This is a genomic window from Aurantiacibacter aquimixticola, assembly GCF_003605475.1.
Classification (GTDB): Bacteria; Pseudomonadota; Alphaproteobacteria; order Sphingomonadales; family Sphingomonadaceae; genus Alteraurantiacibacter; species Alteraurantiacibacter aquimixticola_B.
Window position 1 is genome coordinate 56,838 of sequence record NZ_RAHX01000001.1, and the last position, 54,218, is coordinate 111,055.

The window sequence follows — 54,218 nt, forward strand, 5'->3', positions numbered from 1 at the left end:
CGAACGAGGCGGCGCAGGACGCGCAGGCCGCGACGGGGCAGGACTTTTCCGCCGTCGATGCGCCGGTCGTCACCGACACCGCCGCGCCGTTCGAGCCGTTCGGCCCCGACATGATCAAGGGCCAGCCGACCGCGTTCGAAGACGATGCGATCCAGTCGATGACCTTTCAGCCGCAATATACCGAGAACGGCGATTACGCGCTGTGGATGCACGATTATGTTTTGATACCGGTCATCACTGGTATCAGTCTTATCGTGCTCTTTTTGCTGTTGTGGGTGATTGCCAAATATCGTCGCAGGGCCAATCCCGTGCCGTCGAAGACGAGCCACAACACGCTTATCGAGGTTCTCTGGACGGTCGTCCCGGTCATCATCCTGGTGGTGATCGCCGTCCCCTCGATCACGCTGCTGGCGCGGCAGTATGAAACGCCCCCGGCGGATGCGATCACGATCAAGGCCAATGGTTATCAGTGGTATTGGGGCTATGAATATGTCGACAATGGCGGGTTCGAGGTGATCTCGAACATGCTGGACGAGGCCGAGGCGCTCGACGCCGGTGAGCCGCACCAGCTTGCGGTCGACAATCGCATGGTCGTGCCCGTCGGCGTGCCTATCCGCCTGCAGACCTATGGCGCGGATGTGATCCATTCCTTCGGTATCCCCTCGCTCTGGTTCAAGCTCGACGCCGTCCCCGGCCGGATCAACGAGAAAATGATCACGATCAAGGAAGAGGGCATCTATTACGGCCAGTGCATGGAGCTGTGCGGCGCTCGTCACGGTTACATGCCGATCGCCATCGAAGCGCGTAGTCTCGAGGACTACAATGCGTGGGTCCAGGCGCAGCCGGGCGGCCAGACCCGCGCGCAGATCCAGGCCGCCGCCGCTGCAGAAGCTGCGCAGGCCGATGCTGCGGCGGAAGATGCGGAGAGCGCGGAAGATGCTGCCGAAGCAGGCGATACGACGGGCGAGGCCGAGGCGGATGCCGCCGAAGCCGAAGCCACCACCTGATTTCCCGAATACGATTAGACGATAAGGTCCCACAGCAATGGCTACCACTGCAGACCAGTTCCAGGCTCACAGCGACGATCACGCGCATAGCCATGCCGATCACAAGCCGAGCTTCTTTGCCCGCTGGTTCATGTCCACGAACCACAAGGACATCGGCACGCTCTACCTGATCTTCGCGATCATCGCGGGCATCATCGGCGGTGCGATTTCGGGGTTCATGCGCGCCGAGCTCGCTGCGCCGGGCCTGCAGCATATGGGCTATCTGGTCGATTTCCTTGGCGGCAACGGTGCCAGCTTCGATGAACAGGGTCACATGTGGAATGTGCTGATCACGGCGCACGGCCTGATCATGGTGTTCTTCATGGTGATGCCCGCCATGATCGGCGGCTTCGGCAACTGGTTCGTGCCGCTGATGATCGGCGCGCCGGACATGGCGTTCCCGCGCATGAACAACATCTCCTTCTGGCTGACCGTGGCCGGCTTCTGCTCGCTGCTGTTCTCGCTCTTCGTTCCGGGTGGTACGGGGCTGGGCGCGGGCGTCGGCTGGACGGTCTACGCGCCGCTATCGACCAACGGTTCGGTCGGCCCCGCGGTCGACTTCGCGATCTTCTCGCTGCACCTCGCGGGCGCGGGTTCGATCCTTGGCGCGACCAACTTCATCACCACCATCTTCAACATGCGCGCACCGGGCATGACGTTGCACAAGATGCCGCTCTTCGTCTGGTCCGTGCTCGTCACCGCGTTCCTGCTGCTGCTGGCTCTGCCGGTGCTGGCCGCGGCGATCACCATGCTGATCACCGACCGCAATTTCGGCACGACCTTCTTCGATGCGGCGGGCGGCGGCGATCCGGTGCTTTACCAGCATCTGTTCTGGTTCTTCGGCCACCCCGAAGTCTACATCATGATCCTGCCGGGCTTCGGCATGGTCAGCCAGATCGTCGCGACCTTCAGCCGCAAGCCGGTCTTCGGCTATCTCGGCATGGCCTACGCCATGGTCGCGATCGGCGTGGTCGGCTTCATCGTGTGGGCGCACCACATGTATACGGTCGGCCTCGACGTGAACACAAAGATGTACTTCACCGCTGCTACCATGGTGATCGCCGTGCCCACCGGCATCAAGATCTTCAGCTGGATCGCGACGATGTGGGGCGGGAGTATCGAGTTCAAGTCGCCGATGGTCTGGGCGCTGGGCTTCATCTTCCTCTTCACCGTGGGCGGTGTGACCGGCGTGGTGCTGGCCAATGGCGGCATCGATGACAACCTGCACGACACTTACTACGTGGTGGCCCACTTCCACTATGTGCTGTCGATGGGCGCGGTCTTCTCGATGTTCGCGGGCTGGTATTACTGGTTCCCCAAGATCAGCGGCCGCTGGCACAGCGAATTTCTCGCTCACGTCCACTTCTGGCTGTTCTTCATCGGCGTGAACTGGATCTTCTTCCCGATGCACTTCCTCGGCCTGCAGGGGATGGCGCGTCGCTATCCCGATTACACCGCCGCCTATGCCTACTGGAACGAGATCGCGAGCTTCGGCTACATCATCATGGCCGCATCGGTCGTGGTGTGGCTGGGCAACACGTTCTTCGCCCTCTTCGCGGGCAAGCGCGCCGCGGCGAATTACTGGGGTGAAGGCGCAACGACGCTGGAATGGAGCCTTTCCAGCCCGCCGCCGTATCATCAGTTCGAAACGCTGCCGGTGATCGAGGATCACCACACGGCGGACGATCACCTGAGCGAACGTCCGGCCACCGCCTGACGACAGCCCTTCGCCGGGATACGAACAAGGGGAGGGGCGCGCCGGCAACGGAGCGCCCCTTCGCGCAAAAGAGAAGGATGATGACAGCCATTTCCGCCCCGAACACCAATCCGGCACAGGCCACCATGCCCGCCGACTGGCGCGATTTCTTCGCGCTCACCAAGCCCAAGGTCATGCGGCTTGTGGTGTTCACGGCGCTGTGCGGCCTGCTGGCGGCACCGGGCAGCATTCATCCGGTCATCGGCTTTACCGCGATCCTGTGCATCGCGCTCGCTGCAGGCGGAGCGGGTGCGCTCAACCAGTGGTGGGAAGCGGACATCGACGCCAAGATGAAGCGCACTGCGGGTCGGCCGCTGCCGATGAAGGCGCTGCGTCGACAGGATGCGCGCGATTTCGGTCTGGTGCTCTCCGGCTTTTCGGTGATGACGATGGGCCTTGCCGTCCATTGGCTCGCCGCCGCCGTCCTCGCCTTCAGCGTCTTCTTCTATGCCGTGATCTACACCATGTGGCTGAAGCCGCGCACGCCGCAGAATATCGTCATCGGCGGTGCGGCAGGCGCTTTCCCGCCGCTCATCGGCTGGATCGCCGTGACGGGCGAGATCACGCTGATGCCGGTCCTGCTCTTCGCGATCATCTTCATGTGGACGCCGCCGCATTTCTGGGCGCTCGCGCTTTGGGCGAAACCCGATTACGCCGCGGCCAACATTCCGATGATGCCCAATGTTGCTGGCGAAGCATCGACCCGCCGCCAGATCCTTGTCTATTCGGCGCTGCTATTGCCGCTCGCCGGTACGCCTTGGTTCATTGGCGGCACCGGTGCGATTTACGGTGTGTCGGCGCTGGCGCTGTCAGCGGTGTTCCTCGCGCTGTCCGTCCCCGTCGGTACGCGCCGTGCAGTCGAGGACGACAGGATGAAGCCGGAAAAGCGGCTCTTCGCTTTTTCCATTCTCTACCTCTTCGCGCTCTTTGCGGCGCTCGTCGTCGATCGGATGGTGCTGGCATGACGCCGCAGGACGAAGAAGAATTCAAGCGCCGCCGGAAGGCTCGCAACGCCGTGTTCGGCATCGTGCTGCTCGGCTTCGTGGTGCTGTTCTACGCCATCACCATCGTGAGGATGGGCGACTGATGGCCAGCGCCCCTACACTCGAAAGCCGCAACCGCAAGACGATGCTGGCGATGTTCGGCCTGGCGCTGGGCATGCTCGGCCTGGGCTACGCCGCAGTGCCGCTCTACGACCTGTTCTGCCGCGTTACCGGCTTCGGCGGGACGACACAGGTGGCGAGCGAGGCCGAGGCCGATATTGCCGCGCGCCTTGCCGCGAGCGCGGGCGGAGCGAGCTATTCGATCCGTTTCGATGCCAACACCGCGCGCGACCTGCCGTGGGAATTCAAGCCCGTGCAGGTGACCGATACGGTCGCCATCGGCCAGCGCGACATGGCGACCTATACCGCTCGCAACAATAGCGACCAGCCGATTACCGGCACCGCCACATTTAACGTCGAGCCGGAGCAGGCGGGCCGCTATTTCCACAAGATCCAATGCTTCTGCTTCACCGAGCAGACGCTGCAGCCGGGCGAGGAAGTGCGCATGCCCGTCCTTTATTACGTCGATCCGGCAGCACTGGACGACCCGAACATGGAAGGGGTGGAGCAGATCACCCTGAGCTACACCTTCCACGAAGCCATCAAAGACGATAACGACAGCTAAGGCTCTGGACCCGCGCCGGTGCGGCGATTATGGGGCAGGGCAAATTCTAGGATCAGGACAGACACATGGCCGGCGCCAAGAACCACGATTATCACATTCTCGATCCCGACATCTGGCCGCTGATCGGCGCGCTGTCCGGGCTCGTGTTCACCAGTGGCATGGTCATGTTCATGCACGCCGACTATTTCGGTGAGAGCTGGCGCATTGTCCTCGGCATCGGCATTGCCGGCCTGATCGCGACCTTCTGGGGCTGGTTCTCCAAGGTGGTGAACGAGGCCGAGCGCGGCGATCACACGCCTGTCGTCCAATTGCATATGCGATACGGCATGATCCTGTTCATTGCGTCCGAAGTCATGTTCTTCGTCGGCTGGTTCTGGAGCTTCTTCGATTTCGCCTTGTTCCCGACGGACCTTGTCGAGGTCATTGGTGGCCAGTTCCCGCCCGCCGGGATCGAGGCGGTGATCGATCCGTTCAGCCTGCCGCTGCTCAACACCATCATCCTGCTGTGCTCCGGCACCACGGTGACATGGGCGCACCATTCGCTGATCAATGGCGACCGGGACGGGCTCAAGAAAGGCCTGTGGCTGACAATCGCGCTCGGCGTGCTGTTCTCGGCCATCCAGGCTTACGAATATGCCGCCGCGCCCTTCGAATTCGGTGGCAACACCTATTCCAGCGCCTTCTACATGGCGACGGGCTTTCATGGGTTCCACGTGCTGATCGGCACGATCTTCCTGATTGTCTGCCTCGCCCGCACCTATAAGGGGCACTTCACCTCCCGCCAGCATTTCGGTTTCGAAGCGGCGGCCTGGTACTGGCACTTCGTCGATGTGGTTTGGCTGTTCCTCTTCATCGCCGTCTATGTCTGGGGCGGCTGGGGCGCAGAGACTCACTGATAAGGGAAGGGCGCGCATGACGCAGCGCCGCATTCCGATCATCCCGACCGTGGTGGTGGTTGCCGCCGCCGCTGTCATGGTCGCGCTCGGCTTCTGGCAACTTGGCCGTGCGGATGAAAAGACGGCGCAAATCGCGCGATATTCGCAGACCGATCAAAGTGTCGCACCGCGCGAGCTTACACGCGAAGGTGTGCTCGATGGCGAGCAGCTTTATTCGCCGGTCACGCTGGATTGCAATCGTCCGCTAGGCATTCGCAGCACGGCGGGCACCAGTGCGGAAGGGGCGAAGGGCTTTGCCCATGTCGCCGAGTGTTTCGACGTCGGTCCGCAAACCGTCGAGGCGGCGCTTGGCTTTTCCCGCAGACCGCAGTCGCCGGAGTGGGCCGGCGGCCGCGTCATAGGAATCCTCGGCCCAAATGGCAAAGTCGTCGCCGACCCGCCGCTTGCCGATCTTGAGCCGCTGGCTCGTCCCGATCCGAGCGATCTGCCGAACAACCACCTCGCCTATGCGGGCCAGTGGTTCTTTTTCGCGCTGACGGCATTGCTGATCTACGGCTTCGCGCTACGAAAGAAGTGGCGCGAGCGGGATTAGCCATCTTGCCGCGCACCGCAGCGCTCGCTACGCCGCAGCGCAGCATGAAATACGTCTCGACCCGCGGCTCCGCGCCTGTTCTTGATTTCGAGGGCGTCACCCTCGCCGGCCTTGCAAGCGATGGCGGGCTGTACGTGCCGGAAGAATGGCCGCGCTTTGCCCCTGACGAGATCGCCGCGATGGCGGGCCTGCCCTACGCCGAACTTGCCGTGCGCGTCATGGCGCCATTCACCGCAGGGTCGCTCACCGAGGACGAGCTGCGCGCGCTGTGCGAGGCCGCTTACGGCACCTTCGCGCATGAGGCGGTGACCCCGCTGGTCCAGCTCGACCATCGTCATCACCTGCTCGAGCTGTTCCACGGCCCCACGCTCGCTTTCAAGGACGTGGCGCTGCAATTGCTCGGGCGGCTTTTCGAACGCTTTCTGAGCCAGCGCGACGACCACCTTACCATCGTTGGCGCGACCAGCGGCGACACGGGCAGCGCCGCTATCGATGCGGTGGCCGGGCGCGAGGGCGTCGATATCTTCATGCTGCATCCGCGGGGCCGGGTAAGCGATGTCCAGCGCCGCCAGATGACGACGGTGCACGCGCCGAACGTCCACAATATCGCGATCCACGGCAGCTTCGACGACGCGCAGGCCGTGGTGAAGCGCATGTTCGTCGACCCGACATTGACGGAGCGCTTTCGTATCGGCGCGGTCAATTCCATCAACTGGGCGCGGCTGATGGCGCAGGTGGTGTACTACTTCGCCGCCGCCCTGCAATTGGGTGCGCCGCAGCGCCAGATCGCGTTCTCGGTGCCGACGGGCAATTTTGGCGATGTATTCGCGGGCTATGTCGCCGCGCGCATGGGACTTCCCATCAAGCGTCTGATCGTCGCCACCAATGTCAACGACATACTCCACCGTGCGCTTTCCAGCGGCGACTATTCTGCGGGCGAAGTCACTCCCACCGACGCGCCCAGCATGGATATTCAGGTATCCAGCAATTTCGAGCGGCTGCTCTTCGATCTCGGCGGCCGCGACGGCGCGGCGTTGGCGGAGCAGATGCGCGGTTTCGATGCCGAACGCGCCATGCAGTTGACCGACAACCAGCGCGAAGGTGCGGCGGGCCTCTTCGCCAGCGTGCGCGCCACGCCGGAGGATACGGCGGCAGCAATGCGCTGGGCGGCAGAGCGTTGCGGCGAAGTGCTCGATCCGCACACCGCCATCGGTCTCCACGCAGCGCGCACGGCCGATCTCGACCTAGCGGTGCCTATTGTCACGCTGGCCACCGCGCATCCTGCGAAATTCCCCGACGCCGTGGAGCGCGCCATCGGGCAGCGCCCGGACTTGCCGTCCCGCATCGGCAATCTGTTCGATCTGCAAGAGCGCTACGACACGCTGCCGGGCGATTACGACACCGTGCGCGATTACGTTGCCGAGCGTGCAACGCCGAGCCGCTGATGGCTAGGGTGGCCGCCAGTCCCATCGTCATGACCGGCAGGGGCTGGTCCGATTACGGCCTCGTCGACAGCGGCAATGGCCGAAAGCTGGAACGGTACGGCGACTATCGCTTCATCCGGCCCGAGCCGCAGGCCATGTGGCAGCCTCGCTTGGCGACAAGCGAGTGGGACGCGCATGGCGAGTTCATCCCCGGCAGCGACGAGGATGGCGGCGGACGCTGGCATTACCAGAAGCGCGTGCCGGACGATGGCTGGCAGCTTGGCTGGAACGAGGTCCGCTTCACCGCCCAGTGCACACCCTTCCGCCATCTCGGCTTCTTTCCCGACATGGCGCCCGTGTGGGACTGGATGCGCGAGCAGCTAGCGGGGCGCGAGGATACAGAAACGCTCAACCTCTTCGGCTACACCGGCGTCGGCTCGCTGGCGCTGTCGCGCCACGGCCGGGTTACTCATGTCGACGCGAGCAAGAAATCGGTCGCCCAGGCGCGCGACAATGCCGGGCTCTCCGGCATGGAGGACACGCCTGTCCGCTGGCTGGTGGACGATGCGGCCAAGTTCGCCGCGCGCGAGGTGCGGCGAGAGCGGCGGTATGACGGCATCATCCTCGATCCGCCCAAATTCGGTCGCGGTCCGAAGAACGAGACGTGGCGGCTGGAGGACGACCTGCCGGGCCTGATCGGCGACTGCCGCCGACTGCTGGATGGCGACAGCCGCTTTCTCTTCCTCACCGTCTATGCCGTGCGGATGAGCGCGCTATCGATCGGCGGCCTGCTGACCGAAGCCTTTGCGGACTTGCCCGGCCACATCGAGTGCGGCGAGCTGGCGGTGCAGGAGGACGGTCCGGACGGACGCCTGCTGCCTACCGCCATTTTCGCGCGCTGGCGCAACGACTGATCACATATTCCGCAAGTCGGCGAGGAAGCTGCTCACCCGCTCGGCATTGTAGCCGAGATCGGACACGCCGACGCGGCTGACCGAGCGCATATCGACCCGTGTGCTGCCATCGGCGACGGGCGTTACTTCCACGACGACATCGTCGAAAAAGCGAATGAAGCCTGCCGTTGCGGTCGCTTCCAATACGCCTTGTGCGGGATCGACATTGACGATCTCCCAGCCTCGCTCCTCCGCCAGCGTGCGCGCATTGGCAAGGACGGCTTCGGGCGATCGGTCGATCACGACGGGCTGGATATCGGGATAACCTTCGCGGTGCGCGGAACGCCATTCCTCCATATTGTTGAACGGGACCAGATTGTCTTCCCGCAGGGTGAGCTGGCGAAACTCGGGCGGCTCCTCGAGATCGGTCGAGATGTCATGCAGCGGCGGGTGCGCGCGTGCCGGCGCAATCACTTGCGTGTAGATGACGCCAAGCGTCACTACGCTCAGCACGAGGGCCACTGGCGAACGCCAGCCCGCACCGCGCTTGCGCAGCAGACCCATGACAATGCCGACGACCGCGACAACGAACAGGGCGATCATCGGCCACATCATGTACATGAAACCGCGAAAGCCGGTGATTTTGTCGATCAGGCCGTAGCGCGCGAGGATCAGCGAGCCGATCCCGATCAGCAGCACGAGAAGCGCGCCGCCAAGCGCGAACTTGCCGATCAGCTGCGTGATGCGGCTCTTTCCCTTGCTGGTCCCTGCCGGTTCGGTGGCGGTTGTGTCGGTGGTCTCGTTCACGAAATTCTCCCTGTGTCGCTGTCGGCGATGCGCTCGCAGCGGCGATCGTGCAAATTCTAACGCGCTGCGCGGGCAATAGGCTCCCGCTTGCCAAGCTTCGGCCCCGCTGTCATGCCCCGCCGCCATGTCCGACAGTCTCTACCTCGAACTCGCCGATTTCGAGCACGATGTGCATACCGGGATTTACTCGGAGGAAACCGGCAAGCCGCAACCCTTGCGCTTCACGGTGCGGGCAAAGCTGAAAGCGCTCGATTTCTACGACGCCGATACATCGCTGGACGAGAGCAAGAATTACATGGACCTGAAATTCGCCTGTTCCGAGGCACTTGGCGATCGGCATTACAAGCTTATCGAAGCCGTGGCCGATAATGTCTGCGAAACGCTGTTCCTGCAGGACAAGCGGATCGAGCAGGTGGAGGTGAAGATCGTAAAGCTGGCACTGAGCGAGGCTGATGAGCGCATCGGCATCACCCTTACGCGAGAGCGGCGCGGGTGAGTGCGCACCGACTGGAAGCGCGCGGCCTGCCAGAAGCGCCGCTCGATGCCGCTGCGGCGTTTTCCACGCGATTAGTTGCCGAAGCGCGGGCATTGGCGCCGGGCGATCTCGTGATACTGTTCGATCATGCGGACCATACGCATGACAGCTGGCGCCGCGCGGCCGTGGAGGAACTGGCGCGCGAAGGCGTTCCAGGCAGGGTGAATGCGGTGGTCGGGCCTGCGGGCGAGGGGCTGGAGCAGGCCGCCACTTACCTCGAGCGCGCACCTGGCGTAACGGGACAGATCTTCTCTCTCGCCTGAACGCTTTCCTACAGCGTGTCGGTTCGCCCATCGCTGGCGCATGAATGGCTCCCACCACTCTCATCGCATCGCTCCTGGCCCAAGCAGGAAAACCGCAGAAAACTTTGGCTCCAGGACACTGTCACACTTGTCACACCCTTGCCGATTGCCACGCGCGCTCGGGACCGGCACAAGGGTGGTGATGACCGCGCCCGCTCCCCTGATCGACCGCTTCGACCGGCGCGTCACCTACCTGCGGCTGTCGGTCACCGATCGCTGCGATCTGCGATGCGCATACTGTATGCCCGAACGCATGCGCTTTCTGCCCAAGGCCGAAGTGCTGACACTCGAGGAACTGCACCGCCTTGCGCTCGCCTTCATCGATCGCGGCGTGACCAAGATCAGGCTGACCGGCGGTGAACCGCTGGTCCGACGCGATGTCATGGACCTGGTGCGCGCTTTGGGCCGCCGTTTGGGTACTGGGCTTGAGGAACTGACGCTCACCACCAATGGCACGCAATTGTCGGAACATGCCGAAGCGCTGGCGGCGGCCGGTGTAAAGCGCGTCAATGTCAGCCTCGACACTCTCGACCCCGCGCTGTTCGCCCGGCTTACACGGCGCGATGCGCTGGTGAGGGTGCTGGAAGGCATTGCCGCTGCGAAGGCGGCTGGCCTGCGCGTCAAGCTGAATGCGGTCGCGCTGAAGGGGTTGAACGAAGCCGAACTCCCATCGCTGATGGAATGGGCGCATGGTGAGGGCCACGATCTCACGCTGATCGAAGCGATGCCGCTGGGCGAGGTGGATGGCGAACGCGCAGAGCACTACCTGCCACTGACCGCGGTCCGCGATGCGATGGAGGCACGCTTCACACTTGTGCCACTGGCAGGGAGCACTGGCGGCCCTGCGCGCTACGTTAAGGTGGCGGAGACGGGCGGACAACTCGGCTTCATCACTCCCCTCACGCGCAACTTCTGTGCCTCCTGCAACCGCGTGCGTGTCACTGCCACAGGCCAGTTCTATGGCTGCCTGGGCGGCGCGGAGAGCGTGGATCTGCGTGCGGCGCTACGCTCCGACGCACCGGATGCGCGGCTGGACGGGGCGCTGGACGCGGCAATGCGGCTGAAGCCGGAACGCCACCACTTCCGCATCGCGCCCGGTGTCGCACCGACTGTCGGGCGACACATGTCGGTGACCGGCGGCTGATGGCGGTGCGCGTGATCCTGCTCGGCAAGCTGGCCGACCTGGCGGACGATCCGGGGATGACACTGGACGCGCCTGTCGATTGGCGGCGGCTGCTCGACGCGCTCGGCCCCGAGCTTGCCGATGCCGCCCGGCAGGATACGGTCCGCGTCGCTGTCGATGGCGATGTGCTGGGCGACAAGACGGCGCTCGATGCGGGTGAAGGCGCGGAGGTCGCGCTGCTGCCGCCGGTCAGCGGGGGCTGATCCATGCGCGATGTGCAATTGCTGGAAACGGGCTTCTCGCCCGGCAAGGCGCTCGGCCTGTTTGCGAAGGCCCATCCGGAAGCGGGCGCGATCGCCAGCTTCGTCGGCAAGGTGCGGCCCGATGGTGACGTCAAGGTGCTCGAGATCACGCACTATGCGCCGCTTACCCTGCCTGGCATGAAAGCGCTGGCGGAGCAGGCGGAGGCGCGCTGGGCGCTCGACGGGCTGCTGATCCACCATCGTGTGGGCAAGCTACGGCCGCGCTCACCGATCGTGCTCGTCGCCGCTGCCGCGCGCCATCGGAGGGACGCCTTCGAAGCGGTCGATTTCTGCATGGATCACCTGAAGTCCGAAAGCTGGTTCTGGAAACGCGAGCGCCGCGGCACCGGGCAGCAGGGCGCATGGCACTGGATAGAACCGCGCGATCAGGACCGCGCCGATCTTGCGCGCTGGAAGATTTGATCCAGATCAAGGCGCGGATGCGCGAATCGGTCTAGTAGGCTCCTCACAGGAAGGAGACCTCTCATGGCCGAACAACTCACCCGCGAACAGATTGCCGAGGCTGCCGACATTCACGTGGTCCCACCGCGCTACATCCGCAATGCACCCATCGATCGGACATTCGAACTGCCGACGAGGCTGTATGTCGCCACCGTGGGGCTGTTCCTGGCGTATATCGCGCTGATGGCGAAAGGCTTCGCCCATCCCGAAATGGTGTTGCCCGCGGCAATTTTCGTGCTGTTCGTGGTGGCCGGCTTCGGCGTGCCGGGGATATGGACGCGGCTCGCGCCGGAGAACCCTGCGAGGGCCACGAGCTGGGCGCGCTTCAAGCAGGACGGCATCATGACTCCATTCGGCCGCACCAGCGCCCGCGATGCGACGGTGCAGGTGCTCATCCTGCCGGTGCTGATCTTTCTGTGGGGAGTGATCGCGGTGACGATAGCCGCCCTCGTCTGACGGGTCTTGTGCGACCCGCCCGTTGGGCGTCACTCCTCCAAACGCGTGGGATCGAGCAGTTCGATCCCACGCGTTCCTTTGCGCTGTATGGCTCCATCCTTTTCCAACCGCGAAAGCGAGCGGCTCACGGTCTCTATCGTCAGGCCAAGCATGCTGGCCATCTCGCAGCGCGTCAGCGGAAGGTCGAAACGCGCTGCCGGATGGCACGGCGAATCGCTTGCCGCACGGGCCATGGCCAGCACCAGCGCACCGACCTGCGCATCGGCACTGCAGCCTGATCCGAGCGCGAGCAGGTCGCGGGCGGCATGCAGATCGTCCTGCGCTCTTCGAAGCAACGCCCGGGATAGCGCCGGATGCTTGTCCAGAGCCGCTTCCATGCTCGTACGGGCGAAAACGCACAGGCGGCAATCGGTCAATGCAACGACGTCATGCGATGGAAAGGGCGCGAAAAGCTCGCCGACAAACCCTGCGGGGTGTATCAGCGCCAGGATGCGCTCCTTGCCCTCGGCATCGAAGCTCGTGACTTTCAGCGCGCCGCTGATCAGCGTCGCACAGGCCGCATCCCGGTCTCCCGCCCTGAACAGCGTCTCTCCGCGGCCAAGCTGCCGGGCGGTTCCGGCATGTGCGAGTTCGGCACGCTCTTCTTCGCTGAGCACGGCGCAGGCGGCGCTGTCGCGCACCGGGCACGTGCTGCAGGAAAGGCTCATCGTCCGATCGCGGCGAGCAACTCGGCGATCACCGCATCCTCCTCTTCGGCCAGCGTGGCAACGGCGGCGCGGTCATCGGCGATGGGCGCGATGGCTTCGCCTTCGCTCGAAGCTGCGACATAGAGCCTGTCGAGGTCTGCAAGCGAGATCATCACCTCGCCGCGATGCGTTTCCAGGCCGGCCACCGCGACCTGTGCGACGGACCACGCTTCGCTTCCGATCCCGGCGCCTTGCGCGGCGTTCGCACGGCGGCGCGCTTCCGGTACGGCGGCAAGGAAACGACCGTGGGCTGCCCGCGCTGCGTCGACCAAATCCTCCGTTCTCGATAGCACCGCCGGCGCAGGTGGCGGCGGAACATACGGCTCCGGCTCGATAGTGCCGGTGATGCGTTCGGCATCGCGAATCGCCAGCGAGGGATATTCGCCGTCGGGTGCGGCGCAGCCTGCCAGAAGTGGCAGGAGGGCTCCGAAAAGAGCGCATTGAATGGCTCGGCGCGCTTGCATCATCACCTCCTGGCCCTACATCGCCAAAGGAGCGTTATCCAGCGCGCAAATGACGCGTTTTCGGCCCAGCGAGCGGTTGACAGCCCAATACGCTTGGCGTAACGGCGGCGTTCTTCGCGGTGCCCTTATGGGCGCCCTTTTTGTTGTTGCCCCGCTGATGCGGGTGCGGGAACACCAGATAAACGGAATTAGGCACCATGTTCGCAGTAGTGCGCACGGGCGGCAAGCAGTATCGCGTCGCCGAAGGAGACAAGATCGCAGTCGAGAAACTGGCGGGTGACGCTGGTGAGACGATCACGCTGGGCGATGTCCTGCTGGCCGGCGAGGGCGCCGACATGGCGGATGCTTCCAAGGTCACGGTCTCGGCGGAAATCATTGCTCAGGCCAAGTCTGAGAAGGTCACCGTCTTCAAGAAGCGTCGCCGTCACAACTATCGCCGCAAGAACGGCCACCGCCAGCAGATGACGCTGCTGCGCATCGTGGGTGTCGGCGAAGGCAAGAAGGCTGCCGCCAAGAAGGCCGCGCCGAAGAAGGAAGAGGCTCCCAAGAAGGAAGCCGCGACCGAGGCGAAGAACGCTCCGGCCAAGAAGGCCGAAACGAAGAAGGCTCCAGCGAAGAAGGCCGCTGCCAAGAAGGAAGCTACTGCCAAGAAGCCGGTCGCCAAAAAGGCTGCGCCCAAGAAGGCCGCCGCAACCAAGAAGAGTGCCGACAAGTCGGCCGACAAGAAGTAAGGATCACGAACGATGGCACATAAGAAAGCAGGCGGTTCATCGCGTAACGGTCGCGATTCGGCCGGTCGTCGCCTCGGTGTGAAGAAGTTCGGCAGCCAGGAAGTTATTCCGGGCAACATCATCGTGCGCCAGCGCGGCACCAAGTTCTATCCGGGCAGCAATGTCGGGATGGGCAAGGACCACACGCTGTTCGCGCTCGTCGAAGGCGTCGTGCGATTCCACGATGGCAAGCTTGGCCGCAAATACGTTTCGGTCGATGCCATGGCGCAAGCTGCCGAATAAACGGACGATCCGATGAAGGGGCCGTCCACCGGGATGGCCCCTTTCGGAACATGACAATCCGAAAAGCTGGAAGGAGATGGGGCCGCCCCGTCTCCTTTTTTGATTCTCTTTCCTCGTTTTGACGCATCGGCAGCCCAATGGAGGCGGGCGCCGGGGCATGAGGGAGAAGCAAGATGTTCATGCGTACCGAGAGGCTGTTCCTGCGGCCGATATTTCCCGAAGACTGGCGCGGCGTCTTTCGCGGCATCGCGGTCCCCGGCATCGTGCGCAATCTTGCCCGCGCGCCCTGGCCGTATGGCGAGGAGGACGCGCGCAGCTTTTGCGCAGGAGCGGCCGATGGCGATGGGCATCGCTTCGCCATCACCCTTCCCGAAACGCGCGAAGCACCGCTGATCGGGCTGATCGGTTTCGACCCGGACGAGGAAGGTGCTTTCGAGCTAGGCTACTGGATAGGGGAGGCGTGGCAGGGGCGAGGCTACGCCACAGAGGCCGCGCACGGTGTGCTGGCAATCACCGATGCACTTGGGATCGAGGCAGTCGGCGCGGGTCATTTTCTCGACAATCCGGCGAGCGGCCGTGTGCTTCGCAAGCTGGGCTTCGCGGAAACTGGAGAGGTGCGTCTGACAGCCTGTGCGGGACGAGGCGGAGAGCAAGTGCCGACGCGGCGCTATATCCGCCGGATGCCGATGGCGCATCCACAAGCTGCATGATCGTTCAGGCGGTTTCGGTTTCGCGCTGCTGAGCGCTTTCCCACCGCTCGATCAGATCGCGATCGTCGATATCCCACGGGTGGAAGCCTGGCTTGAACCAGGCGAGCCATGGCCGGGCGATCCGGCGCAGCATGCCGGGGCTTACTGTCAGGTAACGGATCAACCGCAGTCGCGCGCCGAGACCGGTGATGCCGTCCTGCGCCAGCAGATCGAGCGCGTCGCGCATGCGATTACGCAGGAACCGGACGGTAACGCGCAGCATGACGATGTTTCGCAAAAGCCACCGCTTGCGATCGGGCCAATCGCGTGTCGCGTGTAACCAGGTGTCGTAAGCGACGGATTTGTGCTCGATTTCCTCGACCGAGTGCCAAGCCCAGAGTTCCGGATCACCCATGCCGTGGCTGATGTGGCGATCCGGCGATTTCAGGAATTCGTGCGCGAACATCGCCGTGAAATGCTCGAGCGCGGCTGTGATGGCGAGCTGCACGATGGGCGGCGCCTTGTGCGTATCGGCGACAAGATCGGCGATGCGCTCGTCGATCACGTCCATCTCGTAACCGGCATCGGCAATCGCGCGATTGAAAGCGAGGTGTTCTCGCGAGTGATTGACTTCCTGCTTGACGAAATCGCGGATCTCGCTCGCCAGCGGTTCGGATACGCCATCGCGGTGCAGCTTCACGGCATCGATGAACATGGCTTCGCCGCGCGGGAAGCTGGCGGAAAGCGCGGCGAACCAGGCCGAAGCGACGGGATCCAGGCCACGCTCCCTCCTCACATCACGCGCAAAGCGCAGGTTCCGCACGGTCAGCGTCGTTTCGGCGCGGCGCTCGGCTTGCCAGTGGGGATGCGCAGTCATAGTCTCGCCTCTGTAACACATGCTGGACTGACAGCAGTGTAAATAGGAAACTGACACTCATGTCAACAAGGAAGCGTCTGAGTCCCGAGGAAAGCCGCGCCGCTGCGCTGGAAGCTGCGCGGGTCTTGCTGATCGAGGCGGGCCCACAGGCGGTGACGCTGAAAGCCGTCGCGGGCCGGGTGGGGCGCACGCATGCCAACCTTCTGCACCATTTCGGCAGCGCCGCCGGGCTGCAGAAGGAGCTTGCCCGCCACCTGGCGCAGACGGTGTGCAATTCCATCATGGATGCGGTCGAGGCAACCCGCGCCGGGATCGGCAGCCCGCGCGAAGTCGTCGACCTGACTTTCGATGCCTTCGGGCGCGAGGGTGGAGGGGCCTTGGCCAGCTGGATGCTCGCCTCGGGCAATGAGGACGCGCTCGACCCGATAATCGAGGCGATTCACAAACTGGTGCACGATCTCCACCCCGAAGAGACCCACGCTTCCGGCGAGCTCAAAATGCACGAGACGACTTTCACCATCGTCCTGCTGGCGTTGGGAGACGCGCTGGTCGGAGAGCAGCTGGCAGAGACGTTGTCGGTCAAGCGTTCGGTTGCGCGGGAACGGGCAGAGGAAATCCTCGTCGCCGGTTTTCTGAGCAATGGCGTCTCGGTCTAGGCTTCGGTCTCCAGCTGCATCCAGTCCGGGACAAGATCCGGCGCGATATCGACGACGCGCAGGTGATCGACGGCGAGGCCCAGATCGGGATATTCCGCCTTGCACCGTTTCTCTTCCGATCGATCCAAAGGCACCACGACGAGCCGGCGGTTGACCTTTTGCCGCCAATTCATCCGCGCTGTGTTTTCCTGCCCGATATAGCAGCCCTTGGAAAAGCTCACGCCGTTCAGTTCCGCAGCGTTGGTTTCCAGCCACAGGATGTCGCCGAGTTCGCCCTGTCCCTCTGCGACGCCATGCTTCAGTCGATGTGCGCGGTAATCGTTGTCACCGGCAGAGATCTCCTCCACAGCGCCGATGCGCCGGAAACCGAGGTGGGACAGGCGCGGATCGGGTGCAAAACCCTCTGCGGGCGAAGCGCTCCAATACACCGCAAGTGTCGGATCGACCTCGATCGCGATCTTGCGCCGCAGCCGATAGAGCGACAGCCTTTTGGCCAGTTCCTGTGCGTGGGCGGCTTCGCAATCGAGCAGCATGTCCATCCCATCGCGCCAGACGAACATGTCAAACATCGCCTTGCCCTGCGGCGTAAGCAATCCGGCATAGACGGGCGTTTCACCTGTCACGTCATTGGTCAGCAAGCCTTGGAGGAAAGCCGCGCTATCCTCGGCGCCGTCCTGCGGAGACACGCGCACCACCGCGCGATCGGTCAATCTGGCCTGATTCATGGGTGACAGATAGGGCGGGTGGCGACATAGGCAATGCGATGATGCGCGCATACGATCAGGTGGTGTTTTCCGGGGGCGGCATTCGCTGCTTCTGGCATGGCGGATTTATGAGCGTCGTCGGCGATTTCGAGGATGTGCGTCCGGCCCGGATCAGCAGCGCATCGGGCGGCGCGCTGAGCGCGGCGACCTGGATCGGCGGGCGAGAAACCGATCTGCTTGCCGTGATGAGCGAAGCCTTTCGCCACAATTCGTCCAATGTCGATGCCGACAGCAGCAATTTCACGCCGCATCAGGAAATCTATCGTGCCGTGGTGGAGGTGACGCTCGACCAGGAAGCGATCGAGCGAATCATGGCAGGGCCGGTCTATGAGGTATACCTCTCCGTCCCTCCGAAGCACGTCGCCCCGCGTGCCGCAGCGGCGCTTTACGGCGTTCTCTACAAGCTCGACCAGGCAGTGCGATCCACGCCGCACCTCACGATGACCACTGCGGCGGGGCTACAGCATCTGTGCGTCGATGCCCGGCAGGCGGCGCGAGACGGCCGTTTGGTCGATCTGATCTGTGCCGCGGCGACGATCCCGCCCGTATTCGATGTGCCCGACTGGGATGGCAAACGCGTCCTCGACGGCGGAATGTTCGACAAGGCGCCATTGCCGAGCAGCAGCCGTGGCGAAACGCTCGTTCTGCTCACCAGCCGCTATCGCAACCTGCCGCAGACTCGCCATCGCACCTATGTCCAGCCGAGCCGCGAAGTGGCAGCGGACAAGATCGACTTCACCGATGCCAGCAAAGTGACCGATACGTGGGACCAGGGCGAGCGTGACGGCGAAGCCTGGCTGGCCAAGCAGAAAGAGGATTCATGACCCAATCGCTCACCATCAGGCGTCCCGACGATTGGCACGTTCACCTGCGCGATGGGGAGATGCTGGAAGGCGTGGCCGAGCATACCGCGCGCCAGTTTGCTCGCGCGATCGTCATGCCCAATCTCAGTCCGCCGGTGACGACAGCCGATGCCGCGCGCGCCTATCGAGAGCGGATCCTCGCGGCGGTGCCGGAAGGCATGGCGTTCGAGCCGTTGATGACCTGCTACCTGACCGACAAGACCGACCCAGCTGACATACGGCGCGGCTTCGCCGAAGGCGTCTTTACAGCCGCCAAGCTCTATCCGGCTGGCGCGACGACGAATTCAGACAGCGGCGTGACCGATGTCGCGAACATCCGCGGCGTGCTGGAGATGATGGCCGAGATCGGCATGGTGCTGTGCGTTCATGGCGAGGTGACCAGCGCCGACATCGACATTTTCGACCGAGAGGCCGTCTTTATCGAACGCGTTCTCGCGCCGCTGCTGGCCGACTTGCCCGCGTTGAAGGTCGTCTTCGAGCACATTACGACCGAGGACGCGGTGCGCTTCGTGGAAGGGCAGGGAGACAACGTCGCGGCGACGATCACACCGCAGCATCTTCATATCAACCGCAACGCAATGCTAGTGGGGGGCATCCGTCCGCACGCCTATTGCCTGCCGGTTGCGAAGCGGGAGAAGCACCGTCTGGCTCTGCGCAAGGCAGCGACTTCTGGCAATCCGAAATTCTTCCTTGGCACGGATAGCGCGCCCCATGCGAGAGAAGCCAAGGAAAGCGCCTGCGGGTGCGCGGGTATCTTCAACGCGCCCTACGCGCTCGAAAGCTATCTTGCGGTGTTTGAGGAGGAAGACGCTCTGGAGCGGTTTGAAGGCTTCGCTTCGCTATATGGTCCGGCATTCTATGGTCTGCCGGTGAATGCGAACACCATCACGCTCGAAAAGCGCGATTGTGCCGTGCCAGACATTGTGGATGCGGGAGAAGTTCGGCTCGTGCCCTTCCACGCGGGCGAGACGTTGGGCTGGACCTACACCGGCTGAGCCGTCGCGAGCCGGGACGCGCGCGATTTTCGCCAGATGTCCCAGCTGAAGATCGCAACCGCACTCCAAATTGCAATGAAGCAGATAAGCTGCGCAGGCTTCAGCGCCTCGTCGAACACTGTCAGGCCGAGCAGGAAGACGAGTGTCGGTGCGGTGAACTGGATGAAGCCGATCGTCGTGTAGGGCAAGGCGCGTGCGGCGGCGGCGAACAGGATCAGCGGGATTGCCGTCATCGGACCGCCGAGAAGGATGCCCACCGTTTCCCAGCCATCGCGCCCGAAGGCGAGGCCATCTTCCGTTGCCGCGCTCCAGCCTAGATAGGCGAGAACGAGTGGCAGCAGGATGATCGCCTCCACCGTCAATCCCTCCAGCGGGCCAGCGGCGACAGTCTTGCGGATGAGACCGTAGAAAGCGAAGCTGAGCCCGAGGACGAGACTGATCCACAGGGTCGTAAGCGCCCCACTCGCCAGCGCCGCGACGCCGATGGCCGCCAGCCCTACGGCGCACCATTGCAGGCGCGACAAGCGCTCTCCGAGAAACACGAGGCCGAGCACCATGATGACGATCGGCAGGATGTAATATCCCAAGCTCGCCGCATAGACATACTCGGACTGGATGGCCCAGACATAGACCCACCAATTGATCGCGATCAGCGCGGAGCTGGCGAGCAATTTCAGCAAAGTCGTGCGATCGGTGAGGCATTTCTTGAGGTGCTCAGCGCGTCCGAGATGCCAGACGACGGCAAGGCAGATCGGCAATGTCAGGAGCGTGCGCCACGCGACATACTCGCCAGCGGGCACGGCCTGCACCAGCAGCAGGTATAGCGGCATGGAGCCCCAGAACAGGTGAGCGCCGAGCCCGTAGGCGAGCGCTCTGCCGCGGGAGATGTCGCCGTCCGTCATCCGTGCGCCGCTAGACATATCGGTGGCTGCCCACAAGCTTTCCGCGCAGTTGCGGTGGGTTCAGCATGGCCACGATATAAGCGGCGGCAAGCTCCGATAGAGAGATAGAGTTTCCGGGCGGTCTTCCCCTGTTGGATCGCTCCGGCTGCGCGGCCCCCGGGTCGTGTTTGTGAGGGGTCGCGCCAAGGCGCTCGTGCTTAGCGGCACGGGCGCCTTGAACTTTTCAAATCTCACTTCTCGGTGAAGCCCACCCCAACGCTGGCGCGGGGTTGCTGCATTTCGGTGCTCGTCACCGGGTAGGCACAATAATCGGCTGCGTAATAGGCGGCCGGACGATGATTGCCCGACAAGCCGATGCCGCCGAACGGGGCGGCACTTGACGCTCCGTTGGTCGGCCGGTTCCAGTTGACGATGCCGGCGCGGATATTGGCCCAGAAGCGATTATACTGTTGCGGCGTTCCGCCTACGAGGCTGGCGGAAAGGCCAAAGCGCGTATCGTTCGCCTCGGCGATAGCCTCGTCGAATTCGTCCACGCGGATCACCTGCAACAGCGGGCCGAAGAGTTCGACATCAGGCCGCTCCGCCATCGCCGTCGTGTCGATCAGGCCGGGCGTCAGGAACGGAAGATCGTCCTCGATGCGGCGCATATGCTTGATTGCCTTGCCGCCGTGGCTAAGCAGGTAGACAAAGCTTTCGGTCAGCTGATCGGCCGTCGCATTGTCGATCACCGGGCCCATAAAAGGTGCGGGTTCTTCGAACGGCCCGCCGATGATCATCCGGTCCGCCAGCTTCTTCGTTTCAGCGATTACCTCGTCATACATGGACGATTTCACGATGAGCCGCCGCGCGGCGGTGCAACGCTGACCAGCGGTGGTGAAGGCCGATTGCATGATCAGCGCCGCCGCATCCTTCACCTTCGGCGTGTCCCAGACCACGATCGGATTGTTGCCGCCCATTTCGAGCGCGACGATTTTGCCCGGCTCGGTCGCCAGCTTGCGATTGATTGCGATGCCGACCTGGGCGGAGCCGGTAAACAGCACGCCATCGACATCGTCATGCGCGACCATCGCCTTGCCCTCTTCGGGCCCGCCGATCAGCAATTGCACGACGCCTTCGGGAAGTCCGCAGCGATTGAGCAGCTGAACCAGCTTTTCTCCGACCGCGGGGGTCTTTTCAGACGGCTTGAAGATAATGACATTGCCCGCAATCAGGGCGGGCACGATGTGGCCGTTGGGCAGATGCGCGGGGAAATTGTATGGCCCTAGCACCGTCATCACGCCGTGCGGCTTGTGCCGTAGCGCAGCGACGCCCTGCAATGCGCTGTCGAGCCTTCGCTGTCCGGTCCGCTCGGCATAGGCGGTGATCGAGATCTCGACCTTGGCGATGACGGCCTGGACTTCGGTTTTCGCCTCCCAAAGCGGCTTGCCGGTTTCGCGCGCAATAAGGTCGGCAAGCTCATCCTCGTCCTTGCGCACTTCATTGGCGAAGCGCCGGGCGAGCTCGATACGATTGGCGTGCGGCAGAGCTGCCCATTTCGGCCAGGCCTTGCGTGCGCGCGCGACCAGCGCATCGACATCGCCATGCTCGCCGCGCCACAATTCCGTGCCTGTCGCAGGCTCGAAAGAGACCAATTCCTGTCGTGATGCCAAAATCGGCGACCTTCCCATTATCTTTGGCGCAAGTTCTTAGAGCGAAGCGAGAAGGGAAGCAAAGTCACATTGTGGACGCATGGCCTCGCGGTGCGGGCGGTTCCCCCAGTGCATCGCCCAACCGCCTTATCGCGGCGACCTTGTCTCTCAACATCTGCCAATCGTCGCGCTTGTCGATCGCGGCCCAGATCGCTTCGACCTCGTCGATGAGCATGGCTTGCGGATCGTGCGCATTCCAATAGCTATCCTCGCTGCCGACATCTGCGTACCCTTCCAGCGCTTCGGCCAGCTTTCCGGCTGCACCGCGCCCGCCGCGATGGCGGTGGAAGAAATGGTCCGGGCCGATCCCCTCTTTGCGCATCGTCACTTCGGCAGCTTCGATAAGTGCCGCGTCGCGCGCAGGCCCACGCTGTTCGACGCCCAATCGCCACGCAAAGCGCCGCATCATCGCTTCGCCGTAGAGCGCCCCGAAACGCTCCAGCGCGGCGATTAAAGGCTGGCTCTCCGCCAAGGGACGCAGGGCGATGGCGAACTGGCCGAGATTCCAGCGGATCGCGTCGGGCTGGCGACCGAAGGCGTAGAGACCCGTCTGATCGAAATAGGCAGCGGTGAAGCGGGGGTCCCATTCCGGCAGCCAGCGCCACGGCCCGTAATCGAAGCTTTCGCCGCTGATATTCATGTTGTCGGTGTTGAGCACGCCATGAACGAAGCCGGCGACCATGTAGCTGGCGGCAAGATCGGCTAGGCGCTCGGTCACCTGATGCATCAATATGATGGCGGGCTCGTCCCTGCCGGGCGCATCGGCGGGCGGCGGCGGCCCAGGGAATGCTTCGAGGCAGTAATCGACAAGCTTTGCCAGCGCCGCATGCTCTTCCAGCGCCATCAATCGCTGGAAACTGCCGATACGGACATGTCCGTGGCTCAGCCGGGTCAGGACGGCTGAGCGGGTGGGCGAGGGCTCGTCATTGCGCCAGAGCTCTTCGCCGGTCTCGACAACGGCAAAGGTCTTCGAGGTGTAGACCCCCAGCGCCTCCAGCATTTCGGTCGCAAGGATTTCGCGCACCGCCCCTTTCAACGTCAGCCGGCCATCGCCCGAGCGGCTATAGGGCGTCGTCCCGCTTCCCTTGGTGCCCAGGTCGAGCAGCCGGTCCTGCCCATCCCGCAATTGTGCGAAGAGAAAGCCGCGCCCGTCGCCGATTTCAGGATTGTAAGTCTGGAACTGGTGCCCGTGGTAACGCAATGCGAGCGGCTGAGGCAGATTGTCCGGCAATGGCATGAACTTACCGAAATGGCGGACAAAGTCTGTGTTCGGCATGGCACCAAGACCGACAGCCTCGTCCCACCTGTCATTGCGAAAGCGTAGCTCGGTTTGCGGAAACTGCGCCGCTTCAACCGGATCGGCGAGAAAACCCGCCACCTTGCGAACTTTTATGCTTGGGCGATATTCTGAAGGTTGCGGTTCGGCGCGCATGCCATCATTAGTGGCCCTCGAAGGCCCGGCCCGCAAGCCGGGCATTTTTGCGCGAGGGAGCGAGCGTGGGCGATCAAGCCTATCGGGATGGCAGCTGGCAGAGCGGCGATGGGCTGACATTGCACTTCCGCGATTATCCGGGACGTGACGACCGTCCGCTGATTCTTTGCATCCCCGGCCTCACCCGCAACGTCCGCGATTTCGAGCCGGTTGCCGAAGCCTTTGCCGGCGAATGGCGGATCATCTGCGTGGACCTGCGTGGCAGGGGCAAGAGCGATTACGCGAAGGACGCCGCCAGCTACACGCCTGCGCAGTACGTGCAGGACATTGCCGCGCTGTTCGAGCAGGAGAAGCTGGAGCGTGTCGTGGCCGTCGGAACATCCCTTGGCGGCATCGTCTCCATGCTGTGGGCCGCTCAGACCCCCGAGCGATTTGCGGGCGTGGTGCTGAACGATATCGGGCCGACGATCGAGGAAGAGGGCCTTGCTCGCATTCGCGATTATGTTGGCCAGGGCCGCAGCTTCCCGACCTGGATGCACGCCGCCCGCGCTCTGCGTGAGACCAACCTGCTCGCTTATCCCGATTACGCGACACAGGACTGGCTGCGGCTGGCAAAGCGACTGATGGTGGTGGGCGGTAGCGGGCGCATTACCTTCGATTACGATATGCGTATTGCGGAACCGTTCTCCGATCCGCCTGCCGAGCCTTTCGACATGTGGCCCGTCTACGCGAAACTTGACGACACACCGGTGCTGGCGTTGCGCGGAGAGCTGTCGGATATTCTCTCTCATGAGACGCTGGCCCGGATGGAGCGCGAATTGCCGAATGTCGATGCCGTAACCGTGCCCCGCGTCGGCCATGCGCCCACGCTCGAGGAGCCGGAGGCTCAGGCCGCCATTGCTCGCCTGCTGGGGAAAGTCGCATGACCAAATCGCCCAGGATCCTGCACCTGCACTCCACCTTCGATGCAGGCGGCAAGGAGCTGCGCAGCGTCAGGCTGATGAACGAATGGGGCAAGGCGGCGGAGCATTCGATTGTTTCGGGCGATCTGGACAGGCGCGGTGCCGCATACATGATCGCCAAAAAGGTGAAGGTCCGCTGGCCGAAATTCCCGTCGCTCACTGGCAGGCCCACGCCGGGTCGGCTGGCCGCGATTGCAAAGGCGATGGCGGGGTATGACCTGATCTGCACATACAATTGGGGCGCGATCGACGCGGTGATGGCGCACACCATCTTTGCCGATGCGTACAAGTTGCCGCCCCTCGTGCATCACGAGGACGGCTTCAACGAGGACGAGGCGGGGCGGCTGAAGCGTCGCCGGAACTGGTATCGGCGCATCGCTTTGGGGCGGACGGCGGCGCTCGTTGTGCCGTCGGCGACGCTGGAGGATATCGCACTCAATGTCTGGGACCAGCCGCGCAGCCGGGTGAGGCGCATTCCCAACGGGATCGACACCCGCGCCTTTGCCGCGCCGCCCAAGCGCGACATCCTGCCGCGCCTGCTTAAACGCAAGGGCGAATTCTGGGTTGGATCGCTCGCGGGCCTGCGCGCGGTCAAGCAGCAGGACATGCTGGTGCGCACGATCGAAGGTCTGCCGATGGAATGGCAGCTCGTGATTGCCGGGGAAGGGCCGGAGCGCGAGGTGCTGCTGGCCGAGGCCGAGCGCATCGGCGTGGAGGACCGCGTTCATCTGCCCGGCTTCGTGTCCGATCCGCAGAAACTCGTCGGCCTGTTCGATGTCTTCGCACTGTCCAGCCAGTCCGAACAGTTTCCCATCTCCGTGGTCGAGGCGATGGCGGCTGGCTTGCCGATCGTCGCGCCGCGCGTCGGCGATATCGGTGCGATGGTGTCGAGCGAGAACGGCCCCTTGCTGGTCGATCCGGGTGACGAGCGGGCGCTGGAACGATCGCTCGCGCAGCTTGCCGCCGATCCGGCGGAGCGCAAGCGCATCGGCGCGGCGAACAAGAAAAAGGCGCGCGAGGAATTTGACGAGCGCAAGATGATCGAGCGGTATCGGGGCCTTTACTGGGGGCTGATGGACAAATATCCGCGCCCAGCAGCCTCCGCTCCGGCGCGGGAAGCTTAAGCCACCATTCACCGGAGCGGGGACACTCTCTCCTCTTCGATTGAAAAGGGCGTCAGCAGCGCCTAACAGCGCGCCAGTTCGAACCAAACCGATAGATAGACAGACGAACAGCCTTGGCCAAAGCTTCCACACCCGCGAAACCCGTCCAGACTCCCGGCAAACCCGATCGCGAGCAGGAAATGCTCATGCGCGAAGTCGACGAGGCCGTGCGTCAGGACCAGGCGACCACTTTCGCCAAGAAGTACGGCGTGCCGCTCGGGATCGCCATCGTCCTTCTGCTCGCCGCATTCGGGGGCTATCTCTTCTGGCAGAACCAGACGGAGAGCCGTCTGCAGGGGCAGTCCGAAGGTCTCGTGCAGGCGCTGGACGAACTGGAAGCGGGCAATGCCGGCATCGCCGATACCGAACTGTCGGCTCTCACCGATGGCGACGATGGCGCCGCTGCGATGGCAACCATGATGCGGGCCGGCATCGCTGCGGAGCGCGGGCAAGCCGATGAAGCGGCGACGCTGTTCAACGCTGTCGCCGACAATGGCGAACTGCCAGCGGAAATCCGCGACATCGCCGCGATCCGCGCCGTCACCGCGCAATATGACGATCTTCAGCCGCAGGCCGTGATCGACCGTCTCGGGCCGCTCGCCCAGCCGGACAATCCCTATTACGGCAGCGCGGGAGAGCTCGTCGCGCACGCCTATCTCGCGCTCGGCCAGCGCGATCAGGCAGGGCCGCTTCTCGTAGCGATTTCCAAAAATGAAAACGTGCCGCAATCCATCCGTAGCCGCACGCGCCAGCTTGCCGGCTCGATCGGCTTCGATGCTATCGAGGATGTCGATGCCGCGCTGGCAGAACTTGTCGGTGACGGACCGGGTGCGCCCGGCGCGGCGCAGCAAACGGCCGCTCAGCCGGCCGAATGAAAGCAGACCACTACCGTATGACCAAGACCGTATCCCGCTCCGCCATATCCATCGCTCGTGCCGCCCTTGCGCTCGGCGTCGCGCTCTCGCTTTCCGCGTGCGAAACGCTGGGCATCGGGGGCGGTGACGACAAGGAAGACGAAACGCCGACGCTGGGCAATCGCCAGCCGATCCTGTCCCGCATCGCAACGGAAGTAGTCGCCGATTCCGCGCTCGCTGGCACGGCCGTGGTCGTGCCGCCGGCGGAGACGAACGAAACCTGGGCGCAGGCCGGGGGAACGGCGTCCAAGGTGTCGGGCCACGTGACGCTGTCTGCAACGCCGACGCGCGTCTGGACCGCCGCGATCGCCGGCACGACCAATACGCGCCGGCTGGCAGCAGCGCCAGTCGTTGCGCAGGGTATGGTATTTGCTGTCGATACGTCGGCCGTGGTTCACGCCTTCGACGCAGCGACCGGCACACCGCGCTGGCGTCACCGCATCGAAGTTTCCGGCGATCTCGAAGATGCGACCTTTGGTGGCGGTGCGAGTTATTCCGACGGACGCATCTATGCCACCAATGGTGTCGGCGATGTCGTGGCGCTCGACGCGGCGACCGGCAACCAGATCTGGCGCGTAAAGCCGGGCGGCCCGCTGCGCGGCGCGCCGACAGTGGCGTTCAATAACGTCTTCGTGATGACGCAGGACAACCAGATCTTCGCGCTCGCGGCCGAAGACGGCGACGTGAACTGGCAGAAAGCCGCTGCCATCGGCCAGCAGGGCGTGTTCGGCGTCGCCGCTCCCGCGGCTGGGCAAGGCACCGTTCTGGCAGGCTTTTCCAGCGGCGAGCTCGTCGCCTATCGGTATGAGAACGGGCGCGAGCTGTGGTCCGACGCTTTGGCGCGTACCTCCATCTCCACGCAGGTCGGCACGCTGACCGACGTCGACGCCGATCCGATCATCGATCAGGGCCGCGTTTATGCGCTGGGGCAGGGCGGCCGCATGGCTGCGTATGAATTGCTGACCGGCCAGCGCATCTGGGAGCTCACTTTGGCGGGCATTTCCACGCCCACTATCGCCGGCGAATGGGTCTTCACCCTTACCGACGATGCGCGCATCCTTGCGATCCAGCGCAACTCCGGGCGCATCCGCTGGATGACCCAGCTCGACCAGTGGCGCGATGTGAAGGACAAGGAAGGCCCGATCTTCTGGACCGGCCCGGTCCTGGCCAGCAATCGCCTGTGGATAGCCAGTTCGCAGGGTTACGTGAAATCGGTCGATGTGATGAACGGCACCGTGGCGGATTTGACGCAGCTGGAAGACGGCGTGACCCTGCCGCCCGTGGTCGCCAACAACATGCTTTACATCCTCGACGATCGCGGACGGATCCACGCCTTCCGTTAAGGATCGGGTGCCACCGTCCCGTGGCGGCACAGTGGCGAGAGGCGTTACCCGCCATTTAACCCTTCGCGGTTAGACCACCGGTACCATGGACGTTCGCTCTGACACTGCCTTGCGGCTACCCGCTAGCGATGTTTCGCCTTGGGTCGGCTTGATCGGCCTGGCAACGCTGCTGAGCTACATCCTGTTTGCGCGTAGCTTTCCCGAAATCAGCGCAGCGTTGGGGTTCGAAAACGATCTCGGGCGGCTGTCCGGCCCGTATTCTGCGCTGCTCGCAATGGTTCTCACCGGTGGTGCGATGGCGGCATGGTCCGTATGTGTCGAGAAGGTGCATCGCAACCCATCGACCGGGATCGACTGGGATCGCCGCCGCCCCGTCGCCGACGTTCTGAACGACTCGATTACCAAGCTCGCCGGGCTTTGGGCGACGTGGTTCATCATAGCCGGGCTGTACTGCCTCGGTCGTTGGTATTGGGATGGTGCCTACCTCTTCGCAATGCAGGTGATGGGCGCGGCAGTCGTGCCGTTGGTGCTTCTTTCCGTACCCTACGTGATCTGGATCGACCGGGTCATGGACGATCCGCGCGACCAGTCCTGGCATTTCGGCGCGATGCTGATCGGGCGCGAAAATTTCGACGTGGAACTGGTGAAGAAGCACTGGCGCGCCTGGATCATCAAGGGGTTCTTTTCCGCCTTCATGATCTCCATCCTCCCGAGCGGCTTCGCAGCGGTGGTCGACTCCGATGTAACGGAGATTGTCCGCGATCCGGTCCGACTGGGCGTACTGCTTTTCGAGCTTCTGTTTGTCATCGATGTGCAGATCGGGACGGTCGGATACCTTCTGACTTTCCGCCCGCTCGATGCTCATATCAGGAGCGGCAACCCATTCCTCGCGGGATGGCTGGCGGCGCTTGTCTGCTATCCCCCGCTCGCCTGGGGCGTGCTCGGCAACATTCTTCAGTATGAGGTGAACACGGCGGACTGGGCTTACTGGCTGGCGGACTATCCTGCGCTGCTATGGCTGTGGGCAGGCTGGCTGGTGTTCCTCACTGCAATCTACGCCTGGGCGACCGTCGCCTTTGGCATTCGATTCTCGAACCTCACCTATCGCGGCGTCCTGACGAATGGACCATATCGTTTTACACGCCATCCAGCCTACGTGGCGAAAAACCTTTTCTGGTGGGGTTCCGTCCTGCCATTCCTCGTCACGAATGGATCGATGGTGGACATGATCCGCAACACCGCCTTCCTCGCTCTTGTCAGCGGTATCTATTACTGGCGCGCAAGGACGGAAGAAGCGCATTTGTTGCTCGAGGATGAGAAATACCGGGAATATTGGGACTGGATGCAGGAAAACGGCGCCATCACATCGCGGATTGCCCGGCTGCTCGATCGGATGAATCCGCGCAAGGGCATGAGCGGCGCTGTGCAGCCCGCGGAATAGCTACCCGCCAGCATTGCCTACGACGAAGCAGGCGGCAGCCACCAGCGCCCCGGCCAGGCGATTTGAGCGAAACCGGGCAAGCGGATTGTCCGGGTCCGCAATATCGAGCGTCGCCACCTGCCAGAACAGGTGCAGCGCGGCGGGAGCAAGAGCCAGCAGTGCCACCACATCGCTCCGCAACAGCCAGAAAGCGAATGCCCAAAGGCCTATCGCCAGCGCGTAGAACATCGCAACGCCAGCCTTGACCCTGCCGCCCAACCGCAAGGCCGAACTCTTTATGCCGACCAGCGCGTCATCTTCCCGGTCCTGCAGCGCGTAGATGGTGTCGTAACCGACGGTCCAGAACACCGCGCCGGCATAAAGCGCCAGCATGGCCCCGAGATTGTCGGCCCGCAGCGCCGTCCAGCCGACGAGCACGCCCCAGTTGAAGACGAGCCCCAGCCACGCCTGCGGCCACCACGTGATCCGCTTCATGAAGGGATAGGCGGTAACCATCGCGAGACTGCCGAGTGCCACAAGCTGTGCCGTCAGCCGCAGCTGAAGCAAGACGACGAGACCAATCAGGCACAGCGTCACCAACCAGCCCCACGCCGCCCGCTTGCTTACTCGACCGCTGGCGATAGGCCGGGCGGCGGTGCGGGCCACCCTTCGATCCAGATCGGCATCGACGATATCGTTATAGACGCATCCCGCAGCGCGCATGGCGATGGCACCCAGAAGGAGCCATCCGATCAGCGCCCACTGAAAGCCCGCGCCGGTCAGCCACACACCCCATGCGCATGGCCAGAAAAGCAGCCACCAGCCGATCGGTCGATCGAAGCGACCCAGCAAGGCATAATCGCGCAGCGGCTGCGGCAGGCGCTCGGCGAGCGACTTATGCTGGCTGTCGGGCGTGATTGTCTCGGCGGTCACGGCTTGCCTGTTAGCGGCGCTTGCCCCTAGTGCCTAGCCATGCCCGCCACGCCAGCCTGGCCTCCTCGCTCCGCGCCGCGCCTATTCGTCGAGGACGAACTTGCCGCGGAGCGCACCATCGCCGTGGAGGGCAACCAGGCCAATTACCTCGCCCGCGTGATGCGCGTGGGTGAGGGGGACGCGGTCATTCTGTGCGACGACATTAGCGGTGAATGGACGGCACGGGTGGCCGAGGTCGGCAAGCGGCGCGTCGATTTGCGAGTCGAGCAGCGTTTGCGGGAGCGCGAAGCGGTGCCCGATTTGTGGCTTTGCCCGGCACTGCTGAAGAAAGATCGCTTCGATCTCGTGCTTGAGAAAGCGACAGAGCTGGGGGCCGCGCGCATTCAGCCCGTGCTGACCCGGCGCTGCGTTGCGGACAAGCTCAATCCCGATCGCGCGCGCAGCATCGTCACCGAAGCGGCCGAGCAATGCGCCCGCACCGCATTGCCGAAGCTTGGCGAGGTGACCAGGCTCGACGCGCTGCTGCGGGACTGGCCGAAGGACCGCACGCTCTTCTTCGCCGACGAGCAGGGCGGCGAGGCTGCCGCAGGAGCATTCCCCGAAGCGGGAGAGCCAGCCGCGCTACTGATCGGCCCGGAAGGCGGCTTCGACGATAGCGAGCGCGCCGCTATCCGCGCTTTGCCGCAGGCCCGCGCCATCACGCTCGGCCCGCGTATCCTTCGCGGAGAGACAGCCGCCATGGCCGCGATGGCTCTCTGGATGGGTGTCGCAGGGGACTGGGCGAAGCGCGCTTAGGGCGCTGCCAGGAAAAATTTGCGTGACGCGCGGCAAGGCCGTCGCCTAAGCGCCTGCTCCATGAGGAATTGCCGATGAGCACACGCACCACATCCTCCGGCGAGGAACCCCGCATCCAAAGTCGCGACCAATTGGTCGAACCGATGCAGAAGGGCGAGAAACCCAAGAGCGATTGGCGCATCGGCACCGAGCATGAAAAGCTCGTCTACAAGACCACTGACCACCGCGCCCCCTCCTATGGCGAGGATGGCGGCATCCGCGATATCCTGATGTCCATGCGCTGTTTCGGCTGGGAGCCGGTCGAGGAGGCCGGACCGGACGGCAAAGTGGACGTCATCGCCATGTCGGGGGCCGACGGAACGATCAGCCTCGAACCGGCTGGCCAGCTGGAACTGTCGGGTGCGGCGGTGGAAACGCTCCATCAGACCTGCGCCGAAACCGGTCGCCACCTCACACAGGTCAAAAGCGTCGGAGAAGACTGCAAGATCGGCTTTCTGGGCCTGGGCATGTGGCCGGACAAGACACGCAACGATCTGCCGGTCATGCCGAAACAGCGCTACGCCATCATGATGCGGCACATGCCCACGGTCGGCAATCTCGGGCTCGACATGATGCTGCGAACCTGTACCATTCAGGTTAATCTGGATTACAGTTCAGAGGCCGATATGGCGAAAAAGTTCCGCACGGGCCTGGCTCTGCAGCCCTTGGCGACGGCGCTTTTCGCCAATTCGCCATTCACCGAAGGCAAGCCCAACGGCTTTCTTTCCTATCGCAGTCATATCTGGACCGATACCGATCCGCATCGCACGGGCATGCTGCCTTTCGTGTTCGAGGATGATTTTGGCTACGAACGCTGGGTCGATTACATGCTCGACGTGCCGATGTATTTCGTCTTCCGCGACGGCAAATATATCGACGCTGCCGGCCAGAGTTTCCGCGATTTCCTTCGAGGGGAGCTTCCCGCGCTGCCGGGCGAGCTGCCTACGCAAAGCGACTGGTGGGATCATCTTTCCACCGCCTTTCCGGAAGTGCGCCTGAAGAGCTTTCTCGAAATGCGCGGCGCCGACGGTGGTCCGTGGAATCGCATCTGCGCGCTGCCCGCATTCTGGGTCGGCCTGCTTTATGACAATGCCGCGCTCGATGCCGCCTGGGATCTGGTCAAGGACTGGTCGATGGAAGAGCGCGAGGCGCTGCGCAATGCCGTGCCGAAACAAGCGCTGGGCGCGCCGATCCCGGGTGGCCGCACGCTGCGCGATCTGGCGAGCGAAGTGCTCGACATCGCCCATGCCGGGCTGGCAGCGCGAGCGCGCCTCAATTCGATGGGCGACAACGAAACCGGCTTTCTCGGCCCGCTCCGCCGCATCGTCGAAAGCGGCAAAGTCCCTGCACAAGTGCTGCTCGACAAGTTTCACGGCGAATGGGGCGGCGATATCTCGCGCATTTACAAAGAGAGCTTTTAAGCGAGGAGCGCACCTCGCTGCGGCGGAGCGGGGTTCGGGCGCTCCTGCGGCTCCCGCGTCCTTTCCCGTGGATTGCGCGGCGGCGGAAATAGCGGTTCGCGCGGCACGATCTCATTCATGGTCCGCCTCCTCGAAACCGTTCACCCGTCCGACACGAGCAGCGAGGTTAAGCTGTTTCAAGATGGCAAGTCCTTCTTCCAAAGCATTGCTTCTGCAGCGATCCGTCTGCTGCTGAAACAGCGCAGCGAATCGCGACTTGCACACTCATGCAACCTCAAGCTAAGTTGAGGTCAAGCCTTATCCGGAAATTGCAGGAGCGCGCAGCATGGCCGCACCGAGTCTCATCACGATCGGTCATCTTGCCAAACGGACCGGCGTCGCCGTGTCGGCATTGCGTTTCTACGAGGAGAAGGGGCTGCTCGATCCGATCCGCACGGCAGGGAACCAGCGACGATATCTGCGGGGCGATATCCGCAGGGTCAGCTTTATCCTCATCGCGCAAAAACTTGGACTGGGGCTGGGAGAGATCGAGGCGCATCTGGCGAACCTGCCGCATGGCCGCAATCCGACCGTTGCCGACTGGCAGAAGATCAGTCGCGCCATGCGCGCGCAGATCGACGCGCGCATCAACCTGCTCACGCGGACGCGCAGTCAGCTGGACCAGTGCATTGGCTGCGGCTGCCTCAGCCTGACCAAATGCCAACTCTACAACAAGGACGACAAGCTGGGCCTGAAAGGCCCAGGCCCGCGCGCGGTGCTGGATTAAATTTGCGAACTAGCCCGAATGGCAATCGGGGCAGCAGGTCTGGCAGCCTTCGACCTGGTCGAAATGCTCCTTTGCATGATCCATGGCGGTTTCGCATTTCGCGAAATCGCCGAGTGCCTTGCGATTGTCCTCATTGGGCAGGAACTGGCATTCTTCCGAATGCACGACATGGTCGCCTCGATCGTTCGCCTCCGATTTCACGTAGTAATGCGCCATGCCTGTCTCCTCTCATGCGTGTGAGGGGGCAATGGGCGAAGCCCGAGCGCGGTTCCCTATTCCGCCGCCAAAGCTTCCGCTTCGCCAAGGTCCACGCTGACGAGACGCGAGATGCCTTTTTCGACCATCGTCACGCCGAACAGGCGATGCATCCGGCTCATGGTGACGGCGTTGTGGGTGACGATGAGGTAACGCGTCCTGGTTTCGCGAACCATGCTGTCGAGAAGGTCGCAGAAACGCTCGATATTGGCATCGTCGAGTGGCGCGTCGACCTCGTCCAGCACGCAAATAGGAGCTGGATTGGTTAGGAATAACGCAAATATCAATGCCGTTGCGGTTAGCGCCTGTTCGCCCCCCGATAACAGGCTGAGCGATTGCAGGCGCTTGCCCGGCGGCTGCGCATAGATCTCAAGTCCCGCTTCCAGCGGATCGTCGGAATCGATCATTGCGAGATGCGCCTGTCCGCCTTCGAAAAGGCGGCTGAACAACTCTCGAAAGTGGCCGTCGACTTCCTCGAACGCGGCGCGAAGCCGTTCGCGGCCTTCGCGGTTGAGATTGCCGATGCTGCCGCGCAGCCTGCTGACCGCTTCGGCCAGTTCGGCCTGTTCCTCGGCGCTGCTGCCGTGCTCCTGCTCGATCCGCGCCAACTCGTCCGCTGCGACGAGATTTACCGGCCCGATGCGCTCGCGACTGGCGGTGAGCCGGTCCATCTCTTCGCTCTCGAGCCCGGAATTCTTCACCGCGTCCTCATCGAAGTCGAACCGGCCTGGGAGCATCGAGGGGGGCGCCTGGAATCGCTCGCCGGAAATCCGCGCCATTTCCTCGCGGCGCTGCTCCTCGTTCTCGGCGCGCGCGGAAAGCGTGGCGCGCTGCTCTCGCGTGGCGGACAGCGCCTCGTTCAGATCCGACAGTGCGGCTTCGGCCTCGCGTGCTTCGCTTTCGGACGCGCGCACGGCCTCTTCGGCCTTGGCGAGCTCTTCGCCCAGCCGCTTGCGCACTGCCTCGCCGCCTTCGATCTCTTTCATCAGCCCTTCGGGCTTGGCCGCGATGACGGCACGCTCCTCGGCGATTTCCTCGAAGCGGGCGGCCATGCCGGCAAGGCGACTGGCGGCATCGCCCGCGCGCGCCTGCCAGCCCTTGATATCCGACCGCTGCGCCGCCACCCGCTCGCGCAGCACGGCGAGCGACTGGTCATGCGCGGCGAGCGCGGCATTGGCGGCCTGGACGCTCTCGCGCGCGGCTTCATGCCTGGCGCGTGCGGCATCGAGCGCGGCGCGGCCCGTTTCGGGATCGGGCAGCTCGGTCAGCTTCGCCCTGGCCCCGGCGAGCTCCGCTTCGGCGGCCTCGCGCTGTCCGGCCTGATCGGCCAGCGCGGCTGCTTGCTCTTCACGGCGTGTGGCGAGGCGATCGCGCCGTGCTTCGGTCTGATCGAGTGTCCGCAAGGCCTGCCGCTCCGCATCGGCGGCCTCGGCCAGCGCCCGCTCGCGCGCGACCAGATCGGTCTGGAGCGCGGCAAGCGCATCGTGCGCCTCACGCTGCGTGGCCTCGGCTTTTTCCGAGGCGGCTCGCAGATCGGGAAGGTGCTTCTCCAGCTCGGCAAGGCGGTTGTCACGCTCCAGCCGCGCCGCTTCCGCAGCGCCTTCGCCGCGCGCGACGAAACCGTCCCAGCGGCGCAACAGACCGTCCTTGCTGACGAGCCATTCGCCAGGTGAAAGGGTGCGGCCATCGTCTGCCTCAACGACGTGCACCAGGGCGAGGCGCGCCTGTAATTCCGGCGGGCAATCGCGCAAATGCTTCGCCAGACTGTCCGTGACGGGCGAGGGCGTGGCAGACCCGGTCCAGAAACGTCCTTCAGCCTTCCCATCGGGCGAGCCAAGTGGCGATTTGGCATCGCGGCCCAGCGCGGCAGCGAGCGCCCGCTCAAAGCCCGGTTCCGCCGAGACCCGATCGAGCGCGGCGGGCAAGCCGTGCTTGTTGGACTTCTGCCGCTCGCGCGCCTGCCGATCGCGGTCGAGCGCCTGAAATTCACGCTCCACGCCAGCCAGTTCGGCTCGGGCAGTCGATAGCGACGCCGCCGCCGCATCGCGGGCCTCGGTCAGCGCGTCCTTCCGTGCGCGTTCCGTTTCGAGCTCGCTCCGCAGGCTGAACAACTTGTCCTGCGCCGAAACAACGGCAGCCTGCGCGTCAGCCACTTCCCTTTCGGGATCGCTTTCGCCAGTCAGCGCCTCCTGCTGTTCGGCGATGCGCCGGGCTTCACCGTCGAGCCGTTCCAGCCGCGCCTCGGCCTGGGCTATTTCGGATTGTGCCACGCGCCAATCCGCTTCGACGCCCGCGTGATCCGCCGTCGCTTTTGCCAGTGCCAGTTCCGCCGCGCGACCCGCGCGCTCCGCGTCCTCCACCTTTGCTGCCAGATCGGGGCGCGCGGCTTCATCCGCCTCCAGCACCTTCTCGCCCTCGGCGAGCGCAGCTTCCAGCTGCTTCAGCGCCTTCGCCGCATCCTGCGTCATGCGGTCGGCCTCGAAGCGATCCTCTTCCAGCCGTTCCTTCTGCCGGTCGAGATCCTTCAGCCGCTGCTCTGCCGCTTCCAGCTGGCTGGCAAGAGCGGCCATGCGGTGGCCATGCGCGCTTGCATCGTCGCGGCGATCGGCAAGTTCGTCGCGCAGTTCGGCGAGCCGCGCGGCAAGCTTGTGCTGTGCGGCCTGCGCCGCCTTTGCGGTTTGCTGCGCGCCCGCGACCTTCTCGTCCGCTTCCTTGGCTTGGGCGCGCGCTGCTTCCGCCGCAGATGCGGCATCGCGCCAGCGCGCAAACAGCAGCCGCGCCTCCGCCATGCGGATGTCGTCGGTCAGTTTCTTGTACCGTTCGGCCTGCTTAGCCTGCCGCTTGAGCGAGGCCATCTGCGTGTCGAGCCCGGCCATCAGATCCTCGAGCCGTTCGAGGTTCTTTTCCGTGCTGCGCAATTTCGATTCCGCGTCGCGGCGGCGGACGTGGAGGCCCGCAATTCCCGCAGCCTCTTCCAGCATCATTCGCCGCTCGGTCGGCTTGGCGGCGATTACCTGCGCGATCTTTCCCTGGCTGACGAGAGCGGGTGAATGCGCGCCGGTGGCCGCATCGGCGAAGATAAGCGATATGTCCTTCGCCCGCACGTCGCTGCCGTTCAAGCGATAGGCGCTGCCCGCGCCGCGCTCGATCCGGCGCGTGACGTCGAGCGGTTCGCCCTTATCGTCTTTCGCATGTAGCACCACTTCGGCAAAATCGCGCGGCGGTCGGCCGGCCGTGCCCGCGAAGATGACGTCCTCCATCCCGCCCGATCGCATGGATTTGGGCGAGTTCTCGCCCATCACCCAGCGAATGGCTTCCAGCAGGTTGGACTTGCCGCAGCCATTCGGGCCGACGACACCCGTCAGCCCCGGTTCTATGCGCAGTTCGGAAGGCTCGACGAAGCTCTTGAAGCCGCTCAGCCTGAGCTTGCGGAACTCCATGCCTCGTCGCCCCCGCGCTCTCTTACTCGCTCCGGGCGCCGGCGCGCTGGAGCACGGGTTCGAGAACGTCCCAGGTGGTTCCGTCCACCCGATTGCCATTGACAAAGAAAGTCGGCGTACCCGTTACGCCGAGCTCATCCGCCGTGGTGTTGGTGCGCTCGCTCAAACCCTGGACGGCATCCGCATCGGCAAGGCAGGTGGCGGCCTGGTTGCGACTGATCCCGCGCGAGGCGAAGAAGTCGAGCAGCCCTGTCTCGCTCGCCACGGCGACCCAGCGCTGGTTTTCGGGCAGGTTCTCCACCCCTTCGAGCTGCGCGCTCTGCACGCCCGTCATCACCGTGTCGAAATTGGTCCAGACCTGATCCGCCAGCGGGTGGAAGATCTCGTCCGGCCCACAGCGCACGATGCTGCTGATCGTGGTATCGATTCCGTTGCGATCGAAATTGCGCAGCTCGAAGGATACGAGGCCGGTATTGACGTAGTCTTCCTTCAACTCGTCGACGCCGTTCTGAACGAAGCTGGCACAGGCACCGCAAGTGAAGGAGCCGTATTCGATCAGCTTGATCGGCGCGTCGGGATTGCCCAGCAGATACCCCTCTTCGTCCGTTGCCTGTACCAAATCGGTCCATTGCTGGCCCTCCGGTGCAGCGATCGGATCGAGCGCTTCGCCTTCGGCAACCTCTCCACCTTCGGCATCGCCATTGCAGGCGGCCAGGCCCAGCGAGAGCGGGGCGGCGATAAGGGCGAGGGCGATACGGCGTGAGGCGTTCATGTCAGGGTCTTTCCGTCACTTTGCGAACCGGCAGGTTAGACATTGCAGGGCGAAAGCCGAAAGCGCCGCGGCTCGCAGGATGGCGCTTTTGCACAGGCTTGTCCCCATTTAGGCGGGTCTAGCCGCCTTCCAAGACGGTTTCGGCAGGCAAATTGGTCAGCAAAGGACGCAGGGCGAGCCAATTGTGCACTCCGTCGATCAGCTGTCCGTTCAGGACGAAGCTGGGTGTGCCGGGCACATTGTACTGCGCCGCGCCCGCTTGAGAGGCCGCGACGATGGCATCCGCCGCTGCCCGATCGGACAGGCACGCATCGAGCTCGCTGCGCAAATAGCCGCGCCGCTCCATGATGTCGTACCAGCCGAGGTCGCCTGCGATCGCGCGCATCCGCTGTCCGAAATCGCCGCCATTCCAGCGCTGCTGCCGCTGCGGAGAGACGTCTCGGCCGCGCGCCAGCCAGTCCTCCTGCGAGGCCAGCATGGTGCGATGATTGGCGAAGAATTTGTCTTCCGGCCCGCATTCGGTCGCCAGCGCGGCGGCAACGTCCACGATATTGCGAATCATGTGGCGCATTTCCAGCGCGGCGCGCCCCTCATGGACGAGGAAATAGCGCAGCTCCGCCTCGCTATCGCGCTCGAACGTGGCGCAGTGCGGGCAGGTGTAGCTACTGAACACGATAAGCTGGGTATCGGCATCCGGATTGCCAACGCGGTGGCCGCCGCCATCGGTCGCGGAGAAAGTCGCGTTCCAGTTCTGCGCTGCCGCAGGGATCGCGGGCATTGCTATGGCGGCAAGCAGGGCCAGGGCCATGCGGATCATCTAGGTTTCTTCCTCTTTGTTCGCCACACTGCGGGCGAGCGATTCCAGCACCGCGCGCAGTTCCGGGTCTCCGATATCGCGCAAGCCTTCGCCAAGGTCCATCGGGATGGGCTTGAGAGAAGGGGGCGCGGCGCGTTTTTCTCCAGCAGGAGGCGGCTTAACCGCGCCTTGCCGGATCTTGACCTTCGCCACCGCCTTGTAGCCGAAAAAGCGGTTCACCCGCTCCATGATTTCCGGGATCACATGCTGGATCAGCGGCGCATGGGCGGGCGCGACGACGAGCTGCATGATGCCGTCGCTTTTTTCGCCGGGCGGAAAACGGATGCTTTCGGGCGTGCAGACCTTGGCATGATGCGGCCCGACGATCTCCGGCCAGCGGGTGACGACGCTGGACTGAACGAAGCCGAACCGGCGAAAGGCTGCGCGCCCGATCTGCGGGACCAGCTCGGCGACGGGCTTTGCCGGGCCGCCACGCGGGCGGCGGTAAGGCTTTGCCTTGCCCTTCGCGCCGTCTTTCGCAGGCGCACGCGGGGTCTTCCCCGATTTCGGTTTGTCGTCGCGTTCCATGAGAGGCGCCCTCATGCCATAGGCGCGGTGTGTCCGCCACCGTCTCAGACCTGCTTCTCGACTGGTATGACAGCCACGCCCGCGCGCTGCCTTGGCGTGCGCCGCCCGGTGCTTCGCCGACGGATGCCTATCGCGTCTGGCTGTCCGAAGTGATGCTGCAACAGACGACGGTTGCGGCGGTGAAACCGTATTTCACCAAGTTCACCGAAATCTGGCCCGATGTGCAGGCGCTCGCCGCCGCGCCGGAGGACGAGGTGATGGCCGCATGGGCGGGCCTCGGCTACTATTCGCGTGCTCGCAATCTGGTGAAAGCCGCGCGGGCGGTGGCCGAAATGGGTGGCTTTCCCGAAACGGAGGCGGAGCTCCGCAAGCTGCCGGGGCTGGGCGAGTATACCGCTGCCGCTGTCGCCGCGATTGCGTTCGGCCAGCGCGCTGTGGTGGTCGATGCCAATGTCGAGCGAGTGGTCGCTCGGCTGTTCGCCATTGAGCAACCACTGCCCGGTGCGCGCAAGGCGATCCGCGAAAAAGCCGATGCGATCACGCCGGATAAACGCGCGGGCGATTTCGCGCAGGCGATGATGGACCTAGGCTCGAGCATCTGCACCGCGCGAGATGCGAAATGCCTGCTATGTCCGCTGGCGTCGAAATGCGAAGGGCGGGCGAGCGGGGATCCATTGCGGCTGCCGGTAAAGGCGAAAAAAAAGGCGAAGCCGCAGCGCAGCGGCACTGCCTTCTGGATAGAGCGGGATGGCGCGGTTTGGCTGATCAAACGGCCCGGCAAGGGGATGCTCGCGGGCATGCGCGCGCTGCCCGACGACGGCTGGAGCGCGCGCAAGGATGGCGACGGCGAAGCGCCGGTCGAAGGCGCCTGGAAAGCAGCGGGCGTGGTGCGCCACGGCTTCACCCATGCCGATCTCGAACTCGGCGTTGCTGTCTATGCGGGCGATTCCAAGCCGCAGGGCACGGGCGAATGGTGGCCGCTCGACCGGCTCGACGATGCGGGCCTGCCGACCCTTTTCGCCAAGGCGGCGCGGCTGGTGCTCGCCGCTAGATGAAACCGCCGCCCAGGATCAGGCGAATCGCGGCGATTGCAGCGATGATCAGGCAGAAGTTGCGGCCTGAATTGCTGCTGGAGAGCTGCCCTATGACGATGCCCACGACGACCAGCGGCAGAGCGAACCAATTGCCCCAGCCGAGAAACGGAATCTGCGAGGGTATGACGATGACGAGCGAAAGCAGGCCGATGAGGATAGAGACGACGTTCAGCATGCGTTATAGATAGATAACACAGTGGCGTTTCGCAACCTTGCTGTGCCACCCGGCGCTGCCTAGGTTCGACAGCTTACGGCCAGGCCGCATTCCCAGCAGGACACCCCCCCGATGTTTTCCGATCTCGTCTCCACCCCCCTATCCCGTCGCACCACAATTCGCGGCGGCATCGCTCTTGGCGCGGGGATGGCTGCAACCACGCTGCCACTGGGCGCGCCTGCTTTCGCGCAGAGCGCTTCTGCCGCAGGGCGCTGGCCTTCCGTTGCGCAGTTCATCGACAGTTATGTCGATACGCGAAAGGTCGCAGGCATGGTGGCGGCGATGGGCTTTGGCCAGCGCGCCCCGGACTTCCTGTCGGAAGGCGCGCGGACATTCGGCGGCGCGGATGCGGTCGGCCCAGACACGCTGTTTCGCATCTATTCCATGACCAAACCGATCACCGGCATGGCGGTGATGATGCTGGTGGATGAGGGCGCGCTCGGCCTGGACCAGCCGCTGCACGAAATCCTTCCCGCCTTCCGCAACATGCAGGTACAAAAACAGTATGACGGGCCGATCACGGCGGACAATCTGGAGCCTGCAGCGCGCCCGATCACCATCCGGCACCTGCTCACGCATACGGCCGGCCTCGGCTACACGATCGTCCAGAACGGGCCGATCAAGGCCGCCTATTCGCGCGCCGGACTGGTGCCGTTTTCCGCCAGCCGCATGGCGCTCGCTCAGGATCTGCTGGGCGGGACTCCCGCACCCTCTCTCGCGGCCTTCGCAGACCGCCTTGCCCAAGTGCCGCTGGTTCGCCAGCCCGGCTCGCGCTGGAGTTATTCGGTGGCGACCGATCTGCTGGGCCGCGTCATCGAAGTTGCCAGCGGAATGGACTTCGCCGCTTTCCTGCAACAGCGTTTCTTCACACCGCTGGGCATGGACAGTACCTTCTTCCGCGTTCCGCAGGGCGAGGCGAACAGGCTTTCGGGCAATTATTTCCTGATGGGCGGCGTGCCCGTGCCGATCGACCTGCCCGGCAGCTCCGTCTTCCTCGACGAGCCGGCATTCCCTTTCGGCGGCGCGGGCCTTGTCTCCACCGCGCGCGATTACGACCGCTTCCTGCAAATGCTCGCCGGATATGGAGAGATCGATGGACAGCGCGTGATGAGCGAAGCGGCAGTCCGGCTCGGCACGTCCGACCTCTTTCCCGAAACGCTGGCCGCCAATGGCCGTTTCACCACAAGCGACGGGCGCAGTTTCGGCTTCGGGGCGGCAGGGCTAGTCGGGCAGGGCGAGGCTGACGGTCTGTTCGGCTGGTTCGGCGCGGCGGGCACGGCAGGCCTCGTCAATATGCGCGTCGGCCTGCGCCATACGCTGATGACGCAATATATGCCGGCCGAAAATTACGACGTGCAGCAGCGTTTTCCCATCGTCGTCGCCCAAGACGCGATGCGCATGCTCCCATCGTGAACGCCGCCGCGCCCGTTCCTGCGCTGACCGGCCATGGCATGGACCGGGATGACCATACGCGCGCCGATCCGCAGCGGCTGAAGGCCATGCGGAAGCGCGCCGATGCGAAGCTGCTGGCGATGGACGGCCTGCTGCCCGAACTGGACGAGAACGCGCTGGTCTATCGTCCTCTGGAAGGCGAGGCGGACGATCTGGTCTATCTCGGCCTGAAGGACGGTGCGCCGATCTTCGCCGCGCTGACCGAAAAGGGCGACACCCGCCCCGCTTACGAGCAACGCCCGACCCGCGCGCTGATTATGCGGCTGGGCGCACGCGATCTGGCGATTTACGCCGGTGCTCGCAGCCTGGTGGATTGGCACGCGCGCCATCGCTTCTGCGCCAATTGCGGCCAACCCACCACGCTCGCGAAGGGCGGCTGGCAGCGCAATTGCGATGGATCGACGGGCTGCGGCGCTTCGCATTTTCCGCGCACCGATCCGGTCGCGATCATGCTTGTGGAGCATAACGGCCATCTGTTGCTCGGCCGCGGCGCTGGTTTTCCGGAAGGGGCCTATTCGGCGCTGGCCGGATTTATCGAGCCGGGCGAGAATATCGAGGAAGCCGTCGCGCGTGAAACGCTGGAAGAAGCGGGCGTGCGTGTGCAGGACGTGACCTATATCGCCAGCCAGCCCTGGCCTTTTCCATCGAATCTCATGATCGGCTGCCACGCTTTTGCGCTGGATCGCGATATCGTTCTCGACAAGACGGAGCTGGAGGATGCGCGCTGGTTCAGCCAATCCGAAGTGGAAGAGGCCATGGCGAGGGGTCGCGGCTCGACCAGCTTTTTCGCGCCTCCTCCAGAAGCGATTGCGCACACGCTGCTCGCCTGGTGGCTCGATATAAAAGGTTAGTGGCGCACACGAGAAAGGCGGGCAACGCCGATGCGCTACCCGCCTTTCTCGATCACTAATTTCTTTCGTCAGCTCTTTCGCGAATCCTGCATCGCGGCGAGCGTTTTCGGACCCTTCATCGCGTCCTGCTGCGGATTGTCGCTGCCCACGGCGGGTTCGCGATTTTCCGGATCGGTCGCGCGATTGAGTTCACCTCTGGTGCCGACCTGCTTGGGCACTTCGCCCCCGGAGCGGCTGCCCTGCGAGGGCGAAAGACCGTCCTGCATGCTGTCGATCAGTTCATTGTCGGGATGGCGGTTCTGGCGTTCTGGCATTGTAATCTCCTTTGCCTTTTCAACGGGCGAGGGCGGGCAGGCGTTCCGAATACATGCGCCGTTCATCGCGATTTGGCTTCGGCTGCGCGACGCCAGCACGGAGCATTTATGACTTTTCGCATTCTCGCCGCGGCCATCGCTCTGACAGTCGCCGGTGCGGCGCAGGCGCAGGATCATCTGGTTGCCAATGCGCGCGAACCGATCGACATTCTTGTCAACGGCCAGCCGGTGCGGATGCTGATCGCGCCAGACGCCGTGCAGGCACCCGCCGTAAACGCTGCGGCGGCGGAGAGGCTTGGGCTGGAGCCCAGCCTTTTCAACTTCGTGTTCGTGATCGGCCCGACCCATCTGCCCTTCCGCACCGACACAATCCGCTACGAGGCGCAGGGCGAGCGATTTCGCCGCCGCACCGCTTTCAGCGAAGCGATCATCGTCGACGGCGCGGACGGAGTTGTCGGCCCGGCCGGCTTTCCGCATGAGCGCGTGACGCTGCGCCTGCGCGCGCAGACGAGCGATGACCGTGCCATCGTCCTGCCGCTGCACAAGATGGGGCGTACGCTCGCGGGAACGCGGATCGAGGTCGGCGGGGTGCCGATCCACGTGGCCTTCAGCTTCGACAGACCGGAAACGCTCGTCAGCGCGACCGGCGGTGCACTGATTGCCGAGGGGCAAGGCGGTTACTTCGACGGGGAAGCGCAAGAGATGGATATCCTTTACAAGGTGGCACGCCCCGTCCGCCCGCTGACCTTGCGTGAACCGCTGATGCTTGGCGAGCTGGAAATCCGCAACATCGCCGTGCGAACCAGCGATCATGGCAGCTCATCGACCATCGGCGAGAGCGCGCCCGATCCGGACGAGATCGTCGTCACCGCGCGCGACGACGACATGCCGCGCCAGCGCATGTATGTCGGTCTGGACACGATCGGCCACTGCGCCAGCATCGCCTACGATTTCGAGGAAGAGACGCTGACACTGATGTGCCCGGATCAGCCGGCAGCGCGCTAGATCAATCCCAGCCGTTGCAGTTTGCCCGCCAGGCGGCCGGGGATGAGATCGCCCACATCCTCGCCGTCCTCCAGATCGCGCGGGGGTTCGCCTTTCAGATAGCGCCAGCCCTGATGCGCGCGCTTCGGGCGCGGCAGCACGCGGATGAGGCGTGGCTCCATCTCGATCCGCCAGCGGCCATTATCGGTCTGAGAGAAGCCGAGGATCGGCGAACGGGCGACCAGATTGTGATCGTGGATCCAGAAGAGCGATCCGCCGATGCATTCCTCCCACCGCGTCGGGCGATAGCGGGTGGTCAGATGAGGACTGCTGCGCCCCGCATACCACCGCTCGATATCGCCGAAGCTCTTCGCTCCGAAAGCGATCTTGGTCAGATGCAGCGGCATGGGGTGAGAGATAGGGTCGCCGGCGCGATCCTCAAGCACTGCGCAAGTCGCCTGAAACCCGCACGGATTTGCGTTTCCCAAAAATCCTGTAAGACTTCGGCATGCGAGATGACTGTCCGATCGGAAACGCCATCGTGGCGGGTTGGACACAGGAAGGGATGACACCATGCGTTACACTCTGGCCGCGGCGCTTGCCGCACCCGCACTCGTGATCGCGACGCCCGCCGCGGCGCAGGATCCAGTCGGCTATTGGGAAGGCATGCTCGATGCGGGCACGGTGCAGCTGCCCATCGGCGTGAATATCGAGCGGGCCGCGGACGGCACGCTGACCGGGACACTCGACAGCCCGGCGCAGAACAGTTTCGACATTCCGGTCGGCGAGATCGTGCAGGAAGGCGACAGCCTGACCATCACCGTACCCGTCATCGGCGGCCGATACGAGGCGGAGTGGGACGCGGCGCAGCAGGGTTGGCGCGGCTTCTTCAATCAGGGCGGGCAAGCGCTGCCGCTTGCTCTCACCCCCGGCACACGGCCCGAGCGCAGCGCTGCCGCGCAGCCTGCGCTCCCGGCGGACTGGGCGATCCCGGCGAATGATGCGGTGTCCGAGATCGTGGGCGAGCGGCTCGCCATGCGGCCGGGCACCGGCATGGTGGTCGGCATGCTGACGCCCGACGGCATCCGCGTGGTCTCCAATGGGCCGGGCGAGGGCACGCCCTACGATGCGGACACTCTGTTCGAAATCGGCTCCATCACGAAGGTCTTCGCCGCATTGCTGCTTGCCGACATGGCGCTCGACGGCACCGTTTCGCTGGACGATCCGGTGGCCGACTACCTGCCCGACGGCGTAACCATGCCGAGCCGGAATGGCCAGCAGATCACGCTGAAGAACCTTGCCCGCCACGATAGCGGCCTGCCGCGCTTGCCAGATAATATGGCCGCGGCAGACATTCGCGATCCCTATGTTGATTATGGCGAGGCGGAACTGCTCGAATTTCTCTCGGGCTACGAGCTCACCCGCGATATCGGCAGCGAATATGCCTACTCCAATCTCGGCTTCGGCCTGCTCGGCTACGCGCTGGAGCGGGCGGGCGGTGCCGATTTCGAAACGCTGCTGCGCCAGCGCATCCTCGATCCGCTGGAGATGACCGATACTGCGATCACGCTCAGCGACGAGCAGCAGGCGCGCTTCGCCACCGGGCGCGACGAATACAATCGGGAGACGCTGGCCTGGAGCATGAACGCCTTGTCGGCCGCCGGGGCGCTGAAATCCAACGCCACCGACCTGCTCAAATTCGCCCACGCCGCGATGGACCCGCAATCGGCGATCGCGCCCGCCATGCAGCTTGCCCTGTCGGACCTGCGCGATGCGCCGGGCTATCGCAGCGGACTGGGCTGGATGGTGGCAAACACGCCGAGCGGCATGATCGCCATGCATGGCGGCGGCACGGGCGGCTTTCGCGCGCATGTCGCCGTTCAGGAAAATACCGGGCGCGGCGTGGTGGTACTGACCAACAGCGCCATAGAGCCCTCGACGCAGGACATTGCGCTGCACCTGCTGGCCGGCGCGCCCCTGGCCGAGGCGCAGCCCGTGCCCGATGCGCCCGTCGAAGTGGCGCGCGACGAAGTAACCCTCACCACCGCCCAGCTGGACCGCGTCGTCGGCACCTATCGCTTCGGCCCCGGCGTGGATCTCGTCATCACGCGCGAAGGCGATCAGCTGATGGCCGCGGTGACGGGCCAGGCCGCCTTGCCGATCTATCCGCGTTCTCAGACCGAATTCTTCTACCGCGCCGTGAATGCCGAAGTGGCGTTTGCCGAGGAGAATGGCGAGATAGTCGGTGCGACGTTCACGCAAGATGGACGGGTGTCGCCGCTGACGGTGGTCGAGTGAGGGGTCCGATTACTGGCTCATCTCAAACGGCCTTTTTGCCGGTGCCAGTCGTGTATTCGAAGGAAGAGACTACAGGCCGATCTCAGGAACACTTCCCAGTCGCTCGGATCGGTTACGAATGAAGCACGTGGTAGTCATCTCCTACCCTGTGCTCAATTGGCGCAGTCTGGCCATACCTCTTCGCCAGCGATGGCCCTGTTCAATTGTCCGAAGGACCATTCGTTTCCCCGGATGAAGAAATCGAACATGGTTTGCCATGTCGGTCCATCGCCATAACCAAGGCCCCAGCTGGTGATTTGCGTTCGATCGCGATCAAGCGGCGTAAACTCGATGACATTGTAAAGATTTTCGCGCCGCGCGTAGATTTCCTCGTTCATCCACTCTGCTTCGCGCGCGGTGTCGAGGTTCGATTGCAGGGTCAGCAGGTGCTGCGGCACGAAGTTCACGATGGTAAGCTCGATCGTATTGGCATCTCCGATGGAAGCGCAGCTATCGTAGTGCGTTCGGATCGTGCCCCCAGTCCTCAGATCGACATCGGCCACAGGTGCCATCCAGCGCATGACCTGGCTCGGCTCGGTAAAAAACGCCCACGTCTGTTCGAGGTCGGCATCAACGATCACCGATTGCTTGAGAGCCATTTCACTCTCGCTGATACGCACCATCTCGGACATGACCACACCGGCCGCATCTTGTTGTTCATCTTGGGCAGCAGCACTGACCGATGGCGTCGTGGCGAGCGCGCCGAACAATATCAGGGCAAGTAGCGTATTTCTCATCGGTTCAGCTTCTCCATCGAGAGGGTTGGTCGCTCATACACTGCTCCGATGCAAGGAAGATGGAAATCAGAGCGCGCACCCTGTGATTTCGGATGGCGCTTTGCTGTCCTACACCATTACCGCCGTGCCAGCCCCTCCCGTCCATGCATATCCGCCCGCTAGCTCAGTATTTACGCCCCTCACAGCCGCGCTGCGTGTGCCGGGAATTTCTTCCTCAGGACACAGTCACACCTGTAACACCCTTGCGTTTGGTGCAACACTCACACGGTGGCGAGGCCTGCCAGGACGGCGAGGCCGAGGAAGGCGAAGAAGCCCATCGAGTCGGTGATCATGGTCACGAACACGCTGCTCGCCACCGCCGGGTCCTGGTCCAGCCGCTCGAAGGCGACGGGCACCAGCACGCCCGCCATGCCGGAGACGATGATGTTGACGATCATGGCCGCCGCGATCACCGCGCCGAGTTGCGGCGTGAACAGCAAGGCGGTCGCGATGCCGATCAGCACGGCGACCGTCGCGCCGTTCATCAGCGCCACCTTCAGCTCCCGAAGCAGGATGCGCTTCGTGTTGCTTCGGGTGAGCTGGTTCATGGCGATGGCGCGCACCGTCACCGCCATCGTCTGCGTGCCGGCATTGCCGCCGATGCTGGCGACGATGGGCATGAGGATGGCGAGCGCCACCAGCTGCTCGATCGCGGCGCCGAAGAAAGCGATGATGGCGCTGGCCACAACGGCGGTGCCGAGATTGGCGATCAGCCAGCGCACGCGGGCGGAGTATGCGTCGCGCAGCGGCTCATTGATATCGCCTTCGCCCGCGCCCGACAGCAGCATGACGTCCTCGTCCGCTTCCTCCTGGATGATGTGGACGATGTCGTCGACCGTCAGCTGGCCGACCAGTCGCCCGCTCTCATCCACCACGGCGGCGGAGATCAGGGCATACTTCTGAAAGCGGAGCGCGACCTCTTCCTGGTCCATGCCCACGGGGATCAGCGTCTGGTCCCGCTTCATCACGTCGGTCAGGGCGATGTCGCGCGGGGTGCGCAGGGTCCAGCTCAGCTGGCAGGATCCGACCGGGTGGTAGCGGTGATCGACGATGAACACTTCCCAGAACTCGGTGATCAGGTCGTCGCTCTTCCGCAGATAGTCGATGAGATCCCCCACCGTCATGCTTTCTGGCACGGCAACCAGCTCGCGCTGCATCAGGCGGCCCGCGCTCTCCTCCGGATAGGTGAGGGCGCTCTCGATCGCGGCGCGGTCCCCGGGTTCGACTTGGGACAGGATGGCGCGCTGGTCCGGCTCGTCGAGGTCCTCGATCAGCTGGACGGCATCGTCCGTCTCCAGCTGTTCGACGATGTCGGCGACCGCTTCGGGCGGCAGCGCCTCCAGCATGTCCTCTCGCACGTAGTCGTTGAGCTCGGCGATCACCTCGCTGCCCATCAGATCCGTGATGGCGGCGGCGAGCATGGTGCGATCTTCCCGCTCGAACAGCTCGAACAGGTCGGCAATGTCGGCCGGGTGGAGCGGCTCGACGAGGTCATACGTGCTGTCCTCATTGTCGTCGCGCAGGCTCTCGCGGACCTGGCGGACGAATTCAGGCTTCAGCCGGTTCTCCTCGTCGAACTGCTCGCCTTCGCCCTGAACGGGTGTCTCGACGTCGCGGTCCTGGAGATCGGTTGCGCTCATGGCGAGCGGTCTATTGCGCTCTCCCGCAAAAGCAAGCGAGCCGTGACATTGCCCCCCAAGTCCCTATGTAGGCGCGCAAACGCAATCAGGAGACACCGCATATGGCTGACCAGACACTCACCTTCACCCTCGACACCGGCGATGGGGACGGCAAGGACGTGGTCATCAAGCTGCGGCCGGACCTTGCGCCCAAGCATGTCGAGCGGATTACCGAACTGGCCAAGGACGGCTTCTACGATGGCGTCGTGTTCCATCGCGTGATCCCCGGCTTCATGGCGCAAGGCGGCGATCCGACCGGCACCGGCATGAGCGGCAGCGACAAGCCGAATCTCGATCAGGAATTCAGCGATCACGCCCATACGCGCGGCACCTGCTCCATGGCCCGCACGCAGGATCCGAACAGCGCGAACAGCCAGTTCTTCATCTGCTTCGACGATGCCCGCTTCCTCGATCGGCAATACACCGTCTGGGGCGAAGTCGAGAGCGGCATGGACCATGTCGACGCGCTGCCCAAGGGCGAGCCGCCCGCCAATCCGGGCAAGATCGTGAAAGCGACCGTGGGCTGATCCGGCTTGCGGGCGGGGCGCTAGAGCCCCGCCTGCACCAGCCAGTCATGGAAGATGCGCACCGGTCGGGCCTCGAGGTCCGCCGGGCGACACATGAACCAGTAGGAATAGGGGCTTTCGACGCGCTGGTCGTATAGCCGCGCGAGACGGGGGTCCTTGTTCCGCGCCAAGTGGTCGTCATGCATGATGGCGATGCCGATGGACTGCGCCGCCGCCTCCAGGATGAGCTGACCGGAATCGTAGTGATCGATTGCGGCAGGCTGCATGCCTTTCAGACCCAGTGCCGCCTTCCATGCCTCGAAACTGGCAGGCATGTCGGTGTGGACGAGGAAGGTCTGCTTTGCCAGCGCCTCGGCATCGGGCGTGTCGCCAAGCTGCTTGGCGAGCTCGACATTGGCGATGGCGTGGATCGTGTTCTGATCCAGCTGAACGCTGTAGAGCGAGGGATCCGGCTCCGCGGTAAGCCCGATCGCCGCGTCGAGCGTATCGCCGACGCGGTCAATCAGGTGCGGGCCGGTATCGATATCGAGATGCAGGCGCGGATGGCTGGCGCGCAGCTCGCCAAGCCGTGGGAAGAGGCGCTGTGTGCCGAAAAGCGGCATCACGCCCAGTCGCAAGCGCATCAGCTGCAGGTTCTCGCTCTGCGTCTCGACCGCTGCCGCGAGCGCCTCGAGCTGCGGGGCGACCGCATCGTAGAAAGCGCGGCCTTCATCGGTCAGCCGCATGGTCTGTCCCGAGCGGGAAAATAGCTTGCGTCCCGTAAACTCTTCCAGATTGGTAATCCGGCGTGAAAGGGCCGAAGGGCTCAGCGCAAGCTCATTCGCCGCCGCACGCGCGGAGCCGAGCCGCACGGTGCGGATGAAAGCCTCCAGGGCGCGTAAGGGCGGAAGACGACGCACGGCTGTCTATGTCGCCAGCGCGGGGGCCGGTGTCGAGAGGCAATCGCAAATGACACGCAATTTTTCGCTGCATCGCAGCATGCATGCGCCCGATCACTCGTCTTCGTCGTCGCCCGCTTCGGGCGGGGCATGAAGGCGGAGGCGCGTGACATGCGTTTCGTCGCCCTCCATCACCTCGATCTTCCAGCCGCTGGGATGATCGAGCACGGCGCCGGGCTGCGGCACCTCTTCGGCCAGCAGAAAGGCGAGGCCGCCCAGCGTGTCGACCGGCTGCTCGACCTCGGCCAGCTGCTTGTCGCCCACCTTTTCGGCCACATCATCCAGTTCGGCGCGGGCGTCGGCATCCCACATGCCGGGATTGACTTCGATCAGATGCTCGATCGGATCGTCGTCGTGCTCGTCCTCGATCTCGCCGACGATTTCCTCGACCAGATCCTCGATCGTGATAATGCCGTCCGTGCCGGAAAATTCATCGACCACGATAGCCAGATGCGTACGGCGCGCGCGCATGTCGGCCAGCACATCCATCGCGCCGCGCGCCTGCGGTACGTAGAGCGGCTGGCGCATCAGCGTGGACCATTCTTCGGGCGGCTTTTCACCGCTGGCGAGATAGGCGAACACATCCTTGATGTGCATCATGCCAATCACTTCATCGAGCTGGCCCTGATATACCGGCATGCGGCTGATGCCGTGTTCCGCGAAGGCGGCGACCATCTCGTCCCAGCTGGCGGCGGCGTCGATGGCGATGATCTCGCTGCGCGGGATGGCCACGTCATCGGCATCGTGCTCGCTGAAATGCAGGAGGTTCTTGAGCATGACGACCTCGGCGGAGGACAGATCGCTGCCATCCGCCTCCTCGCCGCCATTGCGCGCGGCCTCGTCCTCATGCTCGTCGATCGCCTCTTCCAGCTGCGCGCGCAGCGAGGTGTCGGCATCGTCTTCGAACAGGCCGCGGATCGCGTTCCACAATCCGCCGCCGCTGCTACTGTCCGCGTCTCCCGATTGAGAGCCGTCCGGTTTTTCGGTGTCGGGCATCGCCCTGTCGCTAGTCCTTATTCGGTTTCGTGAGCGGTATATGGGTTCGCGATGCCCAAAAGTGCAAGCGCCTTCACTTCCATCGCCTCCATTTCCTCGGCATCGGCATCGGATGTCTCGTGATCGTAACCGGCGAGGTGAAGCATGCCGTGGACGATCAAATGCGCTGCGTGGTCCTCCAGTGATATTTCTTTCTCGCGCGCTTCCCGGGCGCAGGTCTTATGCGCAAGAGCAATATCACCGAGCATTTCCGGCGCGCCTTCATCGGGGTCGAGATGCACGAGATCGGTGCGCTCGACCATGGGAAAGCTAAGCACATTTGTGGGCTTGTCCTTGCCGCGCCATTCGCGATTGAGTTGGTGCACCACGTCGTCCGTCGTGAAGAGCAGGCTGGCGACCAGACGCGGATTGGCGAGCTCCGGCGCGACCTGCGCAGCAGCATCGGCAGTGCGCTTGGCCAGGTCCGGCCAGTTGCCATCTGGCCATTCCTCGATGTCGATTTCGATCTGCATCTTCCGCCCTCAGGGCGCTGCATCCTCGCCTTCATACGCCTCGACGATACGCCCCACGATCGGGTGGCGGACCACGTCGGCGGCGGTGAAGCGCGTGACGCCGATGCCTTCGACATCTTCCAGCCGCTCGACCGCGTCGGCAAGGCCGCTCATGCGGTCGCCTCCGGGAATGTCCACCTGCCGCGGATCGCCGCAAACGACCATGCGGCTGTTCTGCCCGAAGCGTGTCAGGAACATCTTCATCTGTTCCTTCGTGGTGTTCTGCGCTTCGTCCAGGATCACGAAGGCGTCCGCGAGCGTCCGACCACGCATGAAGGCGATGGGCGCGATCTCGATCTCTCCGCTGGCGATACGCCGATCGACCTGCTCTGGCGGCATGCAATCGTAGAGCGCATCGTAAAGCGGGCGTAGATAGGGATCGACCTTCTCCTTCATGTCGCCGGGGAGGAAGCCCAGCTTCTCGCCCGCCTCGACCGCAGGGCGCGACAGGATCAGGCGCTGCACGCTGCCGGTGATAAGCTGGCTGATCGCCTGCGCAACGGCGAGGTAGGTCTTGCCGGTGCCCGCCGGGCCGAGCGCGAATATGACGTCCTTCTTCGCCAGCAGGTGCATATATTCACCCTGCATGGCGCTGCGCGGCGTGATGGTTCTTTTGCGCGTGCGGATCATGATTGGCGGCGCTTTCGCATCGCCGGTAATGATGCCTTCCAGCGTCGGTTCATTGGACATGGCGATCAGCGCCTCGATCGCGCCGGCGTCCATTTCCTCGCCCGTCAGCAGCTTTTCGTGCATTTTCATCAGCACGTCGCGCGCACGGGCGACTTCTTCAGCAGGCCCTTCGATGGACACCTTATCGCCTCTCGCTGCAATAAACACGCCGAGCCGGTTTTCAATCTGGACAAGATTGGTGTCGAATTCGCCGAACAATGCGCCGAGGACGGCCTGTTCATCGAAGCCGATTTCTATCCGTGCCCGTCCGGCACCGGGCTCGCCCGAGGCGGAACGGTTCAAGAATGCCGGATGGTCGCTGCTGCGGGTGCCGGCACTGGTCGATTTGCGGGCCATCGATTCCTTTCGCTTTGGTCAAACGCAAGATACGCTGCCTGCGACGCGACACAAGACCAAGTCCGCCGCTGCGTGGTGGAAAGCCGCAGGTCGGCAGGGAAGGAGACTGACGGTGCCAATCGCTCGCAAAATTTTCGGCTGCGTCGCCATCGCCACGCTCGCCTGCGCCAGCGCGGCTACCGCACAGGAAGCCGACAGTGCCGAGATCGTGGTGCAGGGTGAGCGGCTCGAGGAGCGAGCACCGTGCGGAGCCTGGTGCAGCGCCTTGCCGATACGCACGGCCCAGATACTCCTGCAACCCGGTACTTCGATGCGCTTTGCGTGTCCGTCACCGGCCTTAACCCGACCGGCTATGCACTTATCCGGGACCGCATCGCAGACAATGCGCGCGATGTCGGCTTGGAGGTTCAGCCGGAGGGATGCCGTGTGAACGCGCTGGTCGTCGTATGGAGCGATCCGGCAGCGGTCATAGCGCGTATCACGGAAGAGCAGCCCGGCATCTTGCCCAGCGATGTGCGCAACAGTGTCGAAGCAGCCATTGCGAGAGACGAACCGGTCATCGTCTGGCACAATGAGGAGAACCGCGACCAGGGCGGTCGCCGGGTGGCGCATTCCAGCGATATTGTCGGAACCGGGGGTTCGGCTTCGGCGCTCAATGTCCAGACCCGCGTCAACACCTATGGCAGGCCAAGCCGCACGTCCTTGTCCTATAGCCGCGGGGTCGTGAGCGCGGCCGTTGTAATCGACGCGGATGCCGCGGTCGGCATGGAGACGGATCGTCTTGCCGACTATGCCACAATGCGCTTGCTCGCCCCCGACCTTGCGCCGCTTCGCGATGGCATTCCCGATCCCTCCAGCGTGACCGCACCATTTCCGAACGAAGGTGGGGCGCAGTGGCTTTCCCGCTTCGACCGCGCCTATCTGACCGCGCTGTATTCGCTCAGGCCGAATGCACCCGCCATTCAGCTCGCAAGGGCGGTTTCGCGAGAGTATGAGCGCGACGAATAGGGCCGCTTCGGAACCGGCTATCCCCGCGCGGCTTGAGAAGGCATGAAAACAAACTTCTTCAAAGTCCTCGTCGCTAGCTTGCCCGCATTTCTGCTCGCGGGCTGTTCCACCATCGGTTTTGGTGGAGACGACGATCGCAGCGTCGACCGCGGCGCAATTGAAGACGCGCTTATCGAAAGGTTCGGGCGCGAGGGGGAGATCGACTACGCGATGGTTTCATACGACCTCGATGATGATGGGCGCGACGAAGCCATCGTGCATATCCGCTCGAATTATTACTGCGGCTCAGGCGGCTGCAACGCGCTGGTGCTGACGCCCGATTTCAACGGCTACCGCATCGTCATGGACGCGACCGTAACGCGTACGCCTATAGCCGTGCTGGACAGCGAGACACGCGGCTGGTCCGACCTCGTCGTCGCCTATGGCGGTGGAGGCAGGGACTATGGCCGCGCCTTGATGCGCTTCGACGGACTTTCCTATCCCGGCAATCCCACCGTCGCCCCGGCAGAGCGC

61 protein-coding genes (2 of these 61 cut by a window edge) are annotated in these 54,218 nt (G+C 63.9%); 38 read left to right on the forward strand and 23 right to left on the reverse strand.

Annotated features, from left to right (window positions below):
• From coxB to D6201_RS00325, 9 genes are all read left to right on the forward strand, one after another.
• Positions 1-1,007, forward strand: partial view of a cytochrome c oxidase subunit II gene (gene coxB / locus D6201_RS00290; RefSeq protein ID WP_242447373.1) — the 3' portion only. The gene continues 145 nt to the left of window position 1, outside the view; only the last 1,007 of its 1,152 coding nucleotides appear in the window; the start codon falls outside the window, past its left edge; it ends in the stop codon at positions 1,005-1,007.
• A 37-nt stretch (positions 1,008-1,044) separates the two neighbouring features.
• Positions 1,045-2,763, forward strand: coding sequence for a cytochrome c oxidase subunit I (gene ctaD / locus D6201_RS00295; protein WP_120046889.1), 1,719 nt, complete (start codon positions 1,045-1,047; stop codon positions 2,761-2,763).
• An 80-nt stretch (positions 2,764-2,843) separates the two neighbouring features.
• Positions 2,844-3,767: a heme o synthase gene (locus D6201_RS00300; RefSeq protein ID WP_120049099.1), complete on the forward strand. Its 924-nt coding sequence runs from the start codon at positions 2,844-2,846 to the stop codon at positions 3,765-3,767.
• On the forward strand, positions 3,764-3,889 hold the full coding sequence (locus D6201_RS13135; RefSeq protein WP_277949470.1) for a hypothetical protein: 126 nt from the start codon (positions 3,764-3,766) through the stop codon (positions 3,887-3,889). Before D6201_RS00300 ends, D6201_RS13135 begins: the two co-directional genes overlap by 4 nt.
• Positions 3,889-4,470 (forward strand): cytochrome c oxidase assembly protein, encoded by a 582-nt coding sequence (locus D6201_RS00305; RefSeq protein WP_120046890.1) that lies wholly within the window; start codon positions 3,889-3,891, stop codon positions 4,468-4,470. The genes D6201_RS13135 and D6201_RS00305 overlap by 1 nt, the downstream gene beginning before the upstream one ends.
• A gap of 65 nt (positions 4,471-4,535) precedes the next feature.
• Positions 4,536-5,366, forward strand: a complete 831-nt coding sequence (locus tag D6201_RS00310) for a cytochrome c oxidase subunit 3 (protein WP_120046891.1) — start codon at positions 4,536-4,538, stop codon at positions 5,364-5,366.
• 16 nt (positions 5,367-5,382) lie between these two features.
• Positions 5,383-5,958: an SURF1 family cytochrome oxidase biogenesis protein gene (locus D6201_RS00315; RefSeq protein ID WP_120046892.1), complete on the forward strand. Its 576-nt coding sequence runs from the start codon at positions 5,383-5,385 to the stop codon at positions 5,956-5,958.
• A gap of 44 nt (positions 5,959-6,002) precedes the next feature.
• Positions 6,003-7,403 carry a threonine synthase gene (gene thrC, locus D6201_RS00320; protein ID WP_120049100.1) on the forward strand — a complete coding sequence of 467 codons (1,401 nt, stop codon included), beginning with the start codon at positions 6,003-6,005 and terminating at the stop codon, positions 7,401-7,403.
• Positions 7,403-8,296, forward strand: coding sequence for a class I SAM-dependent methyltransferase (locus D6201_RS00325; RefSeq protein WP_120046893.1), 894 nt, complete (start codon positions 7,403-7,405; stop codon positions 8,294-8,296). The genes thrC and D6201_RS00325 overlap by 1 nt, the downstream gene beginning before the upstream one ends.
• Here D6201_RS00325 and D6201_RS00330 read toward each other — a convergent pair whose 3' ends face one another.
• Positions 8,297-9,082, reverse strand: a complete 786-nt coding sequence (locus D6201_RS00330) for a DUF1499 domain-containing protein (RefSeq protein ID WP_165853461.1) — start codon at positions 9,080-9,082, stop codon at positions 8,297-8,299. It lies immediately after the preceding gene.
• Positions 9,083-9,206: 124 nt separating this feature from the next.
• Here D6201_RS00330 and D6201_RS00335 point away from each other — a divergent pair, with 124 nt between their 5' ends.
• From D6201_RS00335 to D6201_RS00360, 6 genes are all read left to right on the forward strand, one after another.
• The gene (locus D6201_RS00335; RefSeq protein WP_120046895.1) at positions 9,207-9,578 is read left to right on the forward strand and encodes a dihydroneopterin aldolase; all 372 of its coding nucleotides are present in this window, start codon (positions 9,207-9,209) and stop codon (positions 9,576-9,578) included.
• On the forward strand, positions 9,575-9,880 hold the full coding sequence (locus tag D6201_RS00340; protein ID WP_120046896.1) for a Rossmann fold domain-containing protein: 306 nt from the start codon (positions 9,575-9,577) through the stop codon (positions 9,878-9,880). Before D6201_RS00335 ends, D6201_RS00340 begins: the two co-directional genes overlap by 4 nt.
• 181 nt (positions 9,881-10,061) lie before the next feature.
• The gene (moaA, locus tag D6201_RS00345) at positions 10,062-11,063 is read left to right on the forward strand and encodes a GTP 3',8-cyclase MoaA (protein ID WP_120046897.1); all 1,002 of its coding nucleotides are present in this window, start codon (positions 10,062-10,064) and stop codon (positions 11,061-11,063) included.
• Positions 11,063-11,305: a MoaD/ThiS family protein gene (locus tag D6201_RS00350; RefSeq protein WP_120046898.1), complete on the forward strand. Its 243-nt coding sequence runs from the start codon at positions 11,063-11,065 to the stop codon at positions 11,303-11,305. The genes moaA and D6201_RS00350 overlap by 1 nt, the downstream gene beginning before the upstream one ends.
• A gap of 3 nt (positions 11,306-11,308) precedes the next feature.
• Entirely contained in the window at positions 11,309-11,767 is a 459-nt protein-coding gene (locus D6201_RS00355; RefSeq protein ID WP_120046899.1) for a molybdenum cofactor biosynthesis protein MoaE, read from the forward strand.
• A gap of 63 nt (positions 11,768-11,830) precedes the next feature.
• Positions 11,831-12,262 carry a hypothetical protein gene (locus D6201_RS00360; RefSeq protein WP_120046900.1) on the forward strand — a complete coding sequence of 144 codons (432 nt, stop codon included), beginning with the start codon at positions 11,831-11,833 and terminating at the stop codon, positions 12,260-12,262.
• Between the two features lie 29 nt (positions 12,263-12,291).
• Here D6201_RS00360 and D6201_RS00365 read toward each other — a convergent pair whose 3' ends face one another.
• Positions 12,292-12,969 carry a Crp/Fnr family transcriptional regulator gene (locus tag D6201_RS00365; protein WP_120046901.1) on the reverse strand — a complete coding sequence of 226 codons (678 nt, stop codon included), beginning with the start codon at positions 12,967-12,969 and terminating at the stop codon, positions 12,292-12,294.
• On the reverse strand, positions 12,966-13,472 hold the full coding sequence (locus D6201_RS00370; RefSeq protein WP_120049101.1) for a hypothetical protein: 507 nt from the start codon (positions 13,470-13,472) through the stop codon (positions 12,966-12,968). The genes D6201_RS00365 and D6201_RS00370 overlap by 4 nt, the downstream gene beginning before the upstream one ends.
• Positions 13,473-13,669: 197 nt before the next feature.
• Here D6201_RS00370 and rplU point away from each other — a divergent pair, with 197 nt between their 5' ends.
• The 3 genes from rplU (at position 13,670) to D6201_RS00385 (ending at position 15,195) form a co-directional block, all read left to right on the forward strand.
• On the forward strand, positions 13,670-14,203 hold the full coding sequence (rplU, locus tag D6201_RS00375; RefSeq protein ID WP_120046902.1) for a 50S ribosomal protein L21: 534 nt from the start codon (positions 13,670-13,672) through the stop codon (positions 14,201-14,203).
• 12 nt (positions 14,204-14,215) lie between these two features.
• A complete protein-coding gene (gene rpmA, locus D6201_RS00380) occupies positions 14,216-14,485 on the forward strand; it encodes a 50S ribosomal protein L27 (RefSeq protein WP_120046903.1) in 270 nt (89 codons plus the stop codon).
• Positions 14,486-14,658: 173 nt separating this feature from the next.
• On the forward strand, positions 14,659-15,195 hold the full coding sequence (locus D6201_RS00385) for a GNAT family N-acetyltransferase (RefSeq protein ID WP_120046904.1): 537 nt from the start codon (positions 14,659-14,661) through the stop codon (positions 15,193-15,195).
• Positions 15,196-15,199: 4 nt separating this feature from the next.
• On the opposite strand, the gene D6201_RS00390 is transcribed toward D6201_RS00385, so the two are convergent.
• Positions 15,200-16,051 (reverse strand): metal-dependent hydrolase, encoded by an 852-nt coding sequence (locus D6201_RS00390; RefSeq protein WP_120046905.1) that lies wholly within the window; start codon positions 16,049-16,051, stop codon positions 15,200-15,202.
• Between the two features lie 59 nt (positions 16,052-16,110).
• Here D6201_RS00390 and D6201_RS00395 point away from each other — a divergent pair, with 59 nt between their 5' ends.
• Complete coding sequence (locus tag D6201_RS00395; protein ID WP_120046906.1) at positions 16,111-16,707, forward strand: TetR/AcrR family transcriptional regulator; 597 nt, start codon at positions 16,111-16,113, stop codon at positions 16,705-16,707.
• Here D6201_RS00395 and ygfZ read toward each other — a convergent pair.
• Positions 16,704-17,432, reverse strand: a complete 729-nt coding sequence (gene ygfZ, locus D6201_RS00400) for a CAF17-like 4Fe-4S cluster assembly/insertion protein YgfZ (RefSeq protein ID WP_120046907.1) — start codon at positions 17,430-17,432, stop codon at positions 16,704-16,706. The genes D6201_RS00395 and ygfZ overlap by 4 nt on opposite strands.
• Before the next feature lie 38 nt (positions 17,433-17,470).
• Here ygfZ and D6201_RS00405 point away from each other — a divergent pair, with 38 nt between their 5' ends.
• Positions 17,471-18,295, forward strand: a complete 825-nt coding sequence (locus tag D6201_RS00405; RefSeq protein WP_120046908.1) for a patatin-like phospholipase family protein — start codon at positions 17,471-17,473, stop codon at positions 18,293-18,295.
• Complete coding sequence (gene pyrC, locus D6201_RS00410; protein WP_120046909.1) at positions 18,292-19,329, forward strand: dihydroorotase; 1,038 nt, start codon at positions 18,292-18,294, stop codon at positions 19,327-19,329. The genes D6201_RS00405 and pyrC overlap by 4 nt, the downstream gene beginning before the upstream one ends.
• Here the strand turns inward: pyrC and rarD are convergent.
• The 3 genes from rarD to D6201_RS00425 form a co-directional block, all read right to left on the reverse strand.
• Entirely contained in the window at positions 19,317-20,231 is a 915-nt protein-coding gene (rarD, locus tag D6201_RS00415; protein ID WP_120046910.1) for an EamA family transporter RarD, read from the reverse strand. The genes pyrC and rarD overlap by 13 nt on opposite strands.
• Before the next feature lie 230 nt (positions 20,232-20,461).
• Positions 20,462-21,880 (reverse strand): succinylglutamate-semialdehyde dehydrogenase, encoded by a 1,419-nt coding sequence (gene astD, locus D6201_RS00420; RefSeq protein WP_242447374.1) that lies wholly within the window; start codon positions 21,878-21,880, stop codon positions 20,462-20,464.
• A gap of 64 nt (positions 21,881-21,944) precedes the next feature.
• The gene (locus D6201_RS00425; RefSeq protein WP_120046912.1) at positions 21,945-23,351 is read right to left on the reverse strand and encodes a protein adenylyltransferase SelO family protein; all 1,407 of its coding nucleotides are present in this window, start codon (positions 23,349-23,351) and stop codon (positions 21,945-21,947) included.
• A gap of 65 nt (positions 23,352-23,416) precedes the next feature.
• Here D6201_RS00425 and D6201_RS00430 point away from each other — a divergent pair, with 65 nt between their 5' ends.
• The 5 genes from D6201_RS00430 to D6201_RS00450 all read left to right on the forward strand — a co-directional run bounded on the left by D6201_RS00430 (position 23,417) and on the right by D6201_RS00450 (position 29,174).
• The gene (locus D6201_RS00430) at positions 23,417-24,277 is read left to right on the forward strand and encodes an alpha/beta fold hydrolase (protein ID WP_120046913.1); all 861 of its coding nucleotides are present in this window, start codon (positions 23,417-23,419) and stop codon (positions 24,275-24,277) included.
• Positions 24,274-25,437, forward strand: coding sequence for a glycosyltransferase (locus D6201_RS00435; protein WP_120046914.1), 1,164 nt, complete (start codon positions 24,274-24,276; stop codon positions 25,435-25,437). Before D6201_RS00430 ends, D6201_RS00435 begins: the two co-directional genes overlap by 4 nt.
• A gap of 113 nt (positions 25,438-25,550) precedes the next feature.
• Positions 25,551-26,351 (forward strand): tetratricopeptide repeat protein, encoded by an 801-nt coding sequence (locus D6201_RS00440; RefSeq protein ID WP_133303913.1) that lies wholly within the window; start codon positions 25,551-25,553, stop codon positions 26,349-26,351.
• 17 nt (positions 26,352-26,368) lie between these two features.
• On the forward strand, positions 26,369-27,733 hold the full coding sequence (locus tag D6201_RS00445; protein WP_120046916.1) for an outer membrane protein assembly factor BamB family protein: 1,365 nt from the start codon (positions 26,369-26,371) through the stop codon (positions 27,731-27,733).
• 85 nt (positions 27,734-27,818) lie between these two features.
• A complete protein-coding gene (locus D6201_RS00450; RefSeq protein ID WP_120046917.1) occupies positions 27,819-29,174 on the forward strand; it encodes a methyltransferase family protein in 1,356 nt (451 codons plus the stop codon).
• Here the strand turns inward: D6201_RS00450 and ubiA are convergent, their stop codons facing one another.
• Entirely contained in the window at positions 29,175-30,086 is a 912-nt protein-coding gene (gene ubiA, locus D6201_RS00455; RefSeq protein ID WP_120046918.1) for a 4-hydroxybenzoate octaprenyltransferase, read from the reverse strand.
• Between the two features lie 39 nt (positions 30,087-30,125).
• On the opposite strand from ubiA, the gene D6201_RS00460 reads away from it, so the two are divergent.
• From D6201_RS00460 to soxR, 4 genes are all read left to right on the forward strand, one after another.
• Complete coding sequence (locus D6201_RS00460; protein ID WP_120046919.1) at positions 30,126-30,881, forward strand: 16S rRNA (uracil(1498)-N(3))-methyltransferase; 756 nt, start codon at positions 30,126-30,128, stop codon at positions 30,879-30,881.
• Positions 30,882-30,955: 74 nt separating this feature from the next.
• A complete protein-coding gene (locus D6201_RS00465) occupies positions 30,956-32,341 on the forward strand; it encodes a glutamate--cysteine ligase (protein ID WP_120046920.1) in 1,386 nt (461 codons plus the stop codon).
• 117 nt (positions 32,342-32,458) lie between these two features.
• The gene (locus tag D6201_RS12870) at positions 32,459-32,629 is read left to right on the forward strand and encodes a hypothetical protein (RefSeq protein ID WP_165853462.1); all 171 of its coding nucleotides are present in this window, start codon (positions 32,459-32,461) and stop codon (positions 32,627-32,629) included.
• Between the two features lie 37 nt (positions 32,630-32,666).
• On the forward strand, positions 32,667-33,107 hold the full coding sequence (gene soxR / locus D6201_RS00475; RefSeq protein ID WP_120046922.1) for a redox-sensitive transcriptional activator SoxR: 441 nt from the start codon (positions 32,667-32,669) through the stop codon (positions 33,105-33,107).
• A gap of 9 nt (positions 33,108-33,116) precedes the next feature.
• Here the strand turns inward: soxR and D6201_RS00480 are convergent, their stop codons facing one another.
• The 5 genes from D6201_RS00480 to D6201_RS00500 form a co-directional block, all read right to left on the reverse strand.
• Positions 33,117-33,323, reverse strand: coding sequence for a hypothetical protein (locus D6201_RS00480; protein WP_120046923.1), 207 nt, complete (start codon positions 33,321-33,323; stop codon positions 33,117-33,119).
• A gap of 56 nt (positions 33,324-33,379) precedes the next feature.
• Positions 33,380-36,802 carry a chromosome segregation protein SMC gene (gene smc / locus D6201_RS00485; RefSeq protein ID WP_120046924.1) on the reverse strand — a complete coding sequence of 1,141 codons (3,423 nt, stop codon included), beginning with the start codon at positions 36,800-36,802 and terminating at the stop codon, positions 33,380-33,382.
• 22 nt (positions 36,803-36,824) lie between these two features.
• Positions 36,825-37,574, reverse strand: coding sequence for a thioredoxin domain-containing protein (locus tag D6201_RS00490; RefSeq protein ID WP_120046925.1), 750 nt, complete (start codon positions 37,572-37,574; stop codon positions 36,825-36,827).
• A gap of 118 nt (positions 37,575-37,692) precedes the next feature.
• The gene (locus tag D6201_RS00495) at positions 37,693-38,391 is read right to left on the reverse strand and encodes a DsbA family protein (protein ID WP_120046926.1); all 699 of its coding nucleotides are present in this window, start codon (positions 38,389-38,391) and stop codon (positions 37,693-37,695) included.
• On the reverse strand, positions 38,392-38,958 hold the full coding sequence (locus D6201_RS00500) for a DUF721 domain-containing protein (protein WP_120046927.1): 567 nt from the start codon (positions 38,956-38,958) through the stop codon (positions 38,392-38,394). It abuts the gene before it with no gap.
• 29 nt (positions 38,959-38,987) lie between these two features.
• On the opposite strand from D6201_RS00500, the gene D6201_RS00505 reads away from it, so the two are divergent.
• Positions 38,988-40,013, forward strand: coding sequence for an A/G-specific adenine glycosylase (locus D6201_RS00505; protein WP_120046928.1), 1,026 nt, complete (start codon positions 38,988-38,990; stop codon positions 40,011-40,013).
• On the opposite strand, the gene D6201_RS00510 is transcribed toward D6201_RS00505, so the two are convergent.
• Entirely contained in the window at positions 40,006-40,227 is a 222-nt protein-coding gene (locus tag D6201_RS00510) for a hypothetical protein (protein WP_120046929.1), read from the reverse strand. The two genes, D6201_RS00505 and D6201_RS00510, sit on opposite strands and share 8 nt — an antisense overlap.
• Positions 40,228-40,338: 111 nt before the next feature.
• Here D6201_RS00510 and D6201_RS00515 point away from each other — a divergent pair, with 111 nt between their 5' ends.
• Together D6201_RS00515 and nudC are read left to right on the forward strand one after the other, a co-directional pair.
• Positions 40,339-41,679 (forward strand): serine hydrolase domain-containing protein, encoded by a 1,341-nt coding sequence (locus tag D6201_RS00515; RefSeq protein WP_120046930.1) that lies wholly within the window; start codon positions 40,339-40,341, stop codon positions 41,677-41,679.
• Positions 41,676-42,569, forward strand: coding sequence for an NAD(+) diphosphatase (nudC, locus tag D6201_RS00520; protein ID WP_242447375.1), 894 nt, complete (start codon positions 41,676-41,678; stop codon positions 42,567-42,569). Before D6201_RS00515 ends, nudC begins: the two co-directional genes overlap by 4 nt.
• A gap of 68 nt (positions 42,570-42,637) precedes the next feature.
• On the opposite strand, the gene D6201_RS00525 is transcribed toward nudC, so the two are convergent.
• Positions 42,638-42,883 (reverse strand): hypothetical protein, encoded by a 246-nt coding sequence (locus tag D6201_RS00525; RefSeq protein WP_120046931.1) that lies wholly within the window; start codon positions 42,881-42,883, stop codon positions 42,638-42,640.
• Positions 42,884-42,991: 108 nt separating this feature from the next.
• Between D6201_RS00525 and D6201_RS00530 the strand changes: the two genes are divergently transcribed.
• On the forward strand, positions 42,992-43,888 hold the full coding sequence (locus D6201_RS00530; protein ID WP_120046932.1) for a hypothetical protein: 897 nt from the start codon (positions 42,992-42,994) through the stop codon (positions 43,886-43,888).
• Here D6201_RS00530 and D6201_RS00535 read toward each other — a convergent pair.
• Positions 43,885-44,274 carry a DUF1489 family protein gene (locus tag D6201_RS00535; protein WP_120046933.1) on the reverse strand — a complete coding sequence of 130 codons (390 nt, stop codon included), beginning with the start codon at positions 44,272-44,274 and terminating at the stop codon, positions 43,885-43,887. The two genes, D6201_RS00530 and D6201_RS00535, sit on opposite strands and share 4 nt — an antisense overlap.
• 166 nt (positions 44,275-44,440) lie before the next feature.
• Between D6201_RS00535 and D6201_RS00540 the strand changes: the two genes are divergently transcribed.
• Positions 44,441-46,165 (forward strand): serine hydrolase, encoded by a 1,725-nt coding sequence (locus tag D6201_RS00540; protein WP_120046934.1) that lies wholly within the window; start codon positions 44,441-44,443, stop codon positions 46,163-46,165.
• Between the two features lie 152 nt (positions 46,166-46,317).
• Here D6201_RS00540 and D6201_RS00545 read toward each other — a convergent pair whose 3' ends face one another.
• Both D6201_RS00545 and mgtE read right to left on the reverse strand, forming a co-directional pair.
• The gene (locus D6201_RS00545; protein WP_165853463.1) at positions 46,318-46,914 is read right to left on the reverse strand and encodes an SRPBCC family protein; all 597 of its coding nucleotides are present in this window, start codon (positions 46,912-46,914) and stop codon (positions 46,318-46,320) included.
• Positions 46,915-47,201: 287 nt separating this feature from the next.
• Positions 47,202-48,620, reverse strand: a complete 1,419-nt coding sequence (gene mgtE, locus D6201_RS00550; RefSeq protein WP_120046936.1) for a magnesium transporter — start codon at positions 48,618-48,620, stop codon at positions 47,202-47,204.
• A gap of 101 nt (positions 48,621-48,721) precedes the next feature.
• Here mgtE and D6201_RS00555 point away from each other — a divergent pair, with 101 nt between their 5' ends.
• Positions 48,722-49,186, forward strand: coding sequence for a peptidylprolyl isomerase (locus D6201_RS00555; protein ID WP_120046937.1), 465 nt, complete (start codon positions 48,722-48,724; stop codon positions 49,184-49,186).
• A 20-nt stretch (positions 49,187-49,206) separates the two neighbouring features.
• Here the strand turns inward: D6201_RS00555 and D6201_RS00560 are convergent, their stop codons facing one another.
• The 4 genes from D6201_RS00560 to D6201_RS00575 form a co-directional block, all read right to left on the reverse strand.
• Positions 49,207-50,085 carry a LysR substrate-binding domain-containing protein gene (locus D6201_RS00560; protein WP_120046938.1) on the reverse strand — a complete coding sequence of 293 codons (879 nt, stop codon included), beginning with the start codon at positions 50,083-50,085 and terminating at the stop codon, positions 49,207-49,209.
• A gap of 93 nt (positions 50,086-50,178) precedes the next feature.
• Positions 50,179-51,120 carry a hemolysin family protein gene (locus D6201_RS00565; protein WP_120046939.1) on the reverse strand — a complete coding sequence of 314 codons (942 nt, stop codon included), beginning with the start codon at positions 51,118-51,120 and terminating at the stop codon, positions 50,179-50,181.
• Positions 51,121-51,137: 17 nt separating this feature from the next.
• Complete coding sequence (gene ybeY / locus D6201_RS00570) at positions 51,138-51,632, reverse strand: rRNA maturation RNase YbeY (protein ID WP_120046940.1); 495 nt, start codon at positions 51,630-51,632, stop codon at positions 51,138-51,140.
• A gap of 9 nt (positions 51,633-51,641) precedes the next feature.
• Entirely contained in the window at positions 51,642-52,697 is a 1,056-nt protein-coding gene (locus D6201_RS00575) for a PhoH family protein (protein ID WP_120046941.1), read from the reverse strand.
• Positions 52,698-52,940: 243 nt separating this feature from the next.
• Here D6201_RS00575 and D6201_RS00580 point away from each other — a divergent pair, with 243 nt between their 5' ends.
• Positions 52,941-53,705, forward strand: a complete 765-nt coding sequence (locus tag D6201_RS00580; protein ID WP_120046942.1) for a hypothetical protein — start codon at positions 52,941-52,943, stop codon at positions 53,703-53,705.
• Between the two features lie 42 nt (positions 53,706-53,747).
• Positions 53,748-54,218, forward strand: the 5' portion of a protein-coding gene (locus D6201_RS00585; protein WP_120046943.1) for a hypothetical protein. It continues 63 nt past the right edge of the window; only the first 471 of its 534 coding nucleotides appear in the window; the start codon lies at positions 53,748-53,750; the stop codon falls past the right edge of the window.

Excerpts from the sequence above, each read along its gene's own strand:
- ctaD (WP_120046889.1), top strand. The coding sequence starts at position 1,045 with ATGGCTACCACTGCAGACCAGTTCCAGGCTCACAGCGACGATCACGCG.
- D6201_RS00300 (WP_120049099.1), top strand. The coding sequence starts at position 2,844 with ATGACAGCCATTTCCGCCCCGAACACCAATCCGGCACAGGCCACCATG.
- D6201_RS13135 (WP_277949470.1), top strand. The coding sequence starts at position 3,764 with ATGACGCCGCAGGACGAAGAAGAATTCAAGCGCCGCCGGAAGGCTCGC.
- D6201_RS00305 (WP_120046890.1), top strand. The coding sequence starts at position 3,889 with ATGGCCAGCGCCCCTACACTCGAAAGCCGCAACCGCAAGACGATGCTG.
- D6201_RS00310 (WP_120046891.1), top strand. The coding sequence starts at position 4,536 with ATGGCCGGCGCCAAGAACCACGATTATCACATTCTCGATCCCGACATC.
- D6201_RS00315 (WP_120046892.1), top strand. The coding sequence starts at position 5,383 with ATGACGCAGCGCCGCATTCCGATCATCCCGACCGTGGTGGTGGTTGCC.
- thrC (WP_120049100.1), top strand. The coding sequence starts at position 6,003 with ATGAAATACGTCTCGACCCGCGGCTCCGCGCCTGTTCTTGATTTCGAG.
- D6201_RS00325 (WP_120046893.1), top strand. The coding sequence starts at position 7,403 with ATGGCTAGGGTGGCCGCCAGTCCCATCGTCATGACCGGCAGGGGCTGG.
- D6201_RS00335 (WP_120046895.1), top strand. The coding sequence starts at position 9,207 with ATGTCCGACAGTCTCTACCTCGAACTCGCCGATTTCGAGCACGATGTG.
- moaA (WP_120046897.1), top strand. The coding sequence starts at position 10,062 with ATGACCGCGCCCGCTCCCCTGATCGACCGCTTCGACCGGCGCGTCACC.
- D6201_RS00350 (WP_120046898.1), top strand. The coding sequence starts at position 11,063 with ATGGCGGTGCGCGTGATCCTGCTCGGCAAGCTGGCCGACCTGGCGGAC.
- D6201_RS00355 (WP_120046899.1), top strand. The coding sequence starts at position 11,309 with ATGCGCGATGTGCAATTGCTGGAAACGGGCTTCTCGCCCGGCAAGGCG.
- D6201_RS00360 (WP_120046900.1), top strand. The coding sequence starts at position 11,831 with ATGGCCGAACAACTCACCCGCGAACAGATTGCCGAGGCTGCCGACATT.
- D6201_RS00365 (WP_120046901.1), bottom strand. The coding sequence starts at position 12,969 with ATGAGCCTTTCCTGCAGCACGTGCCCGGTGCGCGACAGCGCCGCCTGC.
- D6201_RS00370 (WP_120049101.1), bottom strand. The coding sequence starts at position 13,472 with ATGCAAGCGCGCCGAGCCATTCAATGCGCTCTTTTCGGAGCCCTCCTG.
- rplU (WP_120046902.1), top strand. The coding sequence starts at position 13,670 with ATGTTCGCAGTAGTGCGCACGGGCGGCAAGCAGTATCGCGTCGCCGAA.
- rpmA (WP_120046903.1), top strand. The coding sequence starts at position 14,216 with ATGGCACATAAGAAAGCAGGCGGTTCATCGCGTAACGGTCGCGATTCG.
- D6201_RS00385 (WP_120046904.1), top strand. The coding sequence starts at position 14,659 with ATGTTCATGCGTACCGAGAGGCTGTTCCTGCGGCCGATATTTCCCGAA.
- D6201_RS00390 (WP_120046905.1), bottom strand. The coding sequence starts at position 16,051 with ATGACTGCGCATCCCCACTGGCAAGCCGAGCGCCGCGCCGAAACGACG.
- D6201_RS00395 (WP_120046906.1), top strand. The coding sequence starts at position 16,111 with ATGTCAACAAGGAAGCGTCTGAGTCCCGAGGAAAGCCGCGCCGCTGCG.
- ygfZ (WP_120046907.1), bottom strand. The coding sequence starts at position 17,432 with ATGAATCAGGCCAGATTGACCGATCGCGCGGTGGTGCGCGTGTCTCCG.
- D6201_RS00405 (WP_120046908.1), top strand. The coding sequence starts at position 17,471 with ATGATGCGCGCATACGATCAGGTGGTGTTTTCCGGGGGCGGCATTCGC.
- pyrC (WP_120046909.1), top strand. The coding sequence starts at position 18,292 with ATGACCCAATCGCTCACCATCAGGCGTCCCGACGATTGGCACGTTCAC.
- rarD (WP_120046910.1), bottom strand. The coding sequence starts at position 20,231 with ATGACGGACGGCGACATCTCCCGCGGCAGAGCGCTCGCCTACGGGCTC.
- D6201_RS00425 (WP_120046912.1), bottom strand. The coding sequence starts at position 23,351 with ATGCGCGCCGAACCGCAACCTTCAGAATATCGCCCAAGCATAAAAGTT.
- D6201_RS00435 (WP_120046914.1), top strand. The coding sequence starts at position 24,274 with ATGACCAAATCGCCCAGGATCCTGCACCTGCACTCCACCTTCGATGCA.
- D6201_RS00445 (WP_120046916.1), top strand. The coding sequence starts at position 26,369 with ATGACCAAGACCGTATCCCGCTCCGCCATATCCATCGCTCGTGCCGCC.
- D6201_RS00450 (WP_120046917.1), top strand. The coding sequence starts at position 27,819 with ATGGACGTTCGCTCTGACACTGCCTTGCGGCTACCCGCTAGCGATGTT.
- D6201_RS00460 (WP_120046919.1), top strand. The coding sequence starts at position 30,126 with ATGCCCGCCACGCCAGCCTGGCCTCCTCGCTCCGCGCCGCGCCTATTC.
- D6201_RS00465 (WP_120046920.1), top strand. The coding sequence starts at position 30,956 with ATGAGCACACGCACCACATCCTCCGGCGAGGAACCCCGCATCCAAAGT.
- D6201_RS12870 (WP_165853462.1), top strand. The coding sequence starts at position 32,459 with ATGGTCCGCCTCCTCGAAACCGTTCACCCGTCCGACACGAGCAGCGAG.
- soxR (WP_120046922.1), top strand. The coding sequence starts at position 32,667 with ATGGCCGCACCGAGTCTCATCACGATCGGTCATCTTGCCAAACGGACC.
- D6201_RS00480 (WP_120046923.1), bottom strand. The coding sequence starts at position 33,323 with ATGGCGCATTACTACGTGAAATCGGAGGCGAACGATCGAGGCGACCAT.
- smc (WP_120046924.1), bottom strand. The coding sequence starts at position 36,802 with ATGGAGTTCCGCAAGCTCAGGCTGAGCGGCTTCAAGAGCTTCGTCGAG.
- D6201_RS00490 (WP_120046925.1), bottom strand. The coding sequence starts at position 37,574 with ATGAACGCCTCACGCCGTATCGCCCTCGCCCTTATCGCCGCCCCGCTC.
- D6201_RS00495 (WP_120046926.1), bottom strand. The coding sequence starts at position 38,391 with ATGATCCGCATGGCCCTGGCCCTGCTTGCCGCCATAGCAATGCCCGCG.
- D6201_RS00500 (WP_120046927.1), bottom strand. The coding sequence starts at position 38,958 with ATGGAACGCGACGACAAACCGAAATCGGGGAAGACCCCGCGTGCGCCT.
- D6201_RS00510 (WP_120046929.1), bottom strand. The coding sequence starts at position 40,227 with ATGCTGAACGTCGTCTCTATCCTCATCGGCCTGCTTTCGCTCGTCATC.
- D6201_RS00515 (WP_120046930.1), top strand. The coding sequence starts at position 40,339 with ATGTTTTCCGATCTCGTCTCCACCCCCCTATCCCGTCGCACCACAATT.
- D6201_RS00525 (WP_120046931.1), bottom strand. The coding sequence starts at position 42,883 with ATGCCAGAACGCCAGAACCGCCATCCCGACAATGAACTGATCGACAGC.
- D6201_RS00530 (WP_120046932.1), top strand. The coding sequence starts at position 42,992 with ATGACTTTTCGCATTCTCGCCGCGGCCATCGCTCTGACAGTCGCCGGT.
- D6201_RS00535 (WP_120046933.1), bottom strand. The coding sequence starts at position 44,274 with ATGCCGCTGCATCTGACCAAGATCGCTTTCGGAGCGAAGAGCTTCGGC.
- D6201_RS00540 (WP_120046934.1), top strand. The coding sequence starts at position 44,441 with ATGCGTTACACTCTGGCCGCGGCGCTTGCCGCACCCGCACTCGTGATC.
- mgtE (WP_120046936.1), bottom strand. The coding sequence starts at position 48,620 with ATGAGCGCAACCGATCTCCAGGACCGCGACGTCGAGACACCCGTTCAG.
- D6201_RS00555 (WP_120046937.1), top strand. The coding sequence starts at position 48,722 with ATGGCTGACCAGACACTCACCTTCACCCTCGACACCGGCGATGGGGAC.
- D6201_RS00565 (WP_120046939.1), bottom strand. The coding sequence starts at position 51,120 with ATGCCCGACACCGAAAAACCGGACGGCTCTCAATCGGGAGACGCGGAC.
- ybeY (WP_120046940.1), bottom strand. The coding sequence starts at position 51,632 with ATGCAGATCGAAATCGACATCGAGGAATGGCCAGATGGCAACTGGCCG.
- D6201_RS00575 (WP_120046941.1), bottom strand. The coding sequence starts at position 52,697 with ATGGCCCGCAAATCGACCAGTGCCGGCACCCGCAGCAGCGACCATCCG.